Below are 57,671 nucleotides of genomic sequence, written 5' to 3'. Positions count from 1 at the left end.
TTAATAAATTTTGGCTTGCCCACAGCAACGACTAAAATATCTGCCTGACGAATATGACTTGCTAAATCCTCGGTGAAACGGTGTGTCACCGTGACGGTACAACCGGCCAACAGTAATTCGAGCGCCATTGGACGACCGACGATATTGGATGCACCAACAATGACGGCATGCTTGCCATAGAAAGAAATACCGGTGGTTTCCAATAATTTCATCACACCGTAAGGGGTACAGGCACGCAACGTCGGAATGCGTTGACACAAACGCCCTACATTATAAGGATGAAAACCGTCCACATCTTTTTCCGGTGAAATTTTTTCAATCACTTTGGTGCTATCGATATGCTTTGGTAACGGTAATTGCACCAAGATACCATCGACCGTATTATCTTGATTCAATTCCTCAATAAGTTCCAACAATGCCTGCTCTGTGGTAGTTTCCGGCAAGTCGTAAGATTTTGACGTGATGCCGATTTCAGTACAACTTTTACGTTTACTAGCAACATACACTTGCGAGGCAGGATCGGCGCCCACCAGAATCACCGCCAATCCCGGCGCTCGTTTCCCTCGTTCGACATAATGTGAAATTTGTTGAGCGACATTGGACTTTATTTGATTGGATAACTGAGTTCCTGAAATAATTTGCGCGGTCATTAGCGTCTCCGATGAGAAAAAATACAAACGTTTGCTATTTTGTCAGAAAACCATATTTTATGTAAGCCGAATTGCGATAAATTTAGACGATTAATGGTAAAATAAAAAAAACTATTGACTGAACATGAAAGAAAACTATAATGCTACACATCTTTTTCGGCGAGTAGCGCAGCTTGGTAGCGCAACTGGTTTGGGACCAGTGGGTCGTAGGTTCAAATCCTATCTCGCCGACCACTCTATTTACTTCTTTAATATTCCTTTTACAACGCGCCCTTAGCTCAGCTGGATAGAGCAACGCCCTTCTAAGGCGTGGGTCAAAGGTTCGAATCCTTTAGGGCGTGCCATTAAACATCATTCTTAGCAGATTTTTCATTAAAGTGCGGTCAGAAAAAACAACGTTTTTTGAACGTTAACTTGCTCTTCCTAACAGGGTAATTACATCATGTGAGTGATTTATGAGTAATTCTTTTCAAGAGTTTTCTTTTTTAACGCTATGAGAAAAAATAAGGGCTGTTTGAAACAGCCCTTGGTATTTTTATGTCATCAATATGCCTAAACCAACTGCACCAAAATACGGCGAATCGGTTCTGCAGCGCCCCATAACAGTTGGTCACCCACGGTAAACGCCGCTACATACTCAGGTCCCATATTGAGCTTACGTAAACGGCCGACCGGAACGCTTAATGTGCCGGTAACTTTGGTTGGCGTTAACTCACGCAATGTGGTTTCTTTGTCGTTCGGAATCACTTTCACCCATTCGTTGTGAGACGCTAAAATTTGCTCGATTTCCGCTAACGGAATATCACGTTTTAATTTAATAGTGAAGGCTTGGCTGTGGCAACGTAAAGCACCGATACGTACACATAAGCCGTCTACCGGAATCGGGTTGTCGCTTAAGCCAAGAATTTTGTTGGTTTCTGCGTAACCTTTCCACTCTTCTTTGGTTTGTCCGTTTTCCCAAAGTTTATCAATCCACGGAATCAAGCTGCCGGCCAATGGTGCACCGAAGTTATCAATTGGGAAATCGCTGTCACGCATTTTTGCCGTAACGGCGCGTTCAATGTCTAAAATGGAAGAATGCGGTTGTGCCAATAACTCTTTGACTTCCCCATTCAGCTCGCCCATTTGTACCAACAACTCACGCATATTTTTAGCGCCTGCACCACTCGCAGCTTGGTAAGTCGCCACGGAAATCCATTCCACTAAATCCTGTTTAAATAGGCCGCCTAACGCCATTAACATCAAACTCACCGTACAGTTACCGCCCACATAGGTTTTCACGCCGTTTTTCAAGCCTTCGCTAATCACGTGTTGGTTTACCGGGTCTAATACGATGATGGCGTCTTTTTCCATACGTAATGCAGACGCTGCATCCACCCAATAGCCATCCCAACCGGCCGCTTTTAATTTTGGATACACTTCGTTGGTGTAATCACCGCCTTGGCAAGTGACAATAATGTCTAACTTCTTCAACTCGTTAATATCAAACGCGTCTTTCAACGTGCCTGCGTCTTTGCCGGCAAATGTCGGCGCCGCCTGACCTGCTTGAGAAGTGGTAAAGAAAACCGGATTGATGTTCGCAAAATCATTTTCTTGCTGCATACGTTCCATTAAAACGGAACCCACCATTCCGCGCCAACCGATAAAACCAACGTTTTTCATAAGTGTGTCCTTTAACTAGATATGATTTGAGAAATGTGAGGATTTAATTAATAGCAAGAGATCGCGCCCAAAAGCAAGTGTTTTTCCGATATTTTTTTCATTTTTAAAAATAATTGAAAAATCGACCGCACTTTTTTTAAATACCGTCTGCCGACCACATGAATGGACCACACGAAAATGACACCTTATGTGTTATAATTCAACCAAATTCATTAACTAAGGACAACTATGCAATTTTCCAAAATGCACGGGCTGGGCAATGATTTTATGGTGGTGGATGCGGTCACGCAGAATGTTTATTTTCCCACAGAAACCATCAAACGCTTGGCAGATCGTCATCGTGGTATTGGTTTTGATCAGCTGTTGGTGGTGGAACCGCCTTATGATCCCGAACTGGATTTTCATTATCGTATTTTTAATGCGGACGGTAGCGAAGTGGCGCAATGCGGTAACGGCGCGCGTTGCTTTGCCCGTTTTGTCACATTAAAAGGCTTAACCAATAAAAAAGACATCGCCGTGAGCACGCAAAAAGGCAAGATGGTACTTAGCGTAAAAGAGGATGGCAATGTGCGGGTGAATATGGGCGAACCCGTTTGGGAGCCGAACAAAATTCCATTTATCGCCAATAAATTCGAGAAAAATTATATTTTGCGCACGACGGTGCAAACTGTGTTGTGTGGCGCAGTGTCTATGGGCAATCCGCATTGCGTGGTACAGGTGGAAGACATTCAGATCGCCAATGTGGAACAGCTCGGCCCCTTATTGGAAAACCACAAACGCTTCCCGGAACGGGTCAATGCAGGATTTATGCAAGTAGTAAACCGCAAACATATTAAGTTACGTGTGTATGAGCGCGGCGCAGGTGAAACCCAAGCTTGCGGTAGCGGTGCTTGTGCGGCTGTCGCGGTAGGCATTATGCAAGGCGTATTGGACAACGAAGTACAGGTCGATTTGCCCGGCGGTAGTTTAACCATTGAATGGCAAGGCGAAGGTCATCCGCTTTACATGACGGGCAGCGCCACTCACGTTTACGACGGTGTGATTTATTTGTAAGACTTCGCCATGCAAAACGCACTACAAAAATATTGGACTTATCTGAAAATTGAACGCCAAGTCAGCCCGCATACGTTGAGCAACTATCAGCGTCAGTTGGTACGTGTTGTCGAAATTTTACAGCATGCCGGCATTCAACAATGGCAACAAGTCACACCAAGTGTAGTACGTTTTGTCATAGCGCAAAGCCACAAAGACGGCTTACATGAAAAAAGTTTGGCGCTACGCCTGTCTGCATTACGACGGTTTTTAAGTTATTTGGTGCAACTTGGAGAACTGAAAGTCAACCCGGCCACCGGTATTTCCGCGCCGAAACAAGCCAAGCATTTACCGAAAAATATTGACACCGAGCAAGTGCAACAGCTACTTGCCAACGACAGCAAAGAGCCCATCGATATTCGCGATCGTGCCATCATTGAATTACTGTATAGCTCAGGCTTGCGTTTATCGGAATTACAAGGGCTGAACCTCAACAGCATTAACATCCGTGTGCGTGAAGTACGGGTGATTGGTAAAGGCAACAAAGAACGGGTGGTACCGCTGGGACGTTACGCCTCCCACGCCATTCAACAATGGCTCAAAGTGCGGTTATTATTTAATCCGAAAGATGAGGCGCTATTTGTCAGCCAGTTAGGTAATCGTATGTCACATCGTGCTATTCAAATGCGCTTGGAAACCTGGGGCATTCGGCAAGGATTAAATAGCCATTTGAACCCGCATAAACTGCGCCATTCTTTTGCCACTCATATGTTGGAAGCCAGCTCCGATTTGCGTGCAGTGCAAGAATTATTAGGTCATAGCAATCTGTCCACCACGCAAATTTATACCCACCTGAATTTCCAACATTTGGCGGAAGTTTATGACTCTGCCCACCCACGAGCAAAACGTAAAAAATAAGGAAAAACGCCATGATTTTCTACCGCACTTTAATGCCCTTTCAGGTGATGAGTTTTGATCTCGACGACACGCTATATGACAACACACAAGTGATTGCCAACGCAGAAGCCGAATTTATACGGTTTGTGCAGACTCATGGCGGCATAACGGATTTTGATCAAGAATCATGGTGCGTTTGGAAACAACATACCGCAAAGCAAGATCCGTTGTTACAGGAAGATGTGACTTTGTGGCGAACGCAAAGTTTACAGGCGCTATTGGCTACGCGGCAAAAAAGTGCGGTGGAAATTTCCGATATTTCTTCGCTGGCAATGAAATATTTTTTACATTGGCGTCATCAAATAACCGTACCGACACAAAGTCTTGAGATTCTGAAACGGCTTAAACAACGTTATCAATTAGTTGCCATTACCAACGGCAATGTGGATCCGACGCGTATCGGGCTCGATCATTTCGATGTCATTCTCCGTGGCGGCGAACATGGACGAGCCAAGCCCCACGCTGATTTATTCAGCCAAACTGCCCGTTATTTTAATATTCCGACGCATCAGATTTTGCATGTTGGCGATAACCTTATCACCGATGTTCAAGGCGCCATGCAGGCCGGTTGTCAATCGGTATGGTTAAATTCAAGCGGAAAATCCATTTATCAATTTAATGAGGCGCGTATTTTACCCACAATAGAAATGACGGATTTGGTAGGGTTATTAGCGTTATACGCTTAAAAGTGCGGTCGATTTTAAAAATGTTTTTTAGCAGAGAAGGCATAGTTGAAACTATGCCTTTGTTATTAAAAATCGGTTTATTTAACAATGTCGCCTTTTAATGCTACGCCACCGATAAGATGCCCGGCATGGCATTCATATTGGCTAGTGCTTTTGAAGGTATTTTTCTTGTAATAACTCACGATATTCCCCACTTTGGTAGCACCGGAGGCTTCAGCTTTTTCCTGTAATTGTTTCACTGCAGACAAGAAGGCGCGTTGGCAAGCTTTTTCGTCAGATTTGTTGGCTGCGTTGGTTTTCTTATTGGTCACAGCGTTAGCAATGATCACTTTACCCGGTGCCGGTGTCCCGAAATAAAGTTTCACTTTTGGGTTCACCACGCCACTCGCTTCAGGGGAATTTAATGCGCTTTGAATATCTAAGTGGTGAACGGTATCACGCGGCGCACAAGCGGCAATAAAGATACAGGCTACGGCAACGCTGAATTTGGTCATCAATTTCATAAACATCTCCTTTAATAGTGAAAAGATAATAAAATCCGGCTAAGTATAACACTTTTCTTTTATCTACAATTAACATATAGCTTTTCTTATGGCTCGGTAATTGCTTTCATATAGGAGCATAGGTAAAATTGGGCAAATTTCGTATATTTATCATTTTATTTTTTAGCCTAATTTCAGGAATCCAATGAAAAATTATATTTACCCCTCTGCATTGCTGCATTTAGCTTAGTCGGTTGCTCTTCCGGCGTTTCAGATCTTAGACCGGTAGGAAACGGCTACAATATCAAACACCTTTGCTTGAAAGGCAACACATACAGCGCGCCGGATAATTTCATTGAAGCTTTAACCCAAAGTCTCAAAAATAAAAATATTTCCGCACAATTAGTAAAAGATAAAGGAACTTGTGAGCGTATTTTATTTTTTACGGTCAAAGGGAATAGTCAAATTATCGCCAGAGCAAAATTGGATTTGCGTGATGCCGCAAGTAAGCAATCTTTAGGTTTCTTATCTTACAAACGTCGTGGTGATGAAAAAGATCGCGTTGATCAGGTTGGTTTACAAGGCCAAACGGATTTAATGATTAATCAATTATTTCAATAATTCATAATGACTCAAACTATTTGTCAATTTTCATTTAATATCAGCTGTTGGAATATCGTTTGTAATAAAACATTAAGTGAGCATGATTGGAAATTAGGCTATTCACATTGGCAACAAAACTGTACAAATTTCGCTGATTTTGCGCCCAAACTTGAATTTTTACCGCCACTTAAACGTCGTCGTTTAAGTGATTCTGCCCGTTTGATTTTTGAAGCCGCTTGGACACTGGTTGATGAACAATCCAATTTACCGGTGGTTTATGCCTCGGCAAATAGTGAGATTAATCGTAATTTTAGCTTATGGTATTCGCTTTTGACGGAAGGCGATGTTTCTCCGACATCCTTCAGCTTATCGGTGCATAATGCGTTAATCGGGCAATGGTCGGAATTGCGTAAGGTCACGGCGGAAACCACCGCATTAATGGCCAATAAAGATAATTTGGAAATCGCATTACTGGAAGCCTATTTATTACTCAAAGAAGGTGCCGAACGCGTGTTGGTCGTCGTTGCCGAATCGCCCTTAGAACAGGGTTATGATGTGCAACCCGTAGTACGTCAGCCGTTCAGTTATGCCTTAGCACTGGTTATTGAAGCCGGCAAGCAATATCAACTCAGTTTTTGTGCCCAACCGCCGGAAGGTGAAGCTGTTGTTGATACGGCATTAGAATGGGTAAAAAATCAGTATCTCAACCAGACTAAATGGTGCACGCCAAATAGTACCGGAGGATCTTGGTCATGGCAGAAAAACTAAATTGGTTGCGCCGTTTTTTGAGCACAGCCATTGGTTTTTTATTTTGGGGCGTTGCCGGTACATTATTGCAGTTGGTGTTATATCCTTATGCACGCCATCACCAAACCAATAGCCTACAAACCCAATTGAAAGTACGCCGTTTTGTCGGTCGAATTTGGTATTATTTTATTCGTTATCTGTCTTTTGGCGGCGTGTTGGAAGTCAGTTATAAAGGTTTTGAGAAACTCGGCAGACCGGGCCAATTAATTTTACCGAACCACCCGTCTTTGTTGGATGTAGTATTAATTTTAGGTCAAAGTCCAAGCCTGAATTGCATTGTGAAAAAAGATTTGCTCAACAACCCTACCATGCGCAATCAAATTTTGGCATGCGGTTTTTTACCGAATACGGAATCGGTAGAATTACTGGAGCAAAGTGACGAGGTGCTGAAAGAACAAGCTTTATTATTATTTGCCGAAGGTACCCGTACCGGTTGGGACGGTGTGGTGAAATTAAACCGTGGCGCGGTATCCATTGGGTTACGTAGTGCCCGTGTAATTACTCCGGTCATTATTCGCATGAATCCGCTCAGTTTAAAGAAAGGGCACCCATGGTATAAAATCCCGAAAACGCGCATTCAATATGAACTCATCGTCGGTGAAGACATTCATCCGCAAGATTGGCTACAAGAACAATCTATCCCAATGGCTTCACGCAGATTAACCAAATACTTGGAAGATTATTTTAATACACATACAAAGGACAACTAAAATGGAACTGGAACAACAACTTAAACAATTAATCATTGACAGCCTTGCGTTAGAAGACATCAGTGTTGAAGATATTGAAAATGACACCGCACTTTTTGGTGACGATGGCTTAGGTTTGGACTCCGTTGATGCTCTCGAGCTTGGTCTGGCCGTACAAAAAACCTTTGGTTTGCAATTAGATAGTGAACAAACCCAATTGCGCGATCATTTTGAAAGCGTCACCTCCTTAGCCAAATTTATTCGAGCGCAAAAAGGCGAGGCATAATATGACCGAACAAGAAATCCGCGATCTCCTCAGCGACGCGTTGGCGTCTTTATTTGAAATCGAACCGGAAAGAATTAAGCCGGAAACTAATCTGTACGAAGAATTGGAAATTGATAGTATTGATGCTATCGATCTTATCGATCACATCAAACGCAAAACAGGTCACAAGTTACAGGCGGAAGATTTCCGCAATGTTCGAACGGTGGATGATGTGGTGAAAGCCGTGCTGAAAATGAGTCAAAACACACAATAATGTCTAAATATACCGCCAATAGTTTAATTGCCCATGATCCGCAATGGCGTTATGTGGATTTTGAACAAAAAGCCCGCCAAATTTCTGCCGAACTACAACAACGCCAAGTTCGTGCCATTGCCGTTTGGCTGGAAGACGGAGCCAAATTGGCCTGTACCCTGTTAGGGGCTTGGAATGCCAACGTTCGAGTGCTCTTCCCGCCGAATTTCACCTCAGAAAGTGTAGAATGGGTGAATAGTAATGCCGATCTTTGGCTCACGGACAGTGAAATAAACCAACCTTCCGCCGAAGATTTCGAGCATTTCGGTGCACAACAAGAGGTGCAAAAACATCCGCAAAATCGACCGCTCTTTGATTATACCAATCAAACGGAAATTTGGTTAAAAACCTCCGGTAGCACCGGCGAAGCTAAGACCATTATCAAAACTGCCGAACAAATGTGGCTTGGCGCCGAAGCGCTTGCTATTGCCCTTCCTTTACGCGCCAGTAATGATATTACCGCCCTTAGCACCGTTAGCATTCAGCATATTTACGGCTTAACCGTGCACATCATGATGTCTTTGGTCAACGGTTGGCAAATCGGTCGCAAGCAACAGTTTTATCCGGAATGTATCATCGCCGAAGCGCAAAAGGCCAAACAGGTTGTGGTGGTCAGTAGCCCCGCCATGTTGACCCGGATTGATTGGTTTAACACAACAATGCCCAAAAGCCTTGCGGGCGTAATTTCCTCCGGCGGTGCTTTGCCGGAAGAGATCTCCGAACAAATGCGTAAGCTGTTACAACAACCGATTATTGAAATTTACGGCAGTACGGAGACCGGCCCAATCGCCATTCGTGACAATATCCATTTATGGCAAACCCTACCAAACAGCCAATTAGGCAGTAACGAACATGGTGCCTTATGGATTGAAGGGGCATGGCTTTCCCATCGTGAACAAACAGCAGACGTGGTGGAATTCACCGATGGCGGTTTTCGCCTGCTCGGACGCAGTGACCGCATCGTAAAAATCGGCGACAAACGTACATCGTTGGCCGGCATTGAAGGTAAATTAATGCAACATCCGTGGGTGGATGATTGCTATATCGCCCAACACCCCGAACAAGCCCGTTTGGCCGCGTGGGTGGGATTAACAGCTCAAGGTATCGACGCTTTGCGAGGACATGGACGACGTTATTTGGTGGAACAGCTGAAAACGCACTTATCGGCAACCCAAGACAAGACGGCCATTCCACGTTTTTGGCGTTTTACCGACAAATTACCGCGCAACAGCCAATCTAAAATAAATAAGTTAGAATTTAACCGCACTTGCCTTGAGCCGCAACGCGATCCTATTTGGTTTACACAACAACAAAATGAACATCATTATCACGCCACAGGCAAAGTGCCATTAGATTTGATTTACCTTAAAGATCATTTTGCAAATTTCCCGTTAGTCCCGGGGGTCATTGAATTGCAATGGATTAACGAAAAAATCAGTGAATTTTTAGCGCAAGATGTGGGATTTTGTCGTATTGATAAACTCAAATTCCAGAAATTTTTACGTCCGAATGATGAGTTTGAACTAAGCTTAACGCTTAACGGACAAGGGGATAAAGTGACGTTCCAACTCAAAGTGGAAGGTGAAATTTGTTGTAGCGGCGTGGCTATTTTAAACGCTGTTCAATCGTTCAAATAATCTTCAATACTGCCGGTGAAAGACCATGATTAAAGTGTTCATCAATCTCTTATTAACCTTAACCGGCATTGCCTATCCCATTATTTGGCTGTTTGCGAACAATCAACAAATGTTGTTTCATTTGCCTTGGATCATGGCCGTGCTTTGGGCGGTCAAAGGCTGTTTTCAACAACAAGGGCAACGTTATTTTGCGTGGTCAATAGCATTGATTTTAGCGGTGGTAGCATTCACCCGCTCCATTGAAACCATGTTTTGGTATCCAATCATTATTAACGGTTTAATGCTTTCTTTGTTCGGTAGCAGTTTATGGAGCGAACAAACCGTGGTGGAACGCCTCGCCCGCTTACAGACACCGGATTTAAATGAAGCCGGCGTGCGTTACACGCGCAAAGTAACCCAACTTTGGTGTGGCGTATTTATTGTCAACATTCTCATTACCGGTGCCGCTATTTGGCTGAAATTCTACGATTTTTGGGCACTCTACACCGGTGTGATTTCTTATTGCGTTATCGGTGTCGTCATGGCAGGCGAGTGGTTGGTTCGTCAAAAAGTTAAGCAACATTATGAATAAACATGATGGATAAACCCATGAATGATTCTATGCACAAGCTAAGAGAAACAACAACGCTCATCGCGCGTCATCCCGATTGGCAATGGCAGGATTTCATTGCCCGCGCATGGCAAATTGCGGCACAGTTAAGACAAGATAATGTCCGCACGGTGGCATTTTGGTTTGAAGATGCCGCACTGTTCGCCTGCACCATGTTGGCCTGTTTTCATGCCGGCGTGCGCATTTTGTTACCGCCGAATTTACTGGAAGAAAATCAGCAATGGATCGCAGAAAATGCCGATTTTCTGTTTGATGATCCCCAATTTGCGCACTATGGCGTCACGCAAAAACATCCTGAAAATCCACCGCACTTTGCTTGCCATGCGCAAACGGAAATATGGTTAAAAACCTCAGGCAGCAGTGGACAGCCCAAAATCTTGGTAAAAACCGCGGCGCAAATGTGGCTTGAAGCGGACGCTATCCGCCAATCACTCCCTTTTTCCGCCGGCAATCACATTCACTTAGTGTCCAGTGTTTCTGCGCAACATCATTATGGGTTGTCTTATCGCATTATGCTGCCGTTGACCATGGGCTGGACCATTGCCCGCAGACAATTACCCTACCCGGAACATTTAATTGAAGAAAGTCTCTCTGCGCCCTCAGTGGTGTGGATCAGCAGCCCGGCCTTATTAACCCGATTAAATTTAAACGCGCCCAAATTAGCCCAATGTCCTTTTGCCGGAATTATTTCTTCCGGTGGCGTCTTGCCTGTTGATGTTGGCAATGCCATGCGTAAACAATTACAAACCCACGTCATCGAATGTTATGGCAGCACGGAAACCGGCGCGATTGCCTTTCGTGCAGATGATGGTTTATGGCAACCAACGCCGCTCACACAGGTGGGATTGAACGAAGAAGGCGCATTATGGGTGGAATCCGCATGGTTAAACCAACGAGAACAAACTGCTGATGCCGCCGAATTGGTAAACGGCAAATTCAATTTACTGGGACGTATTGATCGCATTGTAAAATTTGGCGACAAACGCATTTCACTGGTTAAAATCGAACAAGATTTACTGCGACATCCTTGGTTGGCGGATTGCTATGTGGCACAACATCCCAAACACGCCCGGCCTGCGGCTTGGGCGGCATTAAATACCGAAGGTATTCAGGCCTATAAGACATTAGGACGCAATGAATTGGTCAACCGCTTGCGTCATTTTCTTATGCAAAGCCAAGAACATTCCGCTTTGCCGCGCTTCTGGCGCTTTACCGACGAACTGCCACGCAACAGCCAATCGAAAATCGGCAAACGGGATTTTGAGCAGGTCTTTTTAATGCAAAAAGAGGAACATTTCGCATGAATCAGGTCATCGCCATTATTCCTCATTACAACCATTCGGATACTATCGGCAATGTGGTAGAACAATTGCTTGCACTAGAGTTACCGGTGCTGATTGTAGATGACGGCTCTTCTGCCGAACATGTGGCCGTGTTAAAAAAATTAGAAAATCCACCGAAAGTTATCGTACATTATTGCCCGCAAAATAGCGGCAAGGGCGCAGCTATGAAAGTGGGCTTTACCCAGGCCTTCAACATGGGGTTCACGCACGCTATTCAAGTAGATGCTGACGGGCAACATCATCTGCCCGATATTCAACAAATGTTACTGGAAATGCAAAAAAATCCGACCGCACTTATTTGTGGCAACCCTATTTATGGCGAAGACGCCCCGAAAGCCCGCTTATACGGACGCAAAATCACCGATTTTTGGAACGCTATTCACACCCTTTCCACCGACATCAAAGATGGAATGTGTGGATTCCGCTTATATCCGTTAGCAGCAATGTTGCTATTAATGCAACAGGAAACATTAGGCAATCGCATGGAATTTGATATTGATATTTTAGTGAAATCCCACTGGCACCAAATTCCTTTGGTTTGGGTGCCAACACCGGTACGTTATACACTGGACGGTGTGTCGCATTTTCGCGGTTTCGCCGACAATTGGGCGATCAGCAAAATGCATACCCGCCTCTTTTTCGGTATGTTGGCAAGGGTATTGACGGGACGTAAAGTATGACTTCACAACATTGGGCTCAACAACATGAACGGGGCAGTAAATTTTTCCTCAATTTAACCCGTTTAATCGTGCAGTATTGTCCTCTGTGGTTAATTCGTCTTATCACGTTTATTGTGGTGAGTTATTTTTTTCTCACCTCAAGGAAAGCGCGCCGAAATATTGCCCGCTACCAACAACGCTTACAACGAACTTTTCCACACATAAAATTGCCGCGTTATGCCTTGTTTCGGCATTTTTTGGCGTTTGGTGAGGCAATTACCGACCGTTTTGCCGTGTGGCAGAAAAAAATTCGTTACCCTGATCTCGTATTGGATGATACGGACAATGTCTATCAAGCCATTCGTTCCCAAGGCCGCGGTCAGATTTTAGTGTGTTCTCATTTTGGTAATATTGAAATTTGTCGTGCCCTGGTGGACAGTGGACATCACGGTAATTTTCGATTAAACATTTTGGTACATAACCGCCACGCACAAGCCTTTAATGAAACCTTGGAAAAAGCCGGTGCTACCTCATTACCATTAATTCAGGTGGAAGATTTAGATGCGCAAAAAATGCTGGAATTACATGACCGTATCGAACGGGGAGAATGGATTGCCATCGCGGCGGATCGCATTCCGGTGCGCGGCGACAAAACCCAAAAGATTCATTTTTTAGGAGAAAAAGCAGAATTTCCGCAAGGGGCATGGCTAATGGCAAGCATACTAAAAACCCCGATTAATACGGTGTTTTGCTTAAAAAAACGGGGCGATTACCACTTAAAATTGCGGCATTTTTCTGCCCCGATTGAAGGCTGTGGCAAGCAACGCGCAGAAAATATTGAAGCGGCCATGCAACGCTATGCGGATTTACTGGCGAAAGAATGTGAAGAAAATCCGCTTTATTGGTTTAACTTTTACGATTTTTGGGAAGACGATTCAAAATGAAAAAACACATTTATTGCCACCACGCTTCCGACTATGAAATCCAGTTTTTTGACGTGGATTCTATGAATATCATGTGGCATGGACATTACGTGAAATACTTGGAAATGGCACGCTGTGCATTTTTAGACGAAATTCATTACACCTATGATGTGATGAAAGAAAAAGGCTACGGTTGGCCGGTTGTGCAGTTAAATTTGAAGTATGTCAAACCAACCATTTTCCGTCAGAAAATCCGCGTAGAATTGTTCTTGGTAGAATACGAAAGTTGTATTCGTATTGATTATGTTATTCGTGATCTGGCAACCAAACAAAAACTCACCAGCGGTAGTACCACTCAAGTGGCTGTGGAAATTAAAAGCGGCGAAATGCAACTGCAAACTCCGCCTTGCTGGCGAAGTGCGGTGGAAAATCACCCGAGTTTTCAAGCGGAGAAAAGCCATGCGTAAAGCCTTACTTCTTGTTTTGTTCTTGCTTAGCCCACTCACCTTTGCCTTTTCCGAAGGTGAATTGATCACGTTGTTGCAAACGCCTAAAAACGTGCAAGGCGATTTTACCCAACAACGCTTTCTGAAATCCTTAACCAAGCCTATTACTACCCAAGGCAAGTTCACGCTTTTGGCACAAAAAGGCTTGTTATGGCAAATGGAAAAACCTTTTGCCAATCAATTACGGGTGAAAAAAGACGGCATTATGCAATGGGACGGAAAACAATGGGTCGCCAATGGAAAAATGGGACAAGCGGAACAAATTTCGCTGTTTTTAGGCTTGTTGTCAGGTGACATTTCGGGGCTAAAATCACAATTTGATGTGACACTCGGCGGTAACGCACAACATTGGCATTTAACCTTAACGCCAAGTTCGCTATTAATGAAACAGATTTTTACTAACATTCAAATTCAAGGCGATAATGTCGTGAAAACCATTGTGTTAAACGAAAAACAGGGGGATAAAACCCACATTCAGTTTGACCACATTCAACAAAATCAACCCTTGTCCGCCATGGCACAATCTGCCCTTGAATAAAAAACGATGAAAAAAACCACCGCACTTTCCTGTTTATACGCCCTATTTTTAATCGCCACCTTGGTGACGCTGGGCTATTTGGTCAAGAAAGGCGATTGGTTACAAACTGACCTGCGCGCGCTGTTACCGCAAGAACAAGGTTGGACAGACTTACAAATCCAAGCGGATCAACATCAAGAAGCATTGCTTAATCAACAAGTTATCGTACTTATTGGCCATCAAGATCCGCAAACTGCGTTTCAACTTAATGAGAACATCGCACAACAATGGCAGCAAAGCGGCTTGTTCACGCAAGTGAACGACAAAATGCAACCGAATCTGACAACGTTGCGTGAAGAAATCAAACAATTACGCTTTGCCACCTTACCGCAAGCAATTCGTCAGCAATTACTGAATAATCCACAAGCCTATTTTCAGCACTATGCCGAACAAATTACCAACCCGTTTGCTCAAACCAATTTACTGTCTTTAGAACAAGACTGGTTGGGCTTCGGCCGATTTGTGTTAGCGCAGGCGCAATCCCAAAGCCGGGTTCAATGGAATGCGGAAAACGGCATGCTGTATATTGTCGAAAAAGAGAAAACATGGGTTTTGCTACGTGGCGTATTGGCACAGGGCAGTTTGATCAATCCATCGTTAAAACTGACCGCACTTTTAACGGAAAATCGTAAGCAAGTTGACGCGAACGGCGGGCAAATGCTAGCCACCGGGGCCGCCCTGTTTGCCGCTCAAGCCAAAATGAAAGCCGAACAGGAAAGCACCTTAATGAGCCTGCTCGGCGTCAGCCTAACCTTATTATTGCTGCTGACAACCTTCCGAACGCTACGCGTATTATGGCTCTTTCTGCCGATTGTGGCAGGGATGCTAAGCGGTGTCACCGCAACGGTGCTGACCTTTGGGCAAATTCATATTTTAACCATCGTCATCGGCACCAGTTTAATCGGTGTACTCATTGATTTTCCGCTACACTGGCTCTCCTCTTCCCTTTCAAACCTGCAGTGGAATGGCGTTCAGGCGATGAAGAAATTACGTTTTACTTTTCTGATTAGCCTATTTGTGACGCTCTTGGGCTATGGTCTGCTCGGCTTTACCGCACTTCCGGTGTTAAAACAGACCGCACTTTTCTCCGCTATTGCCCTGATCGCGGCCATGTTGGCGACCCTATTATTTCTACCGTCGCGCTTTCGTCGTTACCAAGCCAAACCGCTAACGTCACGCCCTAAAGTGCGGTCATTTTTCGACGCGTTTTTACAGCAGGAAATCGGACCGTTGCCACTGGCGTTATTACTATTATTCATTGTCGGCGGTTTGTATCAATCTAAGTGGCAGGACGATATTCGAGAATGGGTTTCCATGCAGCAAAGCATGCTTAACGAAGCCAAACAAATCGGAGACTTAACCGGGATTGATTTGGGTAATCGTTACTTCTTGGTAATCGCCGATAATGATGATGAATTATTAGCCAAAGAAGACGCGCTCACGCAAAAATTAGTAGAACAAAAAATCCCCTATCGAGCCTTGTCCCAATGGATTATGTCACCAATGCAACAAACGCAATTCCTGCAAGCACTTAACACAAATTTAAAGCCGCAAGATTATGCGATTTTAGAGGACATCGGCGTGCCACCGGAGCGTATTCAAACGGCACTCACCGACCTAACCCATGCCTCACCGTTACAACTCTCCACAGTATTACAAACACAAGTCGGTCAAGCATGGCAAACGCTGTATTTAGGTAATATGAACGGCAAAGTGGCCGGTGTGGTGCAGGTAAGTGGCTCAGCAATCCAATCCTTAGCGCATTTTGCCAATCAACAGGATATTTTCTGGCAGGATAAACGGGCGCATTTGAATCAGGCCTTCCAAGCCACCCGAGATCAGGCGGCTTGGTTAAAAGTGCTGTCGTTCATGTTTGCCGGGCTCTTGTTATGGCGTTTCTTCGGCACCAAAAATACCTTAAAAATGTTGTTACCCCCTTTATGCGCCATTGTAACAACGGTGGCGATGTTCGGTTGGTTTGGTTGGCCAATCAGCTTATTTACCATGTTCGGTCTGTTGTTGGTTTCCGCCATCGGCATTGATTACACCGCCTATATGCAAACCGCAAATGAGCCTTTATACGGTAAGTACATTGCGGTATTATTGGCGGCAACCACCACGCTCATTTCTTTTGTCTTATTAGGCTTAAGTTCAACACCTGCGGTGGCCTCATTCGGGTTAAGTGTGAGTATTGGCGTGTTATTCAGCGTAATTATAACTTTTAAAATGCTACGTCATGGAGAATCAAAATGAATCAATTTGATGTTGTGATTATTGGGGCAGGGCCAGCAGGTTCCGTCGCCGCCTCCTTATTGCATAAACAAGGCGTCAAGGTTTGTGTATTAGAAAAACAACATTTCCCGCGTTTTGTCATCGGCGAAAGCCTGTTGCCTTATTGCATGGATATTTTAGCGGAAGCGGACTTGGTTGACGCCGTCAATGCCGAGAAAACCTTCCAATTTAAAAACGGTGCCGCCTTCACTTGGGGCAATCGTTACACTTATTTTGATTTCACCGATAAATTCACTGCCGGTCCGGGCACGACTTACCAAGTTCGTCGCGGTATTTTTGATAAAATTTTAATTGATGAAACAGCCAAAAAAGGCGTAGAAGTCCGTTTCGGCCATGAAGTGCTCAGTTTAGATAATTCGGGGGAAACCGCCGTATTAAAAACCCGTGGCGAAGACGGTGAAGAGTATCATTTATCCGCCCGCTTTGTATTGGACGCCAGTGGTTATGGCCGCGTATTGCCGCGTTTATTGGACTTAGAAACACCGTCCAGTCTGCCTACCCGTGTCGCCCGTTTCACACATATTGATGACAATATCAATGCTCCTGACTTTGACCGAAATAAGATTCTGATCACGACACACCTGACACACCGTGATGTGTGGTTATGGTTGATTCCATTTGCCGACAACCGTTGCTCTATCGGTGTGGTGGGTTTGCCGGAAACCCTAGATGGCGACAATGAAACCATATTGAAAAAATTCGCGTTGGAATGCCCGATGTTAAAACGCATTTTGGCTAACGCCAATTGGGAAAATGATTTCCCATATCGTCAGATTCAAGGTTATTCCGCAAACGTAAAAGCGTTATATGGCAAACATTTTGCCTTGTTGGGCAACGCCGCCGAATTCCTTGACCCGGTATTTTCCTCCGGCGTGACCATCGCCTTACATTCGGCCCGTTTGGCGTCGCGTATTATTCCACGCCAACTCAAAGGCGAAACGGTGGATTGGCAAACAGAATTTAGCGAACCGTTAATGGTTGGCGTGAACGCCTTCCGCACTTATGTAAACGGTTGGTATGACAATTCTTTCCAAGATGTGATTTATGCACGTAATCCGGAACCTAAAATTCGTCAAATGCTGTCGTCTATTTTGGCGGGCTATGCGTGGGATACGGAAAATCCATTTGTGGCGAAATCCACACCCCGCTTAAACGCGCTGGCAGAAATTTGTGGCATCGCTACCCAAGATTAAAGGTTAGGCTCTGATGATGAAATATGTCTTGCTGTTGTGTTGTTTAGTGCTTACTGCCTGCACATCGTTGCCGACGGTCAAACACTTGCCGCCACAGCAACAAAACATTCGGGTGTTTAAAGTGGAACAATTAAATGCCCAACATCAACTCCAACAAGCCAGCCTATTAACCTTACAAACAGAACCGCAACAGTGGCGTTGGGTACAAACGGATCCTCTTGGTGCGCCTTTGGCGCGGGTGATTTTAACTACGCAAGGATGGCAAAATGACGGTTTTGTCATGCCCAACCAACAAGCCAAACTGCTTTTTTCTGCGCTATCCACGGCGTTAAACCCAAACCATGCACTATTTACATTTAGCGCAATTAATCCCGTGGCAAATGGCGCCGATTATTTTATTCAAAATAAGAAAGTCTGGCAGATCAGACAATTATCTAACACGATTGAAATTGACTTAGCCGATCAAAGCCATTGGCGAATCGAAGAATTAAATTAAAGGGAAAAATGACCACACTTTATTTAACCAAACCGGCCATTCTCAGCAGTTTAGGAGAAGGCATTGAACGGCATATTCAGCATTTATTGGCAGCTGAGGCTTCACCGCTCGCGCCTTCCGATCAGGCTTTCACCCATTATCACATGGCGGGCAAACAACGCGTATTCGGCGAGGTAAACACAACATTACGCCCGTTCCCACAAGATTTGCCAAGCCTGCACGCCAGCCGTAATAATCAACTGCTTTGGCATTGTTTGGCACAAATTGAACCGCAAATTGAACAGGCAATCGCACGCTTTGGTCGTCAACGCATTGCCGTGGTTATCGGCACATCCACCACCGGCGTAGATGAAAATATCCCGGTGTTTCAGTACGCCGTTGGACATCAAGACTGGAAAGGCGCGCCATTCAAACAGCAACAGCAATATTTTTCCGCTCCGGCCGATTTTGTCGCCTATCAATATGGCTTACAAGGTTTAACATACGGCATTTCCACTGCTTGCACCTCTGGCGCCAAAGCCTTAATCAGCGCGGCACGCCTATTAAACGCTGAGTTATGCGATGCCGTGATTTGTGGTGGTGTTGATGCACTTTCACCACTCACCATCAGTGGCTTCGGGGCATTATCCGTATTGTCCGACAAACGCTCGAATCCGCTTTCTGCCAATCGCGACGGCATTAATTTAGGCGAAGGCGCCGCGGTCTTTATCATGAGCCGTGACAAATTAACGGATGACAATATCGCCCTCTTGGGCTACGGTGCCAGCAGTGACGCTTATCATATGTCCTCGCCACATCCTGAAGGTAAAGGCGCCATTGCGGCTTTCCAAGACGCATTAAACTCCGCCCGATTAAGTGCTGCACAAATCGGTTGGATTAATTTACACGGGACCGGCACGGTACATAATGACCAAATGGAAAGTCTCGCGGTACATCAAGTATTTGGTGATAATACGCCTTGTACGACCACCAAACCTTATACCGGCCACACACTTGGTGCGGCAGGAGCAGTCGAAGCCGCCATTTTATGGGGCACCATCGATCGCAAGTTAAACCCTAACGGCAAGTTGCCGGCGCAATTGTGGGATCAACAACGGGATGACGCCCTACCTTTGATCAACATCACCGATGCCCAAAGCCGTTGGCAAACCACACCACGCATTGGCGCTAGCAGTTCCTTTGCTTTCGGCGGCAACAACACCGTGTTGATTTTAGGAGAACGAGATGATTGATTTAACGTGCCCAATCACCGACATCACCCCGTTGGTTCCCCATACCGGAAAAATGATTTTATTGGATCGCGTCGTTGATTTCGGCGATGACTTTCTGGTGGCGGAAGCCGAAATTCGTGACGACAATATCTTGTTAAAAGAAAACAAATTACCCGCATTTTTAGGCGCTGAAATCATGGCGCAAGGGGTTGCCGCTTGGGCCGGTTGTAAATGCGTTCGTGCCGACAAACCGATTAGTTTGGGATATTGGATTGGCTCCCGCAAACTTAGCATTCATCAAACCGATATTGCCGTGGGCAGCAAGTTATGCATTCAAATAAAGCTCTCCATTGAAGATTCCACCGGGTTCGGGGTATTTGATTGCCAACTGATTGACCAAGCCAATCAACAAGTGATTGTGGAAGGCGCACTCAATGTCTTTAGACCACAAGTTTAAATTCATTGAAAAAAACCACCGCACTTTGAAATTCAGGAACAAAAAATGAGTGAAACCGTTTTAATTACAGGATCCAACAGAGGCATCGGCAAAGCCATTGCCCTGCGTTTGGCACAATCAGGCTTTGACATTGTGGTACATTGCCGTAGTCGCGTTGACGAAGCCGAATTGGTGGCACAAACCGTGCGCGAACTGGGACAACAAGCCCGCGTATTACAATTTGACATCAGCAACCGCGCCGAGGTGGCTGACATCTTAACCGCAGATGTCGAAACAAACGGTGCTTATTATGGGGTTGTATTAAATGCCGGATTAACCCGCGACAACGCCTTTCCGGCACTGACCGACGAGGATTGGGATCAGGTATTACGCACCAATTTAGACGGATTTTATAATGTGCTTCACCCGATTATGATGCCGATGATCCGCCGTCGCAAAGCGGGGCGCATTGTGTGCATGACTTCTGTATCCGGCTTAATCGGTAATCGTGGGCAAGTGAATTATAGTGCTTCCAAAGCAGGATTAATCGGCGCGGCAAAAGCCTTAGCGGTGGAATTAGCCAAACGTAAAATCACCGTAAACTGCGTAGCGCCGGGTTTAATTGATACGGATATTTTGGATGAAAATGTACCGATTGAAGAAATCTTAAAAATGATCCCGGCAGGCCGTATGGGCGATCCGGAAGAAGTCGCACACGCCGTTAATTTCCTAATGGACGAAAAAGCCGGCTACATTACCCGCCAAGTGATTGCGGTCAATGGCGGGCTGTGTTAAGGATATTTTTATCGTGTAAGCGCAAGCAATTACGCTATCACTAAGCAAACCAAGAGAATCAAATATGAAACGAGTCGTGATCACAGGTATTGGCGCGATTACCGCCTTCGGTAAAGAATGGTCGGAAGTGAAAGCCGCCTTCCAACGCAAGCAAAATGCGGTACAGGCAAAAACCGAATGGGCAGAACGTTACCCTGAGTTGGGGGCCAATTTGGGCGCGGAAATTCATGGCTATCATCCGCCTAAACACTGGAATCGCAAACAATTACGTAGCCTAGGGCGCGTCTCTCAATTCGCAGTCGAAGCCGCCGAGCGCGCCTTAGCAGATGCCAATTTGTTGGATGAAAAGGGTGAAATTCAGGCTTATTTAAAAGACGGCAGAATGGGCGTTGCTTGTGGATCCTCTACCGGGTCTACCAATGACGTCAGAGATGCCGCCGAGTTATTAATGACCGGAAAATCCGACGGTTTCAATGCCAACACCTATGTGCGCATGATGCCCCACACAACTGCCGCCAATATTGGTATTTTCTTTGGTTTAACCGGGCGTATTATCCCCACGTCAAGTGCTTGTTCATCCGGTAGCCAAGGCATTGGTTATGCTTATGAATCCATCAAACACGGTTTAATTCCGATGATGCTGGCCGGCGGTGCCGAAGAATTTTGCCCGTCGGAAGTGTATGTATTCGATTCTCTCTATGCCGCCAGCCGTAATAATGCCAACCCAAGCCAAACTCCTCGGCCATACGACAAAGATCGTGACGGTTTGGTGATCGGTGAAGGTGCGGGTATTTTTGTATTAGAAGAATTAGAACATGCCCTTGCCCGCGGCGTGAAGATCATTGCAGAAATCGTGGGCTACGGCGCCAACAGCGATGGGGCTCACGTCACCCGCCCGCAAAAAGACACGATGCAACGCTGTATGGAATTAGCGTTAAAAGACGCCGGGTTATCACCAAACCAAATCGGTTATGTGGATGGTCACGGCACCGCGACCGAACAAGGTGATATTGCCGAAACCCAGGCAACCGAAGCCGTCTTCGGCCATGTACCGTTAAGCTCGCAAAAAAGCTATTTAGGTCATACACTAGGCGCGTGCGGTGCGTTAGAATCTTGGTTTGCTATTGAAATGATGCGTGACGGCTGGTTCGCACCAACCTTAAATTTAGATAATATTGATAAACGTTGTGGAAAGTTGGATTATATCTGTGGTGATGGTCGTCACATTCAAACCCAGTATGTCATGAATAATAATTTTGCCTTCGGCGGCGTCAATACCTCATTGATTTTTAAACGTTGGGAAGATTAATACATAAAAAAATGCAGCGATCAGGCTGCATTTTTTATGCGTAAAAACGTTTGAAAAAACCACCGCACTTTCTACAAAATCATCTTCACTAATTTATCCGCTTTAACACGGGCAAATTTTTTCAGTAGCTTTTGTACCGGTGCCGGATATTGATCCATTTCTTCCAGTTCACTGTAGTGTTTTAACGCTGTAGTGTGTTGACGGATGTGTTCCAGTTCTTTTAACACTTGCGGGCGCAATTGATGTTGTGGGTCATGAATGAACAAGCCATTTTCTGCATCTAACCGCCATGCACGTGGGTTAAGGTTATTACCGGTGAGTAAAATATAGTTATCATCCACCCAAATGCCTTTCAGGTGATAAGTATTATCCCCGTCTTTCCATAAACGAATAATCAATTGCCCTTCAGCAACTTCACGTTCAAATTTTTTACTAAAACGGCGTAAATTGCTTTCATATAGATATGGCAAAGCCCCCGCCATTTTGAACGGTTGCTCCGGCGGAATATAGAAATCATTGGCCACTTTATCGCCCACAATGATTTCTATTTTTTTGCCTTTGCGTAATAAATAACGGATTTTTTGTTGCAACGTATGCGGGAAATTGAAATACGGCGTGCAAATGGTGAGTTTATCTTCCACCAATTGGAATAAATCTTCAATCGTACAATTCAAAATATTGCCCGCACCCCCCAAACCGAATAACGGCGTTACCGTTAATTCACTGCAAAAATCGACCGCACTTGGCAGTTTGTACTGGCCGTAAACAGAGAGATTTTTACGGAAATGACGAATACTTTGGCGAATTTCTTTAGTTTTCGGACGGTTTACATTATCTAATGGCAGCACGACATCGGAATCCAACAAATAACGGCGAATAAAATTCACCATAGTGTCGGCTAATACGGCGTTAGTGATTTTTTGGTAACGATCGTAACGGTATTTTTCATTTTGTTGTAAATACACGTTATTAATACTAGCGCCACTATAAAGCACGGTGTTATCAAACACAAAACCTTTGATGTGTAACACACCGAATACTTCGCGGGTGTTAATCGGCACGCCGAAAAACATATTCGGGTCATCGGCAAGTTGATATTTTTGGCGTTCTTCGCAATACCAATCGGCATTGGTGGCACTCTTCTCGGCACCCAATAAATTCCGCTGAGCGCGGTGCCAATCAATTAAAATTTTAACCTCAAGTTCAGGTTTATCTTGTTTAGCGCGATAAATTTCATCCAGAATTTCCTGTCCTGCCTCATCATTTTGCCAGTAAAGTGCGGTAACAATAATTCGGGTTTTCGCTTCTCGGATAAGTTGAATAATCTCACGTTTAAACGCTGCCGGGCCATAAATAAATTCTACTTGTTCGGCGGCCAACGGCAAACACGGCAGGCTTTCAAGACGCTTTTTCGCGCGTTTTGTTTTATCTGTAAACATAAATCTGTTCTCTATAAAATACTCAATGAGTAAGAACGCTTAATCAGCTTAATTAGTGCGATAGTTTACAATATTTATCCCCCAACTTGGTAGAAAAAAGGCTGATTTTCGTTATAATGCTCACAATTTTATTGCAAAAATGAGCAAACTTCGTTCATTTCATTCCCATTCACCCTGCTATCGGCAACCCAATTATGAATCAAAATTCAACAAAACCCACTTTCAAATCAGCCCAAAAGTCTTTTTCTGAACGTAGCGTCGGTGACGACCGCCAAAAACGCGACAAAAATCGACCGCACTTTAATCGTGAAGAACAAGCTGCGCGCCAACCATTCAAGCAAGACAAACGTCGTGCCGACAAAACTAAAGATAAACGTGAATACGCTGAAAAAACACCGCGTGTTTATGAAAGTACGCTGAAAAAAGCCGGTGACACCGAGGGCCGCGTAAAAGTGATGGTGAAAAGTAGCCAATTTGACGAAAAAATCAAAGAGAAAAAAACCGGTCCACTATCGCCAAGAGCGCCTGAAAAAATCAAGAAAAATCGGGCCGAAGAAATGAAAGTATATGGCGAGAATGCTTGTTTAGCCTTATTTGAACAACGCCCCGGCAGTATTGTGCGCCTATGGGCGACAGTGCAAATGGCGCATAAAATCGGCGACATTTGTAGCTATTTAGCTGCGAATAAAAAGGTGTATCACATCGTTGATAGTGAAGAGCTTACCAAGGTCAGCGGCACCGAACATCACGGCGGCATTTGTATGTTGGTGAAAAAATCCCATCCGTTTACGTTGCAAGGCTATTTGGATGTGCCACATTCGGAGGACTGTTTGGTGCTGCTGGACGGTGTCAACAATGCACAAAATATCGGCGGCATTTTACGCACTTGCGCATTTTTCGGCGTGAAGCATATCATCACGGAAACCCCTGAAAGTCTTAACTCGCCAATTACATTACGCGTCGCGGAAGGCGGTGCGGAATATATCCGCGTGTTGGAAACTGCAGATACGCGTCATGCCTTAGCCGCATTACGCGCGGCCGATTATCAAATCGTGCATATTGCTACCGGTAAAAACGGCACATCATTGGATAAAGTGCGGTTAAAAAATAAAACGGTTTTTGTGCTAAGTGAAGGTTCAACGGAAGACTTGGTAAATAAAGAAGATGAGCAAGTGCGCCTATCCTTTGCCAACCCATTGAAAAGCAACTTAAATGTGGCGGTAAATGCGGGAGTTTTGCTGGCGAAGTGGCATTTTAAATAAAAAACATAACTTATCGGGCGTAGTAAAAACGCCCTGTTTTTTCACCGCACTTTTGGTGAATTACAACTTATCCGCGTGATGAATCAACACAAAGCGCTCCCAAAGTTCCTCTTCGGTTTCGACATGCGCCGGATCAGTGATGATACATTTGCTGATAGGACAAACCTTTTGACAGGTTGGAGTGTCATAATGGCCGACACATTCGGTGCAGAGCGCTGGATCGATGACATAGATCGCCTCCCCGATTGAAATTGCTTCATTCGGGCATTCCGGCAAGCACATATCGCAGTTTGTGCATTTGTCAGTAATGAGTAGAGCCATGATGTTCTCGGGGAAAATGAAAGGGGTCGGATTATAATCAATACGCTAACAAAATTAAAGGAATTTTATGAACGAAAAACGTATGTTGCTACTGTCTTTTTTTGTGGTGGCTTTTTTAATGTTTTTACTCGCCGGCTGGTATTATTTTTCCCAGCAGAAACAAGCGGTTGGTGTCGTTGTCGATCGGGATTACGACTACATTATGAAAAATGACCCCATCGGCCAAAATAAAAACGCGCAAACCGACTATTACACACTGGTTCTTTCTTGGTCGCCGGCGTTTTGCGATCGTCAACGTAAACAATATGGCAACGAGTTGCCGAATTCACTGCAATACCAATGTGGTTTAACACAACAATTCGGTTGGATCGTACACGGTTTATGGTCACAAAACAAACAAGCCAGACGTGTCAACGAGCATCCGCGTTTTTGCCAAGGCGATTTACCAAAATTACCGCAAGAACTCATCGAACGTTATTTGCCGGAAATGCCAAGCGCCAGTTTGTTACAAGGCGAATGGGAAAAACACGGCGCCTGTATCTTTGATAATGCCAAAGATTACTTTGAAAAAATCAAAAATTTATACCGCACTTTGAAGCTACCGAACTATGAATTAAGTCGTAACGAGCTGTTTAAATGGGTGAAAAGCAATAACCCACAGCTCAAAAATGCGTATCTTGGCGCGGCGCGTAATGAATTGTTTATTTGTTACGATTTGGATTGGCAGGTGATGGATTGTCCGAGCAGTCGAACAGGATATTAGTTCTTTGGAACTCAAGGGGGAAATCGTTTGCCTAATGAATATTATTCAGGTTACAGACTACTCAGTTTCAGGTATAATCACTTCAGTATTTAATTTTTCATTTTAATCATACAAAAGAGGTAAATTATGTCAGTAATCAAAATGACCGATCTAGATTTAAGCGGAAAACGTGTTTTCATCCGTGCCGATCTTAATGTGCCGGTAAAAGACGGCAAAGTCACTTCTGATGCACGTATTCGTGCCACCATCCCAACCTTAAAATTAGCCTTGGAAAAAGGTGCAAAAGTGATGGTAACCTCCCACTTAGGTCGTCCGACCGAAGGTGAATTTAAACCTGAAGATTCCTTACAACCTGTCGTTGATTACTTAAACGAACACCTTGATGTACCGGTACGTTTAGAGCGTGATTACCTCAATGGCGTTGATGTGAAAGCCGGTGAAATCGTTGTATTAGAAAACGTTCGTGTGAACAAAGGTGAGAAGAAAAACGATCCTGAATTATCAAAAAAATACGCCGCACTTTGTGATGTATTCATTATGGACGCATTCGGTACCGCACACCGCGCGCAAGCCTCTACTTACGGCGTAGCAGAATTTGCACCGGTTGCTTGTGCAGGTCCATTACTTGCAGCAGAACTTGATGCGCTGGGTAAAGCATTAAAAGAACCTGCCCGCCCAATGGTGGCTATCGTGGGTGGTTCTAAAGTTTCAACCAAATTAGAAGTATTAAACTCTCTTTCCAAAATTGCCGACCAAATTATCGTGGGCGGCGGTATCGCCAACACCTTCATTGCGGCAGCCGGTCATAACGTCGGTAAATCCTTATACGAAGCAGATTTAATCCCTGTAGCCAAAGAATTAGCGGCAAGCACCGACATTCCTGTACCGGTTGATGTTCGTGTGGGTACCGAGTTCTCCGAAACCGCACCGGCAACAGAAAAATCCGTGACTGAAGTGAAAGATGATGAATCTATCTTCGACATCGGCGATAAATCTGCAGAACAACTTGCAGAAATTATCAAAAATGCAAAAACCGTATTATGGAACGGCCCGGTGGGTGTGTTTGAATTCCCGAACTTCCGCAAAGGTACGGAAATCATTTCCCACGCCATTGCCGATAGCGATGCTTTCTCTATCGCAGGCGGCGGTGACACCCTTGCAGCAATTGATTTGTTCAGCATTGCAGATAAAATTTCTTATATTTCTACCGGCGGCGGTGCATTCTTAGAGTTCGTCGAAGGCAAAGTCTTACCAGCTGTGGAAATTCTTGAGAAACGTGCGAAAAACTAACCGCACTTTCCCTACATAAGATAATAAACGATGGCGCGTGTCTCCCGATGCGCGCCAAAAAAGTTAACAACTAGAACGCGTTAAAAAGACGCGCACTAGCAATAAAGAGTTCTGGATAAATTCTTCAAACGGTGGGATAACCCCCACCCTACACAAAAGGAAAAAACGAAAATGGCTAAATTATTAGATCTCGTCAAACCGGGCGTGCTTACCGGCGAAGATGTTCAAAAAGTATTTGCATACGCAAAAGAACACGGCTTTGCACTTCCTGCCGTGAACTGCGTTGGCTCCAACTCCGTTAATGCCGTTTTAGAAACGGCCGCACGTGTAAAAGCGCCTGTAATTATTCAATTTTCTAACGGTGGTGCAGCATTCTACGCAGGTAAAGGCATTAAACCGACCAGCGGAGCCCGTCCTGACGTATTAGGTGCCATTGCAGGTGCAAAACACGTTCATGCTTTAGCCAAAGAATACGGCGTACCGGTGATTTTACACACCGACCACGCAGCGAAAAAATTACTTCCATGGATCGATGGCTTACTTGAAGCCGGTGAAAAACACTTCGCAGAAACCGGTCGTCCATTATTCTCTTCCCACATGCTCGATCTTTCCGAAGAGCCAATGGAAGAAAACATGGCAATCTGCCGTGAATACCTTGCCCGTATGGACAAAATTGGGATGACTCTTGAAATCGAAATCGGTATCACCGGTGGTGAAGAAGATGGCGTGGATAACTCCGAGGTGGATGAATCCCGTCTTTATACCCAACCGTCCGACGTGCTTTATGTTTACGACCAATTACATCCGGTTAGTCCAAACTTTACCGTTGCCGCAGCATTCGGTAACGTACACGGCGTGTACAAACCGGGTAATGTGAAATTAAAACCGTCTATTTTAGGCGCAAGTCAAGAATTCGTGGCCAAAGAGCGCAATCTGCCGGCGAAACCAATTAATTTCGTCTTCCACGGTGGTTCCGGTTCTTCCCGTGAAGAAATTCGTGAAGCCATTGGTTACGGTGCGATCAAAATGAACATCGATACCGACACGCAATGGGCGTCTTGGAACGGTATTTTAAGCTTCTACAAAGCGAACGAAGCGTATTTGCAAGGTCAATTAGGCAACCCTGAAGGTCCTGACGCACCAAACAAAAAATACTACGATCCACGCGTTTGGTTACGCAAAATGGAAGAATCTATGTCTAAACGCTTAGAACAATCTTTCGAAGACTTAAACTGTGTTGATGTTTTATAATTAACCAAAACACATTAAAATACGACCGCACTTCACTTTTAGTGCGGTTTTATTTTATTAACGATGATTATTATGCAACTACCCAACCAAAAAACGTTATCCATAATAGTAAATTTTGCTATCGGCTTTTTCTTTTTATCGCTGTTAAACATGAATGGCGGATACAATATTGCGCCTACGTTACTCGCTGTGTTAGGCCTTGGTTATAGCATCTATGGCGTCATAAAAAAGTGGCAATGGTCGTTATCAAAAGAAGATAAGATGCTGATCTACAGCTATCTTTTTTACTTCGCAACCTTCATTATCTCATTTGTCGTCCACCAAGGAAAAATCCGAGAATTGGATAATCCAAGTCGTGTATTGCTATTCATTCCGATGTTCCTATTGCTATTGCATATTCCACCACGCCTAAACACTGTACTTTACGCAATTCCTTTGGGGGCTATTGTTGCAGGCATCACAGCCATCTATGACAAACTCGTATTGCACAGCGAAATGGCATTTAGTTCTCGAATTATGCATATTCAAGGTGGCGACATTTCGATGTCACTGGGGATGTTTAGTTTTGCTATCGGGTTTTATTTCTTTCAAAAAACACAATTAAAACTGACCGCACTTTGCATCTTTGCAGCATTATGCGGCGTTCTTGGCAGCATTCTCTCCACAGCGCGCGGCGGTTGGGTTGGTGTGCCGTTTATTCTCATCTTTATGCTGTGGACTTATCGCCAATATCTTTCAAAACGATTTTTTCTCGGCTTATTCAGCATTTTAGTGATTGCCGGTTTTGGTGTGAGTCAGTTGCCAAATAATCGCATTGCGGAACGTATTGCCGCCGCCGAACATGACATCAGTGCTTATCTACAAAAAAATGACGGCTCCACTTCCGTTGGTGCGCGATTTGATATGTGGAAAAGCGCCTTGTTAATGGCGCAAGAAAAACCGTTGCTTGGCTGGGGTGTACAAGGCGTATCGGAAAAGCGTAAACAACAATTTGAGCAAGGCCTAATCAGCGAATATGCGTCGATATTTAATCACGCCCATAACCAATATTTCGACGATTTATCCAAACGCGGCATAGTGGGTTTATTGGCGTTAATCGGCGTTTTTTTAGTGCCGTTTTGTGTCTTTTGGCGCGATCTAAAGAGCGCTAATGCAGAACTGAAATTAGCAGGCTTACTTGGTGTCGTGCATATTCTTTCCGTCATGTTTTATGGCTTAAGCCAAGGCTTTTTCAGCCATAATTCCGGCAATATTTTCTATTTTTTCTTGGTTATCGTATTTTATGCGTTCACCAAACAACAGCGACTTTTAGCCAAGCATGCAACCGTTCAATAGCACTCAATTACACCAATTCGCCGCCCAATACCCGTTGCAATATCTCAACGGGAAAAACGGCTGTCGACTGGCATACCGTCATTTTACCCATCATCCGACAGCGCGTAAGTTGGTGATCATGGTGAATGGTCGGGCGGAAAATATTTTGAAATGGACGGAATTGGCTTATGATTTTTATCAACAAGGCTATGACGTACTGATTTTTGACCATCGCGGACAAGGTTATTCCCAACATTTATTGAAAGACGGCGAAAAAGGTCATTTAGATGAGTTTCGTTTTTATGCCGAAGATATGGCAGAAATTATCGACAATCTGACCGCACTTTATCCGTATCACAACCAATATATTTTGGCGCATTCCTTGGGTGCTTTAGTCACAACCTATTATTTGGCAAATTTCGACCACAGGATTCAACGTGCGGTGTTTTCTGCACCGTTTTTTGGCGTGCCGTTAAAACAGCCCGTACGTGATGAAATTCTGTTAAACATGATGATGTTGTGGGGGCAAGGGGAACGCTATGTGTTCGGCAAAGGACCATATAAACCCGCTAACCTACAGGAAAATAACCTCAGCCATGATGCCGCGCGAATGCAGTGGATGAATGAAGTGAATTTAGCCAATCCAAACATTCGTTTGGGCGGACCGACATTCCGTTGGGTGCATTTATGTTTAAATGCCATCAAACATCTGCCGAAAATCATTCGTCGGGTGGAAACGCCGGTATTAGTGTTGGAGGCGGAAGAGGAAAAAATCGTGGACAATAAAACGTTGGAAAAACTAACCGCACTTTTTGCTCATGGGGACTTCAGAAAAATCGCGCGCGCCAAACATGAAATCCTGTTTGAAACGGATGATATTCGCACACCGACATTGCAGTATATTTATGCGTTTTTTACTTCAGCACGTAACGAACAAGTAATAAACCGAATAGCGTAAACAACAAACTGCCCATCACATGCGCGGCAATCAGGCCTATGCCGACACCAAATTTGCCATTAAACAAATTGTTCACCACTTCAATGGAAAATGAGGAAAAGGTGGTTAAACTGCCAAGAAAGCCTGTCACCAAGAACAACTTCCATTCTTCCGAAATTTGCGGAAAGAACCAAAATAATGCGAATAACGCACCGATAATGAAACAGCCCACATAATTGGCAATCAGCGTACCGAAAGAAAAGGCGGCAAACAGCGGATTAAGTATCACACCCAACCCCCAACGCAAACAGGCGCCAAGTACGGCGCCACCGCTAATGAAAAGTAAGGTGGAAAGAATTGGCATTAATAAATCCCGAAAATTGCCCGTAAGTAAGCGGCAACAGCTTCGTGGGTATTACGCCCAATAGTTTCCAACTGCGGACAGTTTTTTATCAAACGCGGATCAGCGTTGCCCATGATGTACCCTTTGCCCACCTCCGATAACATTTCTACATCGTTCATGCCGTCACCAAAGGCGATACAGTCCTGCAAGCCATAATCCCTCGCCTGTACGACTTGGGCAAGTGCGGTGGCTTTTGACACATTTTTATTCATCACTTCCAAGCAAATTGGCGTGGAATAAGTAATACTGGTTTGCGCACCAAAGCGATCGCGCAATTGATGTTCCAATTCCACCAAATCTGCCGGTGTGCGGGCAATGAAAAACACTTTTTCCGTATCACGACCGTGGTGCTGTTTAAAATCTACCACGTCGTACACAAAGCCCGAGTCTTTGTGATATTTATAAAGTTCAGGAATATCTTTGTTGATAAACCAGCCATCAGCCTGATAGCTGTTCACACATACCCGTGTATCATCAAACGGCAAATTCATCACTTGATAAGCAATCTCTTCCGGCAAGGAATTATTTAGCAACAGCTCCCCTTGCAAATTATGCGCTTGAGCACCGTTTGAAGTGATCAGCACCGCCTCCTTCACCTTAGTCTTCTTCAAAATACTGGACACATCAAAGTAATTACGCCCCGTAGCAAGAACAATATCCACCTTACTTTCATACAGGCGTTCCAAAGTTTGCGCGGTAAAATCACCGACCACATGATGCCCGTTGAGTAATGTACCGTCCATATCCGAAACGATGGCGCGATAAGGAAGTTTTTGCATAATTTTTCACCTTAAATAAAATAATGACTAATGGTAGCAAATTTTGCACAAAAATATTTGATGTTTTCTTGAATTTTTTTAAGAAATGTAATAAAAGATTAAACTTTCACACTGTAGAAAAATCTCCCTCCCAAATTAACGATAACAATTGAAAATAACGACGAAAATGAATGGTGCAAATTTAATAATCGAGTGCTTAAAAGCACACCATGTGAACACAATCTTCGGCTACCCCGGCGGCGCCATCATGCCAACCTACGATGCAATTTACGATTCCGGCTTAGATCACCTACTTTGTCGCAACGAACAAGGCGCAGCCATGGCGGCTATCGGCTATGCACGGGCTTCCGGCAAGGTCGGTGTATGTATTGCTACCTCCGGCCCCGGTGCCACCAATTTAGTGACCGGTTTAGGCGATGCCTTAATGGATTCCATTCCTATCGTTGCCATTACAGGCCAAGTCGCCGCCCCGCTTATCGGCACCGACGCCTTTCAGGAAGCGGATGTACTCGGCTTATCCCTCGCCTGCACCAAACACAGCTTCATTGTACAAAATATTGAAGAATTACCGGAAATTATCGCCAAAGCCTTTGAAATCGCCAAAAGTGGCAGACCGGGTCCGGTATTAGTCGATGTGCCGAAAGACGTTCAACTTGCACCGACCACGGCAAAACCTATCGTTAATTCACCGCAAAAAATGACCGCACTTTGTGATGCGCATTTAGCCCAAGCCATCGAATTATTAAAACAAGCCAAACGCCCGATGGCTTACATCGGCGGAGGTGTGGGCATGGCAGGTGCCGTTCCGGCATTGCGTTATTTCTTACACACGACCCAAATGCCAAGTATCGTGACCTTAAAAGGGCTTGGCACCGTCTCACCCGACGATCCTTATTATCTCGGTATGATCGGTATGCACGGCACCAAAGCCGCTAACTACGCCACCCAAGAAGCCGATTTATTGCTCGTATTCGGCGCGCGTTTTGATGACCGCGTAACCGGCAAACTCGACACCTTCGCGCCACACGCCAAAGTGGTTCATGTGGACATCGACGGCGCCGAATTAGGCAAATTACGCCGCCCTGATGTGGCACTACGTGGCCATTTAATCACCACGTTGGAACGCCTGAGCATACCGCTTGATATTGCCCCTTGGCAACAAACCGTCGCTCAATATAAACAACAATTTGCTTTCAGCTACGGCGAACATTGTGGCGAACAACTTATCAACCCGTTATGGTTACTCAACAGCATTTCACGTAAAAAAACACCGGAAACCATCGTCGTGACCGATGTGGGACAACATCAAATGTGGTCGGCGTTACACGTGCAACATCACGCACCGGAAAACTTCATCACCTCCGCTGGTTTCGGTACCATGGGCTTCGGCTTGCCTGCCGCCATCGGTGCGAAAAAAGCCCGTCCGGAAGATGAAGTGATTTTAGTCAGCGGTGATGGCTCCATCATGATGAATATTCAAGAGCTCGGCTCCATTGGTCGCGGCAAAGCCCCAATTAAAATTGTGTTATTGGATAACCAACGCCTCGGCATGGTGCGCCAATGGCAATCCCTCTTCTTCAATGCGCGTCACAGTAGCACGATTCTAGACGACAACCCGGATTTCGTGGTGCTCGCCTCGGCTTTCGGCATTAAAGGGGAACGCATTGATTCCGCCCATCAAGTGGATGCCGCACTAGAACGTTTATTCAACAGCCAAGAGGCTTATTTATTGCATATTTGCATCCATTCCGACGAAAACGTGTGGCCGTTAGTACCACCTGGCGCGTGCAACTCAGATATGTTGGAAAGTATGGAGTAATCACATGGAACACCAAATCGAACTCACAGCCCAACACCGCCCCGAAGTGCTGGAACGCATTCTCCGCGTCATCCGCCACCGTGGTTTCACCGTAACCCAAATGGATATGCAACTGATTGACGACAAAGTGCGGTTGAAATTCACCGTAAAATCCGACCGCACTTTGGATTTGTTGGTCAGTCAGTTGGAGAAAATTTATGATGTGGTGGAGATTAAATAAAACGAGCCTACTATAGGATAATTTTTTCATTTTATCTTCTGCCGCCAATACTTCCGTGTCGGTGTTGCGTTAGTAACAGCATGAAGTATGAGTAAAGTAAATAAAAAACAGCACAAACAAACCTTAACCGCAAATTTTAACCGTCTCAGCCCCTTCATAAGGAGATTAAAATGAAAAAACTCATATTAATAATGCTATTTTCAGTGTTTGGCTTGTCGGCTTGTACTTCACATTCATCATCGACATCAAGGGAGCCAATCGAGATGTTTATCTTTAGTCAAGACGGCCGGCTTTTTGTCTTTACCGATAAGGAAAATTTTGAACTCCGCGGCGCTGCAATCTCTGATTTATCAAAATTTCTGAATAGCTCTTACACCAAAGCAATTGAAAAAGTGGAACCGGTCTTCCTGATTGTTCAAGAAGATAAAAAGGTTTCTGCAACGTTACGATTGTATGTGCGGGTGGATAACTTAACGGAAAAACAACGCAGTGAATTATTAAAGAAATTTATGTTCCAGCAAACGAATGCAGTACTCAAAAATAAATTGCAACAACGTTATGGCATTTCGTCTCAGTTTGATATTTATGATGTGATTTATGAGGCGGAAGGCGTCAGTCGACAATATGAAAATCGAAATGAGCTATTGGCGAAATATAAACTTGCAAAACCGATTATGGCCACAGTGAACCGTTATTATGGCAGCAAGGTTGACACCTCCTCGTATTCAGACGACTCTGAAGCGATTAACCCGCTTGTCATTTTAACCGCACCATTATGGTTTCCGGTAGCGATGTTAACTTGTTTGGATAATAAAGATTCAAGCACTGGATTCGGTGCATTGTTTGATCCTTGCCCATTCCGTTAAATAGCAATAAAGTGCGGTTAAAATTCATAGTGAAAAACAACCGCACTTTGGATTTATTAGTGAAGCAGTTGGGAAAATAACTTAAGATTATGAAGGTAAAAAATGAAAAAAATGCGTTTATTTATTGGGATGTTGATAGCTACGCTTTTATTGGGCTGTGTAACAGCAGATCAACAATATAAAGAATTATCATCCAAAAAAGAAGTGATCAAATCTTTCTTTATTGCTGATTATCGTATTTATGCGATTGGGCAACTTAATAGTTATCAATTTAATAGTAAAGATAATGGGGATACGGCTCAATTAATTAAATTACTTGAGTCACCTTATACTAAAAATATTTCTTTTGTGAAGATTGATGAGATAAGAAAAAATGTTAAAAGCAATGAAGTAGAGGCATTCTTATCAATACATTTTAACCATAAAAATTTAACAAAAGCTCAACTTGATGAACTTTATAATATAAATTCTCCTTATAGAGATGGACGTAGAATGTTTTTTTCAATGAATAATGGAAATCTTGTTGATATAAAAAATAAAAATGAGATTTTGCAAAAGGCTAAACTTATTCAGCCATTAGAAACAAAATATGTAGAGTTTAGCAATGAAAAAGAAATTAGTATTAATAAATTGAACAAAGAAGAGGCTGCACTTTCAGCTATTATGATTCCTTTTGCCATCATAGGGCTACCATTTGCAATCGTTGAGAAAGCTCTTACGACTGTTACGTCTCCGTAAGATGCATGGATTTTTAATATAAACAAAACAATGTGATATCTGTAGAGGCAAATGTAATTTGCTCCTACACTATTGAATACAAAGGCTATATTTAGCAATAAATTTACTACTTGGAGAGATTATTTATGCCAAAACTACGCTCAGCGACCAGTACACAAGGTCGTAATATGGCGGGTGCACGTGCCTTATGGCGTGCCACAGGAATGAAAGAAAATGACTTCGGCAAACCCATTATTGCGGTAGTGAACTCCTTCACCCAATTCGTCCCGGGGCATGTGCATTTAAAAGACATGGGACAACTGGTCGCGGCGGAAATTGAAAAAGCCGGCGGCGTGGCAAAAGAATTTAACACCATTGCGGTGGATGACGGTATTGCCATGGGACATGGCGGGATGCTGTATTCCCTACCAAGCCGTGACTTAATCGCAGACAGCGTGGAATACATGGTCAATGCCCACTGCGCCGATGCCATGGTGTGCATTTCCAACTGTGACAAAATTACCCCGGGAATGTTGATGGCGGCAATGCGCTTAAATATCCCAGCGATTTTTGTTTCCGGTGGCCCTATGGAAGCCGGCAAAACCAAGTTATCGGATCAACTGATTCGTTTAGACTTAGTTGATGCAATGATTGAAGCGGCGGATCCTAATGTCAGTGATGAACGTATTGATGCTATTGAACGTAGCGCCTGCCCGACTTGTGGCTCCTGCTCAGGGATGTTTACTGCCAACTCCATGAACTGTTTAACGGAAGCCTTAGGGTTATCTTTACCGGGCAACGGTTCCATGCTTGCCACCCACGCCGACCGTAAAGACTTGTTCTTAAAAGCCGGTCGCCAAATTGTGGAACTGTGCAAACGTTATTACGAACAGGACGATGAAAGCGTATTGCCTCGTTCCATCGGCACCTTTGACGCCTTTGAAAACGCTATGAGCTTAGATATCGCCATGGGCGGTTCCAGTAACACCGTTTTACACTTACTCGCAGCGGCTCAAGAAGCGGGCGTAGATTTTAAAATGTCAGACATCGACCGCTTATCCCGTGTTGTGCCTTGTTTGAGCAAAATTGCGCCGAATACCAACAAATACCACATGGAAGATGTACACCGCGCAGGCGGAATTATGGGCTTATTGGGCGAATTAGATCGTGCAGGATTAATCCACCGTAATACCAAAACCGTGTTAGGAACAACACTAGAAGAACAACTAAATCAATACGATATCATCCGCAATAAAGACGAAGAATTACATAAATTCTTCCGCGCCGGTCCGGCAGGCATTCGTACCACCCAAGCCTTCTCACAAGATTGTCGTTGGGACAGCGTAGATGATGACCGTGTAAGCGGTTGTATCCGTAACAAAGAAAATGCCATTTCTCAAGAAGGCGGTCTAGCAGTATTGTTCGGTAACATCGCAAAAGACGGCTGTATCGTAAAAACAGCTGGAGTGGATGAATCTATCTGGAAATTCACCGGTCGAGCCATCGTGTTTGAAAGCCAAGAAGATGCTGTGGCTGGCATTTTAGGCGGTAAAGTGAAAGAAGGTCATGTAGTAGTAATCCGATACGAAGGTCCAAAAGGCGGCCCGGGCATGCAAGAAATGCTCTATCCGACCAGCTATTTAAAATCCATGGGCTTAGGCAAAAAATGCGCCTTGTTAACGGACGGACGTTTCTCCGGCGGCACATCCGGCTTATCTATCGGCCATGCCTCGCCTGAAGCGGCTTCCGGTGGCGCTATCGGTTTAGTACAGGATGACGATATTATCGAAATCGACATTCCAAATCGCGCGATTAACCTCAACATCAGCGATGAAGAATTAGCTAAACGCCGCACCGAGCAAGATGCCAACGGTTGGCAACCTGCTCACCGTGAACGTGAAGTGTCTTTCGCCTTAAAAGTGTTTGGCCACTTCGCCACATCCGCAGATAAAGGCGCTGTGCGGGATCGCTCTTTGTTAAAATAAAAATTGTTGGGCAGGCTTTATGCCTGTCCTTATCAATATCGAACAGGGATGGGTATAAAACCTGTCCCTACAACAAAATTCAATAAAGTGCGGTCATTTTTCTGAGTGTTTTTTTAAATGGTTAGAAAAATAACCGCGCTTATAAGATGGGATTTATCCCACCGTTTAATATAAATGAATAACCTGGTGGGCCAAATCCCACCTTACGATACTATGAAAAACCTACTTACAACCCAACAACCGAGCCAAAGTGATTATATTAACGCTATCGTCAAACTGGGCTCCCGTGTTTATGAAGCGGCAACGGTCACGCCGTTACAAAAAATGAGCAAATTATCCGATCGTCTGCATAACAATATTTGGATTAAGCGTGAAGACCGTCAACCGGTTAACAGCTTTAAGCTACGTGGCGCCTATGCCATGATTTCCACCCTTTCCGATGAACAAAAACAGGCGGGCGTGATTGCCGCTTCGGCAGGCAACCACGCGCAAGGCGTAGCGTTATCGGCGAACCAACTCGGTTTAAAAGCCCTTATCGTAATGCCACAAAATACCCCAAGTATTAAAGTGGATGCGGTGCGTGGTTTCGGCGGCGAAGTGTTATTGCACGGTGCCAATTTCGATGAAGCAAAGGCTAAAGCCATTCAGCTTGCAAAAGAAAAAAATATGACGTTTATTCCGCCCTTCGACCATCCGTTAGTAATTGCGGGCCAAGGCACGCTGGCTATGGAAATGTTACAACAAGTGGCGGATTTGGATTATGTCTTCGTGCAAGTCGGCGGTGGCGGTTTGGCGGCCGGTGTGGCAATTTTACTCAAACAATTTATGCCGGAAATTAAAGTCATCGGCGTGGAATCCAAAGATTCTGCCTGCCTAACTGTCGCATTAGAAAAAGGCGAACCGACGGATTTAGCACACGTTGGCTTATTCGCCGACGGCGTAGCGGTAAAACGTATCGGAGATGAAACTTTCCGCCTGTGCCAACGCTATTTAGACGACATGGTGTTAGTGGACAGCGATGAAGTGTGCGCCGCCATGAAGGATCTGTTTGAAAATGTCCGCGCGGTGTCAGAGCCCTCAGGTGCATTAGGTTTGGCAGGCTTAAAGAAATACGTCAAACAGCACAATATTCAGGGCAAAAACATGGCAGCGATTTTGTCCGGCGCCAACTTGAATTTCCACACCCTTCGCTATGTGTCTGAGCGTTGCGAAATCGGTGAAAATCGCGAAGCTTTACTTGCCGTGACGATGCCGGAACAGCCGGGTAGCTTCTTAAAATTCGTCCACGTGCTAGGCAGTCGTGCTGTGACGGAATTCAGCTACCGTTATGCTGATGACAAACGCGCCTGTGTCTTCGTGGGGGTTCGTACGGCAGATGAACAGGAAAAAGCCGACATCATCGCCGATCTCACAGAAAATGGCTTTGATGTGGAAGATATGTCCGACGATGATATCGCCAAAACCCACGTTCGTTATTTAATGGGTGGACGGGTTGCGAATCACGGCGAACGCCTTTATACCTTTGAATTCCCCGAACAAAAAGGCGCCTTGTTAAAATTCCTTGAAACCTTAGGCGGACGCTGGAACATTTCCCTTTTCCACTACCGCGCCCACGGTGCCGACTACGGCAACATTCTCGCCGGATTCCAATTGGAGCAAGGCGATGCCTGCGAGTTTGAACACGCCTTGGAAGCCTTGGGATATGTCTATCAGGATGTGACCGACAGCAAGTCCTACCGTTATTTCTTACGTTAAAAATACCGTAGTAAATGACCGCACTTTTCAGTCGAAAGTGCGGTCGTTTTTATTGGCGTTTCTTTCCGACGCTAAAACGATTAAAACTGCGTCAAAAATAAGATAAAATGCCGCTAATTTTTATCTTGATATTTTTAATCTATGTCCGAACCACAAAAACACATTCTCGTAATTTCCTATTCCCAAACCGGCCAGCTGAAGGAATTGACACAACACTTTCTTCAACCGTTAAAACAACAAAATGTCCTCATTGAAGAATGTCAACTTCGCCCGTTGCAACCCTATACGTTCCCATGGAAATTTATGCCGTTTTTTAACCAATTTCCGGAATCGGTACATTTAATGCCGGCACCGATTGAGCCGCCGACACTGAAACGAAAAACCTATGATTTAGTTATCATTGCTTACAGCGTTTGGTTTTTATCACCTTCGCAGCCAATAACGGCATTTTTACAATCGGAACAGGCAAACGTGCTAAAAAATACACCGGTGATCACGCTTATCGGCTGTCGCAATATGTGGTTAATGGCACAGGAAAAAATGAAAAAAATGCTGACCGCACTTGGCGCAAACTTGATTGGCAATGTGGTGAAAACCGATCAATCCAATTCTTGGGCGAGTTTTATCACCACGCCCGCTTGGATGTTAAGTGGAAATAAACGTTATTTTTCATGGCTCCCAAGTGCCGGCATTAGCGATGATGAACTTCGTGATATGCAACGCTTTGGCACCAAATTGGCAGAAACCTTGAATGCTGACCAACCGTTAAATGACAGGTTATTTCGTCACATGGGCGCGGTAAAAATTGACGAGAAACTGATGATGAGCGAAAAAGTCGGTCATCGCAGCTTTTATCTTTGGGGAAAATTGTTGTTAAAGTGCGGTCAAATTTCACCGCGTTTTCGTCGTGCCGTGCTCTATTTTTACATTCTCTTTTTAATTATACTGATTCTTACTGTGGTGCCGCTTTCGGCGGTTATCAAACGCTTACTCAAACCATTATTAAAAGAAAAATTAGCGCGTCAAAGACGCTATTTTGCCGAACCTTCAGGGGAATAAAGTTGACTGCATTAACTGATGTTTATATCAATCGTGTCGGTGTTTTTCTGCCGAATCAGCCTATTGATAACGATCACATGGAGCAAGTGTTGGGCATGGTGGGCGAAACGCCTTCCCGCGTACGAAAAATGATTTTGCGCTCCAATGCCATAAAAACCCGTTATTACGCCATCGATCCGCACACCCGAGCCACTACCCACACAAGTACCGAACTGGCGGTGGAAGCGATTAAACATCTGATTGCACAAGGCATGAACGTCCATGACGTCAGCTGTTTAGCCTGCGCCACCTCTTACCCCGATCAAATCATGCCGGGGCAAGGCGTGATGATTCACGGCTTAATTCCCAACGCGCCTCCTTATGAAGTGCTCACTACCGCAGGCATTTGCATTGCCGGTATGACTGCAATGAAACATGCTTATAACGCCGTCCGCACAGGCGAACATCAGGGCGCTATTGCGGTGGCATCGGAAACAGCCTCTGCAATTATGCGGGGTGAACATTTCCAAGCAGAAATCAACCAAAAACAATTGGAAGACGCCAAACCCGAAATCGGTTTTGAAAAAGATTTCTTACGTTGGATGTTGTCTGATGGCGCGGGAGCAGTGCAATTAAGCCATCAACCAAACGCGCAAGGCGTGAGCCTGAAAATTCACTGGATTGACCTGATTTCCTATGCCAACGAAATGCCGGTGTGCATGTATGCCGGCGCAGAAATTCAAGACACGCGATTTATCAGTTGGAAAAATGTCACTAAGGACGAGCGCGATGCGCGCAGTCTCATGTCGGTCAAACAAGATGTCAAATTGCTCAACGAAAATATTGTGCGTTGCACGGTGGAAAATGCCCTGTTGCGTTTAATCGAAAAACATCGCTTGAAAGCCGAAGATATTGATTATTTCCTGCCGCATTATTCTTCCGGTTTTTTCCGTGACAAATTGTTGGACGGGCTGAAAAATATCAATTTCGTCATTCCACAAGAAAAATGGTTTACTAACTTGGAAACCAAAGGGAATACTGGTTCAGCATCTATCTACATTATTTTGCAAGAATTTTTAGAGAAATACCCGCTTAAAAATGGACAAAAAGTATTGTGTTATATCCCGGAAAGCGGTCGTTTTTCTTCTTGTTTTATGCTACTCGAGGTGGTCAATGGAAATTAACGACATCCCGCAAGACAACAGCAAAATCTTTCGCGGACAACGCAAAGTGGTCTATGCCACCCAAAACGGTAACTACCAAACCGCTACCACTAACGGCTGGGAAACGGAAGAATTCGCGACAGAACAAGCGGTGGAAGAACTCAACCAGCTGACTGCCGAAGCGTTAGACGCCGTAAAACGCAGCGAAAAGTCACCGCTCTTTTATTATATGTACCGTTATCGTTTCGACCTCCCCAGCCTCGCCCAAGCCACAGGCTTCTGGCAATGGCAAATCAAACGACATTTTAAACCAAGCGTGTTTGCGAAACTGTCAGATAAGGTGTTGGAACGGTATGCGGAGGTGTTTGGGGTATCGATTTTAGAATTACAACAGGTCTAAATCCAATAAAGAGAATTACGGTTGCTGAGCTTGTCGAAGCATAAGTAATTCTCCTCAAGATAAAAAATGAAAGGTTGGATGTATATTTTAAGATGCTCAGATGGCAGTTCCTATACCGGTAGCACTAGAGACTTAGAAGGTAGGCTTTATGAACACCAAAATGGATTGGGTGCAGTGTTTACAAAGAAAAGATTGCCGATAAAACTCGTTTATTGCGAAGAGTTTGAACGAATTGATGACGCTTTTTATCGTGAAAAACAAGTTCAAGTTTGGAGCAGAGCAAAAAAAGAAGCGCTAATCCAAGGGCAATATGATCTTCTCCCTAAATTGGCGAAAACCAGAAATTAACCGCTAAAATCACTCATGCTTCGACAAGCTCAGCAACCGTAATTTTAGCTCTTGTATATGAATAATAATGAACAACTTCCACCACCAACACACCGCTCACTGTGAAAGCGGTGTCATGTCCACTATGCTAAAAGCGCAAGGCGTGGATTTTAACGAAGCCATGGTTTTCGGTTTGGCGTCGGCGTTGACCTTTGTTTATGTTCCGTTGGTTAAAATTAACGGATTGCCGCTGATTTCTTATCGAATGCCGCCGCGTTCCATTATCAAAAGGCTATCAAAGCACTTGAAAGTGCGGTTGAAAATGCAAAAGTTTCGTTCGCCACAAGCCGGACAGCAATCGTTAGATCAAGCACTTGCCGAAGAAAAATTGGTGGGTTTACAAACCTCTGTTTTCTGGTTGCCTTATTTCCCGCCTGAAATGCGTTTTCATTTTAATGCGCACAATTTAATTGTGTACGGCAAAGAACAAAATGACTATTTGATTAGCGATCCCGTGTTTAAATGCGTACAACGTTGTGCCGCAGAAGATTTGCAACGAGCACGTTTTGCGAAGGGCGTATTAGCGCCGAAAGGGTTAATGTATTATTTTGAAAATCAACCTGATTTAACACAAATTGACTTACCAAATCTCATCCGTAAAGCCATTCGCAAAAATGCCAAACAAATGTTGGCTCCGCTCTTTTTCGTCGGTGTAAAAGGCATTCGTACCGTTACCAAACAAATTGAAAAACTGGCAACGCATCCTTCGGAAAAATACAAACGCTTATATTTAGGACATATCGTGCGTATGCAGGAAGAAATCGGCACCGGCGGCGCAGGCTTCCGTTATTTATATGCCTATTTCCTTGAACAAGCTGCCAATATCTGCCAAGAGCCTAAATACAAACAAGCCTCCGAACACATGACGGAAATCGGCGATATGTGGCGCCAATTCGCGGGCCTGTGTGTGAAGCAATGTAAAAAGCCATCAATGGAAGGCTATAAAATGATAGCGGACTATTTACGGGAAATTGCGGATAAAGAACACAAAATTTGGCAAACCTTACGTAATTTATGATTCAAATAAACAATCTTAGCCATCACTACCCTAACGCGGAAAAGAACGCATTAAGTGCGGTCAGTTTTCGCATTGAATCTGCTTCTACCGTAGGCCTACTTGGCCCTAATGGTGCGGGAAAAACGACATTAATGTCTCTTCTTGCTGGGTTACAATCCGTACAACAAGGGGAGATTTATTTTGATGGCGTACCTTTGGCGAAATTGAGCAAAAAGCAACGCCATCAGATTTCCTTGGTGCCACAGGATTTTGCTTTTTATCCGTTACTGACGGTTTGGGAAAATCTGACATTTTTTGCGTCATTGTATGATGTTCGAGATAAAAGCTATTTGTTGGAATTATTAACCAAAGTAGATTTAATGGTGCACAAAAACAAGCTGGCGAAACATTTATCCGGCGGGTTAAAACGCCGTTTAAATTTTGCTATTGGCTTAATTAATCGCCCAAAAGTGATTTTTCTAGATGAAATCACGGTGGGGATTGACCCGCAATCCCGTCAGTTTATTTTGGATAGCGTAGCGGGGTTGAAACAGCAAGGCGTGACGGTGATTTATACCTCTCATTACTTGCAAGAAATTGAGCAATTATGTGACAAATTAGTGTTGTTAAATGAAGGCAATCTCATTTATCAAGGCACGGTGCAAGGCATTTTAGAAGAAGGGCAAAGTTTGGAACGTTTTTATTTAGATTTTTTAAATCAGGCGGGAAAAACATGTTAATTGCCTCGATTATCAAAGAAATGCGTCTATTAAGCCGTGATCTACATGGCGTTGCCGTATTATTTATTATGCCGATTTTGTTTATGTTAATTATGTCGGCGGCCTTGAGTAACGATAATGCGTTAAGCAATCGCTCGGAAATTGTGTTGTTAAGTAAAAAAAATCAACTTAATGATGATTTCTTAGCCAAACTCAAACAGGAAAATCTCGCCGTTAAACAAGCGCCACTGTCAGAATTAACACAATATCAAGTCGAGCTACAAGCGGGTAAGTTTGATTTATTAATTTTAAATCCGAATGAAAAACAGACCGCACTTTCAGAAGAACACGCCTTACAGCTTTGGTTAAATCCGAGCGTAGATCGCAGTTGGCTACTGGGTGTGAAAGGTGTGTTGCAAAAGCATTATTCGCAACTGCGTTTAAACTATTATTTGGCAGACAATCACATTACGTTAGAAAATAATAAACGTAAGCCAATCAAAGAGATTCAAAATAAAGTCAATCAAGAACTGGACAGCAAATTCGCGCAAATTAACGATTACCTCGCAAAAGATTTGTGGCAAGAAATTTATGTAAATCGACAAGGAAAAGAGGTTTCTAAACCTAATTCTGTGCAACACAGTGTTCCGGCATGGCTGATTTTTGGCATGTTCTTTATTATGATTCCGCTTTCCAATGTGATGGCGATGGAACGCCAAACCAATACGCTGACTCGGTTACGTATGGCGCGAGCTTCTGCATTGAGTTTGATTATTGCCAAGCTAATTCCTTATTTTCTCATCAATCAACTACAATTTGTCGGCATGGTGGCACTAGGTTACTTTGTGTTGCCTGCGCTAGATATGCCTGCGTTTACGCTTTCCGGAAGTTGGTTGCCTTATTTTGTCTTATCCGCTGCGGTAAGCCTTGCCGCACTAGGCTATGGTTTATTAATCAGTGTGCTGGCAAGAACGACCGAACACGCCGTCGTGTTGGGTGGGGGCGGCATTATTATCATGGCGGCCATTGGCGGTATTATGGTGCCGGTGTATGTGATGCCGGAAATCATGCAAACTATTTCACAATTTTCACCCATGGGATGGGCATTAAGCGGTTTCCAAAATTTATTGTTAAACCAATATAACCTTAACCAAATACAACAACCACTCTATTTATTAAGTGGATTTGGGGTAATCACATTGCTTTTAGCGACTTTCATTTATCAACAACAATTAACTAAACAAGCGAGATTCTAATGGCTTATACCTTTACACTGGAAGCACCGGCGCTTGAGCTGGAACTCAAAAAACTCATCGTGCAAGAAACAGAAAAAGATGAATTTGCTCCTGCCGAAATTCGTGATGATGAATGGCTATTTGGTGAACAAAGCCGCATTCAGTTGGATTCTTTAGATGCTTTGCAGGTCGTTGTGGCATTACAAGCACATTTTGGCGTGCGATTACAGGGAGATCGTATGGTGCGCAAACACATGATGAACATACGCGATCTTGCTGCCTTTATTCGTGAACAACATAGCAAAATCTAATGAACGTTTATCTCAACGCCGTTTCCGCTCGGTTTGCTGAAAAGCTCGGACAACGCACCTCCAACATGTTAGGACAACCGCTTTGCTTTCCTTATTTCAATGCATTTAAGGAACCGCTGTTATCACTAGAACAGCTCTATCATTATATTGACCAGGAAATTGACCGCACTTTACAACGTGCCGGTTGGGATAAATCCGAACTCAAAAATATTCCCATCCTGGTCGGATCCACAGCTTATGTGATTAGTGATTGTGAAATGCGTGTAGCGAATCATCAACCTTTACCTGACGAACATAGCCTTGCTGTAATTTCTGATGATTTGCGTATACGTTATCAAACCGAGGTTTTCAGTATTGCTACTTCTTGCACCTCTTCCGCACAAGCCATTGGTTATGCCTACAAAATGCTGAAAGCTAACATGTACGAAAAGATCTTAGTGGTTGGTTTTGAGATGTTCAATCGACTTACTTTTGAACATTTTCAATCGATGAATTTATTATCACAAGCGGATAAATATCAGCCTTTTGCCAATCCTACAGGCATTGTTTTAGGCGAGGGAGTTGGTTGCATCGCATTATCGACACAATCAAATTTAACATTTTCATGTGAAATATTTGGTGTAACAACTATCACAGATAACGAAAATCTCACAAATAGTAGTGAAATCGCGCTGCGTCAATTACTGGCTGACTGCTTAGCCAAAACACATCTGAACACAAGAGACATTCAAGCCATTAAAGTGCATGGCGTAGGAAGCAATAGTGATATGATGGAACAACAAGTTTTAGATGAACTATTCCCACATGTAGAACGTCTTTTGATTAAACCATATATGGGGCACACGCTTGGTGCAAGTGGTGCATTAGAAACAGCCTTTTTAATTGAACGATTACAAAACGAAGGGATAAAGTGCGGTCATTTTTTAAATTATTTTTTGGGGTTTGGCGGTAGTAATATTGCATGGATGCTAAAGGTGGGTGAATGACATTTTATATACAAGAAGTTAACCGGTTCATCAGTAATAAAATTGATGACAAAACACTACGTCAGCAACTCAAAAAACACGGAATCGACGCTCGTCGTTTAAGCCGTTTCACTCAACTTGCTTTACTTGGAGCTTTACCGTTAAAACCCTCTCTTAATGAAAATACGGGTATTTATTTAGGTTCACCGTTTAATTCGCCAAGTAAATTCGACAAAATGTTTAATCAACTTATGGAACAAAACTTGCCTAGCCCCTTAGACTTTATGGCGAATATCAATAATGCGGCGACATTTCAACTGGCGCAAACATTGCAACTTAGTGGAAATTCAGTATTCCTAGCAATCAATCAATATAATTTCTGGCAACCGTTACAACTCGCATTATTGGATTTAGAAAATTGTGATACACAGCAAGCATTAGTCGGTTGGATATTAGAGTCAGATAATAAACAAGCTGAAGGCGCATATTTTTGGTTAATCGCTAAAGCAGGAAAGGGTAAGGTTAGAAAATTAGAGGAATTTTTAAATAAAAATGAGATCCCAAAAGAGATAGATTTTTTACAAATTGCAGAATGGAGTTTAAATAAATTAGCAACATCCGATTAATAGGATTCTTGTATAAAAACTAAAGTAAGGATTTAATGGCAGGGGCGGAGAGGCTCGAACTCCCAACACCCGGTTTTGGAGACCGGTGCTCTACCAATTGAACTACGCCCCTAATGGTATGTAATCTTAGAAGATTAAAAATTTGGCGGAATGGACGGGACTCGAACCCGCGACCCCCTGCGTGACAGGCAGGTATTCTAACCAGCTGAACTACCACTCCTAATGAGGATTAGCAGTGACCTACTCTCACATGGGAAAATCCCACACTACCATCGGCGTAACAGCATTTCACTTCTGAGTTCGGTATGGATTCAGGTGGGCCTACTGCACTATGACTGCTAAAAAATTTTTATTACTTTAGCTAACTAAGATTTAATTAACTAAAGTAATAAGCTTGGCGGTGACCTACTCTCACATGGGAATATCCCACACTACCATCGGCATTACGGCGTTTCACTTCTGAGTTCGGTATGGATTCAGGTGGGCCCACCGCATTATCGCCGCCAAAATTCGGTCGATGACTTTACTTCCGTCTTCTCGTATTCTCTATCCTTCAAACCAAAACAAGCTGACTCTCAACTTTCTCTTAGTATCATCACCTCTATTCCCGGTGAATCACCTACAGTCTCTCTTTATTCTCTCTTAACTGCTACCCACCCAATTCCGCTCTCATGCCTCAGGTCTCCCCAAAAACACTTGAGCGTTGTATGGCTAAGCCTCTCGGGCAATTAGTACATGTTAGCTCAATGGCTCGCACCACTTACACACCATGCCTATCTACGTCTTAGTCTTAAACAACCCTTACAGATTTATAATCTGGGAGAACTCATCTCTTGGCAAGTTTCGTGCTTAGATGCTTTCAGCACTTATCTCTTCCGCACTTAGCTACCCGGCAATGCGTCTGGCGACACAACCGGAACACCAGCGGTGCGTCCACTCCGGTCCTCTCGTACTAGGAGCAGCCCCAACCAATTCTCCAACGCCCACGGCAGATAGGGACCGAACTGTCTCACGACGTTCTAAACCCAGCTCGCGTACCACTTTAAATGGCGAACAGCCATACCCTTGGGACCTACTTCAGCCCCAGGATGTGATGAGCCGACATCGAGGTGCCAAACACCGCCGTCGATATGAACTCTTGGGCGGTATCAGCCTGTTATCCCCGGAGTACCTTTTATCCGTTGAGCGATGGCCCTTCCATGCAGAACCACCGGATCACTATGACCTACTTTCGTACCTGCTCGACTTGTCTGTCTCGCAGTTAAGCTTGCTTATACCATTGCACTAACCTGACGATGTCCGACCGTCATTAGCAAACCTTCGTGCTCCTCCGTTACTCTTTGGGAGGAGACCGCCCCAGTCAAACTACCCACCAGACACTGTCCGAGACCACGTTTCGTAATCTTCGTTAGAACATCAAACGTTAAAGGGTGGTATTTCAAGGACGACTCCACAATCACTGGCGTGACTGCTTCAAAGTCTCCCACCTATCCTACACATCAAAATTCAATGTTCAGTGTCAAGCTATAGTAAAGGTTCACGGGGTCTTTCCGTCTAGCCGCGGGTACACCGCATCTTCACGGCGATTTCAATTTCACTGAGTCTCGGGTGGAGACAGCCTGGCCATCATTATGCCATTCGTGCAGGTCGGAACTTACCCGACAAGGAATTTCGCTACCTTAGGACCGTTATAGTTACGGCCGCCGTTTACTGGGGCTTCGATCAAGTGCTTCTCTTGCGATAACACCATCAATTAACCTTCCAGCACCGGGCAGGCATCACACCCTATACGTCCACTTTCGTGTTTGCAGAGTGCTGTGTTTTTAATAAACAGTTGCAGCCAGCTGGTATCTTCGACCGGTTCAACCTTCAGGGGCAAGCCCTTACAATCTACGCCGGCGCACCTTCTCCCGAAGTTACGGTGCTATTTTGCCTAGTTCCTTCACCCGAGTTCTCTCAAGCGCCTGAGTATTCTCTACCTGACCACCTGTGTCGGTTTTCAGTACGGTTTAGATAAACCTGAAGCTTAGTGGCTTTTCCTGGAAGTGTGGTATCGGTTACTTCAGCTCCGTAGAGCCTCGTCATCATCTCTCAGTGTTAAGGAAGTCCGGATTTGCCTAAACTCCCCACCTACCAACTTAAACGACCATATCCAACAGGTCGATAACCTAACCTTCTCCGTCCCCACATCGCAGTTTATCCAAGTACGGGAATATTAACCCGTTTCCCATCGACTACGCTTTTCAGCCTCGCCTTAGGGGCCGACTCACCCTGCCCCGATTAACGTTGGACAGGAACCCTTGGTCTTCCGGCGAACGGGTTTTTCACCCGTTTTATCGTTACTTATGTCAGCATTCGCACTTGTGATACGTCCAGCAAACCTCTCGATTCACCTTCTTCCGCTTACACAACGCTCCCCTACCCAACAGTATTGCTACTGATGCCGCAGCTTCGGTGCTATATTTGAGCCCCGTTACATCTTCCGCGCAGGCCGACTCGACTAGTGAGCTATTACGCTTTCTTTAAATGATGGCTGCTTCTAAGCCAACATCCTAGCTGTCTAAGCCTTCCCACTTCGTTTCCCACTTAATATAGACTTTGGGACCTTAGCTGGCGGTCTGGGTTGTTTCCCTCTCCACGACGGACGTTAGCACCCGCCGTGTGTCTCCTGAGTATCACTCTTCGGTATTCGCAGTTTGCATCGGGTTGGTAATCCGGGATGGACCCCTAGCCGAAACAGTGCTCTACCCCCGAAGGTGTCCGCTCAAGGCTCTACCTAAATAGATTTCGGGGAGAACCAGCTATCTCCCGGTTTGATTGGCCTTTCACCCCCAGCCACAAGTCATCCGCTAATTTTTCAACATTAGTCGGTTCGGTCCTCCAGTTAGTGTTACCCAACCTTCAACCTGCCCATGGCTAGATCACCGGGTTTCGGGTCTATACCTTGCAACTAATCGCCCAGTTAAGACTCGGTTTCCCTTCGGCTCCCCTATTCGGTTAACCTCGCTACAAAATATAAGTCGCTGACCCATTATACAAAAGGTACGCAGTCACCCTTGCGGGCTCCCACTGCTTGTACGTACAAGGTTTCAGGTTCTATTTCACTCCCCTCACCGGGGTTCTTTTCGCCTTTCCTTCACAGTACTGGTTCACTATCGGTCAATCAGGAGTATTTAGCCTTGGAGGATGGTCCCCCCATCTTCAAACAGGATATCACGTGTCCCGCCTTACTTGTCGTTAGCTTAGTACCATAACCTGGACTTCGAGTACGGGGCTATCACCCTGTGTCGCTGTGCTTCCCAGCACATTCCTCTGTCTCTGTCATTATCACTAACAGGCTCCTTCGCGTTCGCTCGCCGCTACTAACGAAATCTCGGTTGATTTCTTTTCCTCGGGGTACTTAGATGTTTCAGTTCTCCCGGTTCGCCTCATTATCCTATGGATTCAGATAATGATAGTGGGTTCTTCACCCACTGGGTTTCCCCATTCGGACATCTTGGATTAAACGCCTCTTATCGACTCATCCAAGCTTTTCGCAGATTAGCACGTCCTTCGTCGCCTCTGATTGCCAAGGCATCCACCTTGTACGCTTTGTCACTTAACCATACAACCTCAAGTATTCTTATAATTAATTCAATTTCATAAACTTAAAAGTTAATTTAAATCTAAAATCCACTTAAAATCACAACATTGAATCGAAAACACTTAACGTCGCTAAGCAGTAACAGTTAATTTATTAAGAGCAATCGCCTTTTATCAATTACTCTCACTCAGACTTTCTTGAAAGTCTCGTTTTCAGCTTGTTTCCGGTTTGTTAAAGAACAGGTTTTATAAAGAAGATGAATAATCATCTTTATATGGCGTCCCCACGGGGATTCGAACCCCGGTTACCGCCGTGAAAGGGCGATGTCCTAGGCCTCTAGACGATGGGGACAACATATAAAGATGCTCTCTTTTCTTCCTTTGCTTTGCTCTTCTCTTGTCTACAATCATCAGCCAAACTGTGTGGACACTTAAGTTCGTCTTTCGGTAAGGAGGTGTTCCAACCGCAGGTTCCCCTACGGTTACCTTGTTACGACTTCACCCCAGTCATGAATCATACCGTGGTAAACGCCCTCCCGAAGGTTAAGCTATCTACTTCTGGTACAACCCACTCCCATGGTGTGACGGGCGGTGTGTACAAGGCCCGGGAACGTATTCACCGCGACATTCTGATTCGCGATTACTAGCGATTCCGACTTCATGGAGTCGAGTTGCAGACTCCAATCCGGACTTAGACGTACTTTGTGAGATTCACTCCACCTCGCGGCTTCGTCGCCCTCTGTATACGCCATTGTAGCACGTGTGTAGCCCTACTCGTAAGGGCCATGATGACTTGACGTCATCCCCACCTTCCTCCGGTTTATCACCGGCAGTCTCCTTTGAGTTCCCGACCTAATCGCTGGCAACAAAGGATAAGGGTTGCGCTCGTTGCGGGACTTAACCCAACATTTCACAACACGAGCTGACGACAGCCATGCAGCACCTGTCTCATGGTTCCCGAAGGCACTCTCATATCTCTACAAGATTCCATGGATGTCAAGAGTAGGTAAGGTTCTTCGCGTTGCATCGAATTAAACCACATGCTCCACCGCTTGTGCGGGCCCCCGTCAATTCATTTGAGTTTTAACCTTGCGGCCGTACTCCCCAGGCGGTCGATTTATCACGTTAGCTACGGGCACCAAGCTCAAAGCCCAATCCCCAAATCGACAGCGTTTACAGCGTGGACTACCAGGGTATCTAATCCTGTTTGCTCCCCACGCTTTCGCACATGAGCGTCAGTACATTCCCAAGGGGCTGCCTTCGCCTTCGGTATTCCTCCACATCTCTACGCATTTCACCGCTACACGTGGAATTCTACCCCTCCCTAAAGTACTCTAGACCCCCAGTCTGAAATGCAATTCCCAGGTTAAGCCCGGGGATTTCACACCTCACTTAAAAGTCCGCCTGCGTGCCCTTTACGCCCAGTTATTCCGATTAACGCTCGCACCCTCCGTATTACCGCGGCTGCTGGCACGGAGTTAGCCGGTGCTTCTTCTGTGATTAACGTCAATCGTGATGCCTATTAAACATCACGCCTTCCTCGTCACCGAAAGAACTTTACAACCCGAAGGCCTTCTTCATTCACGCGGCATGGCTGCGTCAGGGTTGCCCCCATTGCGCAATATTCCCCACTGCTGCCTCCCGTAGGAGTCCGGGCCGTGTCTCAGTCCCGGTGTGGCTGGTCATCCTCTCAGACCAGCTAGGGATCGTCGGCTTGGTAGGCCATTACCCTACCAACTACCTAATCCCACTTGGGTTCATCCTATGGCATGTGGCCCGAAGGTCCCACACTTTCATCTCTCGATTCTACGCGGTATTAGCGACAGTTTCCCGTCGTTATCCCCCTCCATAAGCCAGATCCCCAAGCATTACTCACCCGTCCGCCACTCGTCAGCATAAGTACAAGTACTTACCTGCTACCGTTCGACTTGCATGTGTTAAGCCTGCCGCCAGCGTTCAATCTGAGCCATGATCAAACTCTTCAATTCAAAAAGTTTAATCGCTCAATACTGCTAGCTAATTAATCTATCTATAAATAAACGATTGTTTCGTAGCACTATTCAGTTCAATTTTAAAATTCTTTTAAAAACGAATCTTCAAGTGCCCACACAGTTTGTCTGATTGATTGTTAAAGAACATTTGCATTAAGCAAGGTGGTAAATTATATAAACAAAATATATTTACAGTCAAGAAAATTTGTTAATTTTCTTTCAATTACTCCCCCTTGCGGTGCGGAGGCGTATTATAGGGATTAGATCCAAAGGATCAAGTGAATTTTTCAAAAAAATGTCTGATAGCTTAGAAAAAATACAATTTGCTTATTTCAAAGTCAAAAACGCTTCTGAAAACGACCGCACTTTTTGCCAGTCGGTATATTCGATCTCTTTTGTCGGATCCGTTTCCCCGCCCGTGATTCGCATAATAAATTGGATCATTACACGATCAAAAAATGTATAGCGCGGGTAAAGCAACGCACCTGCAAAAACCGCGGAAATCGTTGGTTGCCAAGTGATACGTTGTAAAAATTTACGCACATAGACGTTAGTTTCCGGTGTGGATTTTTCCGGTTTACGGGCAGTTAAATTAACACCAAAAAAAGCCGTGATTTTTTGATTTAAAAGTGCGGTGTGTTTTTCCAAAATTTTATAAAGCTTCTTATTAAAATGTCCGTAACGAATTGATGCACCAATAATAATACGATCATAATCTTGAAGATTGACCTTATCACTAATTGACTTTACATCAACATTTTCTTTGATAATTTCCGCAATATAGGCTGCAATTTTCTTGGTTTGCCCATCATGACTTGAATATAAAATAAGCGTTTTCATTATGATTTCCAAAAAGCCGGCGTAAATAGCACTAATAATGAAAAAATTTCTAACCGCCCGCATACCATGGCAAGTGTGAGAATCCATTTAGCGTCATCGGGAATGCTCACGAAGTTGCTACTCACACTGCCCAATGCGGGACCTACATTATTTAAACAGGCAATAACTGCGTTAAATGCATCGAAGGTATCAACCCCACAGCTAATCACACCTAATAAACAAATGACAAAGACGAGTAAATAGGCAGAGAAAAATGCCCAAATACTCTGAATCACCCGTTCGTCTAACACCCGTTTGCCTAACTTGATTGGATAAACCAAATTAGGGTGAATTAAGCGATTCAACTCCCGCTTGCCTTGTAAATAAAGAACGAGTACGCGAACAACTTTTAATCCCCCGCCGGTAGACCCTGCGCAACCGCCGATAAAAGAGGCAAATAATAACAGGATCGGTAAAAATAGCGGCCATTGATCAAAACTTGACGTGGTGTAGCCTGCCGTTGTGGAAATGGAGACCGATTGGAAGGCGGCTTGCTCTAAATTTTGCAAAGCATCATTAAAATGATGATTGGCAAGCAACATGGCGAAGCACACAACCACTAACACCATTTGGATAAAAATAAAGAAACGAAATTCCGGATCGCGAAAATAGCTTGATAGGATACTGCGCTTACCAAGTTGGGAAAATGCATTGAAATGTAAGGCGAAGTTACAGCCTGAGATAAGCAAAAAGACAATCGTGATTAGATTGACGGCGGAACTATTAAAATAAGCCATGCTCGTGTCATGGGTGGAAAATCCGCCGATAGAAACCGTAGAGAAGCTGTGACTAATCGCATCAAACGGTGACATTCCTGCAAACCAATAGGCTAGGGCACATAGCGTGGTTAATGACGCATAAATAAACCACAATGTTTTCGCGGTCTCGGTAATCCGTGGACGCATTTTATTTTCTTTTACCGGCCCGGAAATTTCTGCGCGATACAGCGACATCCCGCCGATACCCAACAATGGAATAATCGCCACCGCGAGTACAATGATCCCCATGCCGCCTAGCCACTGCAATAACTGGCGATAGAATAAAATCGCTTTAGGCAACTGATCCAATCCGATAATTGTAGTAGCACCGGTCGTCGTTAAACCGGAAAAAGACTCAAAAAATGCGGAAGAAATGGTTAAATCAGGCTCCTCAAATAAAAGGAATGGGATCGCCCCTAGACTGCCCATCACAACCCAGAAGGCAACAACAATCAAGAATCCCTCGCGTGAGCGCAACTCTTCTTTGTGATGATGACATGCCCACCATAAAATCGCACCGGCGATGATGCTCATAACAAAGGACTGGATAAAGGCTTTACCGCCGCCATCACCGTAAAGCAACGCCACAAATGCCGGCAATAACATGGTGCATGAAAAGCACATCACTAAAATGCCGACAATGCGTAAAATGGATAAAATATGCACTAAATAATCTCTCTATTCATTCTTTGTTAATGTTATCCTCATTGGAGAAAACAACAAAACAATATTCAAAAACGCTGTTTTTTATGACCGCACTTTTTATGGTTTGAAAATCATATTGTGTAGCCATTTTCCGAATTTTGCTGATTTTGTATCACACTTTATTGTATTATAAACCGTAATTTTTCGTAACAAATAACAAAAATGGATAATATAAAAATCACACAAACACTTGATACCATCGGTTTACGTTGTCCTGAACCGGTGATGTTGATTCGTAAGCACATTCGACATCTGCAAGAGGGTGATGTACTTTTGATGTTGGCGGACGATCCAGCCACAACCCGTGATATTCCAAGTTTCTGTCGGTTTATGGATCATACCTTGCTACATAGCGAAACCACACAACCGCCCTTTCGTTATTGGGTGAAAAAAGGGAAATAGGATTAATTGAAATCAAAGTGAGGCATTTATGCTAAATCCGAAAAAAATAGAGCATATCATACAACAAATTCAAGACAATTTACCTAAAGGGATTAAAGACTTAGGCCAAGATGCCGAAGCGAAAGTAAAACAAGTTTTACAGGCGCAATTGTCAAAATTAGATATTGTGACCCGAGAAGAATTTGACGTGCAAACCCAAGTGTTAATGCGTACACGCGAGAAATTGACGGCACTGGAAAAGCGCGTTGAGGAACTGCTTGGCGAAAAAACACAATAAAAAATTCCGTCTCGGCAAAGAAGAAAAACACCGTATTTTTTGACCGCACTTTAGTTTCAATCCCACCTAAAATGAGGAATAAGTATGTCAACTTTCCAATACTTACAAGAAAAACGTAAGAAGCTTAATCTTAAAGTGAATGATATTTGCCAACAGGCCAATATTACCCGTGCTTATTTCAATCAGTTGGTGAGCGGAAAAATTAAGAATCCCAGCGCCACAAAATTAACCGCGCTACATCGTGTGCTACAAATTCACGAACCGAATAACAAAAAAATTGGTGTTATTTTCGGCAAATTTTACCCTGTCCACACCGGTCACATTAATATGATTTATGAAGCCTTCAGTAAAGTGGATGAAGTGCATGTTATTGTATGTAGCGATACGGAGCGGGATTTGAAACTGTTTTATGATAGCAAAATGAAACGGATGCCAACGGTGCAAGATCGCTTACGCTGGATGCAACAAATTTTCAAATATCAAAAAAATCATATTTTTATTCATCATTTGGTAGAAGATGGTATCGCCAGCTACCCTAACGGTTGGCCGGAATGGGCAAGTCGGGTAAAAGAATTATTCAAAGAAAAAGGCTTTACACCAAGCGTGGTCTTCAGCAGTGAAGTGCAAGATAAAGCGCCTTACGAAAAATATTTAAATCTGGAAGTCTCTTTAGTGGATCCTAAACGAGAATTCTTTAATGTCTCCGCGACTAAAATTCGTAATCACCCTTTCCATTATTGGAAATTTATCCCGAAAGAAGTGCGTCCGTTCTTCGCCAAAACCATTGCGATTTTAGGTGGCGAAAGCAGCGGGAAAAGCGTTCTGGTCAACAAATTAGCCACCGTATTCAATACCACATCCGCATGGGAATATGGCCGTGAATTCGTGTTTGAACAACTGGGTGGCAACGAGCAGGCAATGCAATATTCCGATTATCCGCAAATGGCATTGGGGCATCAACGTTACATTGACTATGCTGTGCGTCACGCTCACAAAGTCGCCATTATCGATACGGATTTCATCACCACGCAAGCCTTCTGTATTCAATATGAAGGCAAAGCTCATCCGTTTTTGGATTCCATGATTAAAGAATATCCTTTCGATGTCACCATTTTGCTCAACAACAATACGCAATGGGTAGATGACGGTTTGCGTAGCTTGGGTAGCCAAAAACAACGCCAACGTTTCCAACAACTATTGAAAAAATTGCTCGATAAATACAATGTGCCTTACATTGAAATTGAATCACCGAGTTATTTGGAGCGTTATAACCAAGTAAAAGCGATCGTTGAAAAAATTCTAAACGAAGAAGATTTACCGGAATTAAACAGCGACCATCCGCATTCTATTTTCTAAATAAAATAGAGGAACTATGATTTTATTTGCGGGCGATCCCCACGGCAGTTTTGACCACCTTTACCCATTTTTGCAAGCCCACAAGGATATTGCCTTGGTAATCCTTGGTGATTTGCAACTCACTACGCCCGAACCGTTGGAAAAGCTCGCTCAGCTCGCTGATTTGTGGTTTATTCACGGCAATCACGACAGCAAAACAACGGCGGCGTTTGAATCCTTATGGGGGACAGAATGGAAGCATCGCAACTTGCATGGACGGGTGCAGAACATTCAAGGTAAACGGATTGCCGGTTTAGGTGGCGTCTTTCGCGGACAAATTTGGATGCCACCGAACAAACCGATGTTTTTTGATCCCATTCATTATTGCCAATATTGTTCTCAGGAAAGAATTTGGAGGGGTGGCGTGCCGTTGCGGCATCGCACCTCGATTTTCCCATCAGATATTGAAGCGTTGGAAACTCAACAAGCGGATATTTTAATTTGCCACGAAGCGCCAAAACCACACCCTTCCGGCTTCGCGGTGATTAATCAACTGGCGGAAAAAATGGGCGTACAACAAATTTACCATGGCCACCACCATGAGAATTTTGATTACGTAGGCTCCAAACATCATTATCAAATTATCA

Annotated in this window: 57 protein-coding genes, 5 tRNA genes and 4 rRNA genes (2 of these 66 cut by a window edge); 50 read left to right on the top strand and 16 right to left on the bottom strand. The window is 44.3% G+C overall.

All coding sequences use genetic code 11. The annotated features are described in order from the left end of the window. Window positions 1–650 carry the 5' portion of a bifunctional methylenetetrahydrofolate dehydrogenase/methenyltetrahydrofolate cyclohydrolase FolD gene (gene folD, locus DK428_RS05990; protein ID WP_109064575.1) on the bottom strand. It extends 208 nt beyond the left edge of the window, so 650 of the gene's 858 nt are visible here — the first part of the coding sequence; its start codon is at window positions 648–650; its stop codon lies off the left edge, out of view. Window positions 651–807: 157 nt separating this feature from the next. Between folD and DK428_RS05985 the strand changes: the two genes are divergently transcribed. Together DK428_RS05985 and DK428_RS05980 are read left to right on the top strand one after the other, a co-directional pair. Beyond that, window positions 808–884 (top strand) — tRNA-Pro (locus tag DK428_RS05985). Between the two features lie 33 nt (window positions 885–917). Next, window positions 918–994 (top strand) — tRNA-Arg (locus DK428_RS05980). 208 nt (window positions 995–1,202) lie between these two features. On the opposite strand, the gene asd is transcribed toward DK428_RS05980, so the two are convergent. Continuing rightward, entirely contained in the window at window positions 1,203–2,312 is a 1,110-nt protein-coding gene (gene asd / locus DK428_RS05975; RefSeq protein WP_050692624.1) for an aspartate-semialdehyde dehydrogenase, read from the bottom strand. Window positions 2,313–2,540: 228 nt separating this feature from the next. Between asd and dapF the strand changes: the two genes are divergently transcribed. The 3 genes from dapF to yigB are packed head-to-tail and all read left to right on the top strand — an operon-like array spanning window position 2,541 to window position 4,987. Then, window positions 2,541–3,365, top strand: a complete 825-nt coding sequence (gene dapF / locus DK428_RS05970) for a diaminopimelate epimerase (RefSeq protein ID WP_109064576.1) — start codon at window positions 2,541–2,543, stop codon at window positions 3,363–3,365. A 9-nt stretch (window positions 3,366–3,374) separates the two neighbouring features. Then, complete coding sequence (gene xerC, locus DK428_RS05965; protein WP_005702171.1) at window positions 3,375–4,262, top strand: tyrosine recombinase XerC; 888 nt, start codon at window positions 3,375–3,377, stop codon at window positions 4,260–4,262. A gap of 11 nt (window positions 4,263–4,273) precedes the next feature. Then, window positions 4,274–4,987, top strand: coding sequence for a 5-amino-6-(5-phospho-D-ribitylamino)uracil phosphatase YigB (yigB, locus tag DK428_RS05960; protein ID WP_109064577.1), 714 nt, complete (start codon window positions 4,274–4,276; stop codon window positions 4,985–4,987). A 77-nt stretch (window positions 4,988–5,064) separates the two neighbouring features. On the opposite strand, the gene DK428_RS05955 is transcribed toward yigB, so the two are convergent. Further along, the gene (locus DK428_RS05955; protein WP_109064578.1) at window positions 5,065–5,490 is read right to left on the bottom strand and encodes an excinuclease ABC subunit A; all 426 of its coding nucleotides are present in this window, start codon (window positions 5,488–5,490) and stop codon (window positions 5,065–5,067) included. 297 nt (window positions 5,491–5,787) lie between these two features. Here DK428_RS05955 and DK428_RS05950 point away from each other — a divergent pair, with 297 nt between their 5' ends. From DK428_RS05950 to DK428_RS05860, 19 genes are all read left to right on the top strand, one after another. Next, the gene (locus tag DK428_RS05950) at window positions 5,788–6,090 is read left to right on the top strand and encodes a hypothetical protein (protein WP_239493780.1); all 303 of its coding nucleotides are present in this window, start codon (window positions 5,788–5,790) and stop codon (window positions 6,088–6,090) included. 6 nt (window positions 6,091–6,096) lie between these two features. After that, on the top strand, window positions 6,097–6,840 hold the full coding sequence (locus DK428_RS05945) for a beta-ketoacyl synthase chain length factor (protein WP_109064580.1): 744 nt from the start codon (window positions 6,097–6,099) through the stop codon (window positions 6,838–6,840). Next, window positions 6,825–7,589 carry a lysophospholipid acyltransferase family protein gene (locus DK428_RS05940; protein WP_109064581.1) on the top strand — a complete coding sequence of 255 codons (765 nt, stop codon included), beginning with the start codon at window positions 6,825–6,827 and terminating at the stop codon, window positions 7,587–7,589. The genes DK428_RS05945 and DK428_RS05940 overlap by 16 nt, the downstream gene beginning before the upstream one ends. Before the next feature lies 1 nt (window position 7,590). Next, window positions 7,591–7,854, top strand: a complete 264-nt coding sequence (locus DK428_RS05935) for a phosphopantetheine-binding protein (protein WP_005702927.1) — start codon at window positions 7,591–7,593, stop codon at window positions 7,852–7,854. Window position 7,855: 1 nt separating this feature from the next. Beyond that, complete coding sequence (locus DK428_RS05930; protein ID WP_050692630.1) at window positions 7,856–8,107, top strand: acyl carrier protein; 252 nt, start codon at window positions 7,856–7,858, stop codon at window positions 8,105–8,107. After that, the gene (locus DK428_RS05925) at window positions 8,104–9,783 is read left to right on the top strand and encodes an ApeI family dehydratase (protein ID WP_109064582.1); all 1,680 of its coding nucleotides are present in this window, start codon (window positions 8,104–8,106) and stop codon (window positions 9,781–9,783) included. Before DK428_RS05930 ends, DK428_RS05925 begins: the two co-directional genes overlap by 4 nt. A 25-nt stretch (window positions 9,784–9,808) precedes the next feature. Further along, on the top strand, window positions 9,809–10,354 hold the full coding sequence (locus tag DK428_RS05920) for a COG4648 family protein (protein WP_050692632.1): 546 nt from the start codon (window positions 9,809–9,811) through the stop codon (window positions 10,352–10,354). Window positions 10,355–10,356: 2 nt separating this feature from the next. Continuing rightward, the gene (locus tag DK428_RS05915; RefSeq protein WP_109064583.1) at window positions 10,357–11,697 is read left to right on the top strand and encodes an AMP-binding protein; all 1,341 of its coding nucleotides are present in this window, start codon (window positions 10,357–10,359) and stop codon (window positions 11,695–11,697) included. Further along, window positions 11,694–12,416: a glycosyltransferase family 2 protein gene (locus tag DK428_RS05910; RefSeq protein WP_109064584.1), complete on the top strand. Its 723-nt coding sequence runs from the start codon at window positions 11,694–11,696 to the stop codon at window positions 12,414–12,416. Before DK428_RS05915 ends, DK428_RS05910 begins: the two co-directional genes overlap by 4 nt. Further along, entirely contained in the window at window positions 12,413–13,339 is a 927-nt protein-coding gene (locus DK428_RS05905; RefSeq protein ID WP_109064585.1) for an LpxL/LpxP family acyltransferase, read from the top strand. Before DK428_RS05910 ends, DK428_RS05905 begins: the two co-directional genes overlap by 4 nt. Continuing rightward, the gene (locus DK428_RS05900) at window positions 13,336–13,785 is read left to right on the top strand and encodes an acyl-CoA thioesterase (RefSeq protein ID WP_109064586.1); all 450 of its coding nucleotides are present in this window, start codon (window positions 13,336–13,338) and stop codon (window positions 13,783–13,785) included. Before DK428_RS05905 ends, DK428_RS05900 begins: the two co-directional genes overlap by 4 nt. Further along, the gene (locus DK428_RS05895) at window positions 13,778–14,362 is read left to right on the top strand and encodes a LolA family protein (RefSeq protein ID WP_109064587.1); all 585 of its coding nucleotides are present in this window, start codon (window positions 13,778–13,780) and stop codon (window positions 14,360–14,362) included. The genes DK428_RS05900 and DK428_RS05895 overlap by 8 nt, the downstream gene beginning before the upstream one ends. Before the next feature lie 6 nt (window positions 14,363–14,368). Then, the gene (locus DK428_RS05890; protein ID WP_109064588.1) at window positions 14,369–16,654 is read left to right on the top strand and encodes an MMPL family transporter; all 2,286 of its coding nucleotides are present in this window, start codon (window positions 14,369–14,371) and stop codon (window positions 16,652–16,654) included. Further along, on the top strand, window positions 16,651–17,886 hold the full coding sequence (locus tag DK428_RS05885) for an NAD(P)/FAD-dependent oxidoreductase (protein ID WP_204352444.1): 1,236 nt from the start codon (window positions 16,651–16,653) through the stop codon (window positions 17,884–17,886). The genes DK428_RS05890 and DK428_RS05885 overlap by 4 nt, the downstream gene beginning before the upstream one ends. Window positions 17,887–17,902: 16 nt before the next feature. Next, entirely contained in the window at window positions 17,903–18,382 is a 480-nt protein-coding gene (locus tag DK428_RS05880) for a hypothetical protein (protein WP_109064620.1), read from the top strand. A gap of 8 nt (window positions 18,383–18,390) precedes the next feature. Further along, window positions 18,391–19,614 (top strand): beta-ketoacyl-ACP synthase, encoded by a 1,224-nt coding sequence (locus DK428_RS05875; RefSeq protein ID WP_109064590.1) that lies wholly within the window; start codon window positions 18,391–18,393, stop codon window positions 19,612–19,614. After that, window positions 19,607–20,050, top strand: coding sequence for a hotdog family protein (locus DK428_RS05870; RefSeq protein ID WP_109064591.1), 444 nt, complete (start codon window positions 19,607–19,609; stop codon window positions 20,048–20,050). The genes DK428_RS05875 and DK428_RS05870 overlap by 8 nt, the downstream gene beginning before the upstream one ends. 45 nt (window positions 20,051–20,095) lie before the next feature. Next, window positions 20,096–20,824, top strand: coding sequence for a 3-oxoacyl-ACP reductase FabG (fabG, locus tag DK428_RS05865; protein ID WP_109090074.1), 729 nt, complete (start codon window positions 20,096–20,098; stop codon window positions 20,822–20,824). A 64-nt stretch (window positions 20,825–20,888) separates the two neighbouring features. Further along, complete coding sequence (locus DK428_RS05860; protein ID WP_109064593.1) at window positions 20,889–22,133, top strand: beta-ketoacyl-ACP synthase; 1,245 nt, start codon at window positions 20,889–20,891, stop codon at window positions 22,131–22,133. A gap of 71 nt (window positions 22,134–22,204) precedes the next feature. On the opposite strand, the gene pssA is transcribed toward DK428_RS05860, so the two are convergent. Beyond that, window positions 22,205–23,572: a CDP-diacylglycerol--serine O-phosphatidyltransferase gene (gene pssA, locus DK428_RS05855; protein ID WP_012771809.1), complete on the bottom strand. Its 1,368-nt coding sequence runs from the start codon at window positions 23,570–23,572 to the stop codon at window positions 22,205–22,207. Between the two features lie 194 nt (window positions 23,573–23,766). On the opposite strand from pssA, the gene DK428_RS05850 reads away from it, so the two are divergent. Next, complete coding sequence (locus DK428_RS05850; protein ID WP_109064594.1) at window positions 23,767–24,834, top strand: TrmH family RNA methyltransferase; 1,068 nt, start codon at window positions 23,767–23,769, stop codon at window positions 24,832–24,834. Between the two features lie 60 nt (window positions 24,835–24,894). Here DK428_RS05850 and DK428_RS05845 read toward each other — a convergent pair whose 3' ends face one another. Beyond that, complete coding sequence (locus DK428_RS05845) at window positions 24,895–25,155, bottom strand: YfhL family 4Fe-4S dicluster ferredoxin (protein ID WP_109064595.1); 261 nt, start codon at window positions 25,153–25,155, stop codon at window positions 24,895–24,897. A gap of 67 nt (window positions 25,156–25,222) precedes the next feature. Here DK428_RS05845 and DK428_RS05840 point away from each other — a divergent pair, with 67 nt between their 5' ends. The 5 genes from DK428_RS05840 to DK428_RS05820 all read left to right on the top strand — a co-directional run bounded on the left by DK428_RS05840 (window position 25,223) and on the right by DK428_RS05820 (window position 30,731). Then, the gene (locus DK428_RS05840; protein WP_109059299.1) at window positions 25,223–25,918 is read left to right on the top strand and encodes a ribonuclease T2 family protein; all 696 of its coding nucleotides are present in this window, start codon (window positions 25,223–25,225) and stop codon (window positions 25,916–25,918) included. Window positions 25,919–26,044: 126 nt separating this feature from the next. Further along, window positions 26,045–27,208, top strand: coding sequence for a phosphoglycerate kinase (pgk, locus tag DK428_RS05835; RefSeq protein ID WP_109083401.1), 1,164 nt, complete (start codon window positions 26,045–26,047; stop codon window positions 27,206–27,208). A 171-nt stretch (window positions 27,209–27,379) separates the two neighbouring features. Beyond that, window positions 27,380–28,459: a class II fructose-bisphosphate aldolase gene (fbaA, locus tag DK428_RS05830; protein ID WP_109064597.1), complete on the top strand. Its 1,080-nt coding sequence runs from the start codon at window positions 27,380–27,382 to the stop codon at window positions 28,457–28,459. Window positions 28,460–28,531: 72 nt separating this feature from the next. Further along, on the top strand, window positions 28,532–29,794 hold the full coding sequence (locus tag DK428_RS05825; protein ID WP_109064598.1) for an O-antigen ligase family protein: 1,263 nt from the start codon (window positions 28,532–28,534) through the stop codon (window positions 29,792–29,794). Then, window positions 29,778–30,731, top strand: a complete 954-nt coding sequence (locus tag DK428_RS05820) for an alpha/beta fold hydrolase (RefSeq protein ID WP_109090075.1) — start codon at window positions 29,778–29,780, stop codon at window positions 30,729–30,731. Before DK428_RS05825 ends, DK428_RS05820 begins: the two co-directional genes overlap by 17 nt. Here DK428_RS05820 and crcB read toward each other — a convergent pair. After that, window positions 30,688–31,074, bottom strand: a complete 387-nt coding sequence (gene crcB / locus DK428_RS05815) for a fluoride efflux transporter CrcB (protein WP_109064600.1) — start codon at window positions 31,072–31,074, stop codon at window positions 30,688–30,690. The genes DK428_RS05820 and crcB overlap by 44 nt on opposite strands. Continuing rightward, entirely contained in the window at window positions 31,074–31,892 is an 819-nt protein-coding gene (locus DK428_RS05810) for a Cof-type HAD-IIB family hydrolase (RefSeq protein WP_109064601.1), read from the bottom strand. The genes crcB and DK428_RS05810 overlap by 1 nt, the downstream gene beginning before the upstream one ends. 166 nt (window positions 31,893–32,058) lie before the next feature. Between DK428_RS05810 and ilvG the strand changes: the two genes are divergently transcribed. The 16 genes from ilvG (at window position 32,059) to DK428_RS05725 (ending at window position 47,095) form a co-directional block, all read left to right on the top strand. Next, window positions 32,059–33,711 carry an acetolactate synthase 2 catalytic subunit gene (ilvG, locus tag DK428_RS05805; RefSeq protein ID WP_109064602.1) on the top strand — a complete coding sequence of 551 codons (1,653 nt, stop codon included), beginning with the start codon at window positions 32,059–32,061 and terminating at the stop codon, window positions 33,709–33,711. A gap of 4 nt (window positions 33,712–33,715) precedes the next feature. Continuing rightward, window positions 33,716–33,931 carry an acetolactate synthase 2 small subunit gene (ilvM, locus tag DK428_RS05800; RefSeq protein ID WP_050692648.1) on the top strand — a complete coding sequence of 72 codons (216 nt, stop codon included), beginning with the start codon at window positions 33,716–33,718 and terminating at the stop codon, window positions 33,929–33,931. 170 nt (window positions 33,932–34,101) lie between these two features. Beyond that, window positions 34,102–34,797, top strand: a complete 696-nt coding sequence (locus tag DK428_RS11690) for a hypothetical protein (RefSeq protein WP_239493781.1) — start codon at window positions 34,102–34,104, stop codon at window positions 34,795–34,797. A 102-nt stretch (window positions 34,798–34,899) separates the two neighbouring features. Then, window positions 34,900–35,535 (top strand): hypothetical protein, encoded by a 636-nt coding sequence (locus DK428_RS05785; protein ID WP_109064603.1) that lies wholly within the window; start codon window positions 34,900–34,902, stop codon window positions 35,533–35,535. 125 nt (window positions 35,536–35,660) lie between these two features. Next, window positions 35,661–37,499 (top strand): dihydroxy-acid dehydratase, encoded by a 1,839-nt coding sequence (gene ilvD / locus DK428_RS05780; RefSeq protein ID WP_109064604.1) that lies wholly within the window; start codon window positions 35,661–35,663, stop codon window positions 37,497–37,499. A gap of 213 nt (window positions 37,500–37,712) precedes the next feature. Continuing rightward, the gene (ilvA, locus tag DK428_RS05775; protein WP_109064622.1) at window positions 37,713–39,254 is read left to right on the top strand and encodes a threonine ammonia-lyase, biosynthetic; all 1,542 of its coding nucleotides are present in this window, start codon (window positions 37,713–37,715) and stop codon (window positions 39,252–39,254) included. Window positions 39,255–39,395: 141 nt separating this feature from the next. Further along, entirely contained in the window at window positions 39,396–40,313 is a 918-nt protein-coding gene (locus DK428_RS05770; RefSeq protein WP_109064605.1) for a hypothetical protein, read from the top strand. A 2-nt stretch (window positions 40,314–40,315) separates the two neighbouring features. Next, window positions 40,316–41,476: a beta-ketoacyl-ACP synthase III gene (locus tag DK428_RS05765; protein ID WP_109064606.1), complete on the top strand. Its 1,161-nt coding sequence runs from the start codon at window positions 40,316–40,318 to the stop codon at window positions 41,474–41,476. Next, window positions 41,466–41,855: a DarG family dialkylresorcinol biosynthesis protein gene (locus DK428_RS05760; RefSeq protein ID WP_109064607.1), complete on the top strand. Its 390-nt coding sequence runs from the start codon at window positions 41,466–41,468 to the stop codon at window positions 41,853–41,855. The genes DK428_RS05765 and DK428_RS05760 overlap by 11 nt, the downstream gene beginning before the upstream one ends. Before the next feature lie 66 nt (window positions 41,856–41,921). Then, window positions 41,922–42,203 (top strand): GIY-YIG nuclease family protein, encoded by a 282-nt coding sequence (locus tag DK428_RS05755; RefSeq protein WP_109064608.1) that lies wholly within the window; start codon window positions 41,922–41,924, stop codon window positions 42,201–42,203. Window positions 42,204–42,270: 67 nt separating this feature from the next. Then, window positions 42,271–43,260: a BtrH-related acyltransferase DarH gene (gene darH / locus DK428_RS05750; protein ID WP_109064609.1), complete on the top strand. Its 990-nt coding sequence runs from the start codon at window positions 42,271–42,273 to the stop codon at window positions 43,258–43,260. After that, complete coding sequence (locus DK428_RS05745; protein ID WP_109064610.1) at window positions 43,257–43,979, top strand: ABC transporter ATP-binding protein; 723 nt, start codon at window positions 43,257–43,259, stop codon at window positions 43,977–43,979. The genes darH and DK428_RS05745 overlap by 4 nt, the downstream gene beginning before the upstream one ends. Continuing rightward, window positions 43,973–45,214 (top strand): ABC transporter permease, encoded by a 1,242-nt coding sequence (locus DK428_RS05740; protein ID WP_109064611.1) that lies wholly within the window; start codon window positions 43,973–43,975, stop codon window positions 45,212–45,214. The genes DK428_RS05745 and DK428_RS05740 overlap by 7 nt, the downstream gene beginning before the upstream one ends. After that, window positions 45,214–45,504: a phosphopantetheine-binding protein gene (locus tag DK428_RS05735; RefSeq protein ID WP_109064612.1), complete on the top strand. Its 291-nt coding sequence runs from the start codon at window positions 45,214–45,216 to the stop codon at window positions 45,502–45,504. The genes DK428_RS05740 and DK428_RS05735 overlap by 1 nt, the downstream gene beginning before the upstream one ends. Beyond that, on the top strand, window positions 45,504–46,490 hold the full coding sequence (locus DK428_RS05730; RefSeq protein ID WP_109064613.1) for a beta-ketoacyl synthase N-terminal-like domain-containing protein: 987 nt from the start codon (window positions 45,504–45,506) through the stop codon (window positions 46,488–46,490). The genes DK428_RS05735 and DK428_RS05730 overlap by 1 nt, the downstream gene beginning before the upstream one ends. Next, window positions 46,487–47,095: a hypothetical protein gene (locus tag DK428_RS05725; protein WP_109064614.1), complete on the top strand. Its 609-nt coding sequence runs from the start codon at window positions 46,487–46,489 to the stop codon at window positions 47,093–47,095. The genes DK428_RS05730 and DK428_RS05725 overlap by 4 nt, the downstream gene beginning before the upstream one ends. Window positions 47,096–47,131: 36 nt before the next feature. On the opposite strand, the gene DK428_RS05720 is transcribed toward DK428_RS05725, so the two are convergent. The 9 genes from DK428_RS05720 to DK428_RS05680 all read right to left on the bottom strand — a co-directional run bounded on the left by DK428_RS05720 (window position 47,132) and on the right by DK428_RS05680 (window position 54,971). Continuing rightward, a tRNA-Trp gene (locus DK428_RS05720) sits at window positions 47,132–47,207 on the bottom strand. A gap of 31 nt (window positions 47,208–47,238) precedes the next feature. Continuing rightward, a tRNA-Asp gene (locus tag DK428_RS05715) sits at window positions 47,239–47,315 on the bottom strand. A 7-nt stretch (window positions 47,316–47,322) separates the two neighbouring features. Further along, window positions 47,323–47,438: ribosomal RNA gene (gene rrf / locus DK428_RS05710) — 5S ribosomal RNA — on the bottom strand. Window positions 47,439–47,487: 49 nt separating this feature from the next. Next, window positions 47,488–47,603 (bottom strand): 5S ribosomal RNA (rrf, locus tag DK428_RS05705). Window positions 47,604–47,802: 199 nt separating this feature from the next. Further along, window positions 47,803–50,699, bottom strand: a 23S ribosomal RNA gene (locus DK428_RS05700). Window positions 50,700–50,953: 254 nt separating this feature from the next. Next, window positions 50,954–51,029, bottom strand: a tRNA-Glu gene (locus tag DK428_RS05695). Between the two features lie 96 nt (window positions 51,030–51,125). Beyond that, window positions 51,126–52,665: ribosomal RNA gene (locus DK428_RS05690) — 16S ribosomal RNA — on the bottom strand. Together the 16S, 23S and 5S rRNA genes with 3 tRNA genes alongside form the textbook arrangement of a ribosomal RNA operon. A gap of 330 nt (window positions 52,666–52,995) precedes the next feature. After that, window positions 52,996–53,508: a menaquinone-dependent protoporphyrinogen IX dehydrogenase gene (gene hemG / locus DK428_RS05685; protein ID WP_109064854.1), complete on the bottom strand. Its 513-nt coding sequence runs from the start codon at window positions 53,506–53,508 to the stop codon at window positions 52,996–52,998. Further along, entirely contained in the window at window positions 53,508–54,971 is a 1,464-nt protein-coding gene (locus tag DK428_RS05680; protein ID WP_109064853.1) for a TrkH family potassium uptake protein, read from the bottom strand. The genes hemG and DK428_RS05680 overlap by 1 nt, the downstream gene beginning before the upstream one ends. A 201-nt stretch (window positions 54,972–55,172) precedes the next feature. Between DK428_RS05680 and tusA the strand changes: the two genes are divergently transcribed. The 4 genes from tusA to DK428_RS05655 all read left to right on the top strand — a co-directional run. Then, on the top strand, window positions 55,173–55,412 hold the full coding sequence (gene tusA / locus DK428_RS05670) for a sulfurtransferase TusA (protein ID WP_109064852.1): 240 nt from the start codon (window positions 55,173–55,175) through the stop codon (window positions 55,410–55,412). A gap of 28 nt (window positions 55,413–55,440) precedes the next feature. Further along, a complete protein-coding gene (ubiK, locus tag DK428_RS05665) occupies window positions 55,441–55,689 on the top strand; it encodes a ubiquinone biosynthesis accessory factor UbiK (RefSeq protein WP_005702113.1) in 249 nt (82 codons plus the stop codon). An 84-nt stretch (window positions 55,690–55,773) separates the two neighbouring features. After that, window positions 55,774–57,045, top strand: a complete 1,272-nt coding sequence (gene nadR / locus DK428_RS05660; RefSeq protein ID WP_109064851.1) for a multifunctional transcriptional regulator/nicotinamide-nucleotide adenylyltransferase/ribosylnicotinamide kinase NadR — start codon at window positions 55,774–55,776, stop codon at window positions 57,043–57,045. Between the two features lie 16 nt (window positions 57,046–57,061). After that, window positions 57,062–57,671: the 5' portion of a metallophosphoesterase family protein gene (locus DK428_RS05655; protein ID WP_109064850.1), read on the top strand. It continues 74 nt past the right edge of the window; 610 of the gene's 684 nt are visible here — the first part of the coding sequence; the start codon lies at window positions 57,062–57,064; the stop codon falls past the right edge of the window.

Origin of the sequence: Aggregatibacter kilianii (genome assembly GCF_003130255.1) — a bacterium.
GTDB classification, from domain to species: Bacteria; Pseudomonadota; Gammaproteobacteria; order Enterobacterales; family Pasteurellaceae; genus Aggregatibacter; species Aggregatibacter kilianii.
The sequence above is the reverse complement of the archived record's forward strand: the minus strand, read 5'-3'. Positions and strand labels throughout refer to the sequence as shown.

Bases quoted from the DNA above. Each gene is read 5' to 3' on its own strand.
- DK428_RS05920 (WP_050692632.1), top strand. From the start codon at position 9,809: ATGATTAAAGTGTTCATCAATCTCTTATTAACCTTAACCGGCATTGCC.
- pgk (WP_109083401.1), top strand. From the start codon at position 26,045: ATGTCAGTAATCAAAATGACCGATCTAGATTTAAGCGGAAAACGTGTT.
- tusA (WP_109064852.1), top strand. From the start codon at position 55,173: ATGGATAATATAAAAATCACACAAACACTTGATACCATCGGTTTACGT.
- DK428_RS05885 (WP_204352444.1), top strand. From the start codon at position 16,651: ATGAATCAATTTGATGTTGTGATTATTGGGGCAGGGCCAGCAGGTTCC.
- dapF (WP_109064576.1), top strand. From the start codon at position 2,541: ATGCAATTTTCCAAAATGCACGGGCTGGGCAATGATTTTATGGTGGTG.
- pssA (WP_012771809.1), bottom strand. From the start codon at position 23,572: ATGTTTACAGATAAAACAAAACGCGCGAAAAAGCGTCTTGAAAGCCTG.
- DK428_RS05935 (WP_005702927.1), top strand. From the start codon at position 7,591: ATGGAACTGGAACAACAACTTAAACAATTAATCATTGACAGCCTTGCG.
- DK428_RS05760 (WP_109064607.1), top strand. From the start codon at position 41,466: ATGGAAATTAACGACATCCCGCAAGACAACAGCAAAATCTTTCGCGGA.
- DK428_RS05900 (WP_109064586.1), top strand. From the start codon at position 13,336: ATGAAAAAACACATTTATTGCCACCACGCTTCCGACTATGAAATCCAG.
- DK428_RS05730 (WP_109064613.1), top strand. From the start codon at position 45,504: ATGAACGTTTATCTCAACGCCGTTTCCGCTCGGTTTGCTGAAAAGCTC.
- DK428_RS05735 (WP_109064612.1), top strand. From the start codon at position 45,214: ATGGCTTATACCTTTACACTGGAAGCACCGGCGCTTGAGCTGGAACTC.
- DK428_RS05955 (WP_109064578.1), bottom strand. From the start codon at position 5,490: ATGAAATTGATGACCAAATTCAGCGTTGCCGTAGCCTGTATCTTTATT.
- xerC (WP_005702171.1), top strand. From the start codon at position 3,375: ATGCAAAACGCACTACAAAAATATTGGACTTATCTGAAAATTGAACGC.
- darH (WP_109064609.1), top strand. From the start codon at position 42,271: ATGAACAACTTCCACCACCAACACACCGCTCACTGTGAAAGCGGTGTC.
- DK428_RS05740 (WP_109064611.1), top strand. From the start codon at position 43,973: ATGTTAATTGCCTCGATTATCAAAGAAATGCGTCTATTAAGCCGTGAT.
- DK428_RS05755 (WP_109064608.1), top strand. From the start codon at position 41,922: ATGAAAGGTTGGATGTATATTTTAAGATGCTCAGATGGCAGTTCCTAT.
- DK428_RS05915 (WP_109064583.1), top strand. From the start codon at position 10,357: ATGATGGATAAACCCATGAATGATTCTATGCACAAGCTAAGAGAAACA.
- DK428_RS05860 (WP_109064593.1), top strand. From the start codon at position 20,889: ATGAAACGAGTCGTGATCACAGGTATTGGCGCGATTACCGCCTTCGGT.
- nadR (WP_109064851.1), top strand. From the start codon at position 55,774: ATGTCAACTTTCCAATACTTACAAGAAAAACGTAAGAAGCTTAATCTT.
- DK428_RS05725 (WP_109064614.1), top strand. From the start codon at position 46,487: ATGACATTTTATATACAAGAAGTTAACCGGTTCATCAGTAATAAAATT.
- DK428_RS11690 (WP_239493781.1), top strand. From the start codon at position 34,102: ATGAAAAAACTCATATTAATAATGCTATTTTCAGTGTTTGGCTTGTCG.
- DK428_RS05845 (WP_109064595.1), bottom strand. From the start codon at position 25,155: ATGGCTCTACTCATTACTGACAAATGCACAAACTGCGATATGTGCTTG.
- DK428_RS05825 (WP_109064598.1), top strand. From the start codon at position 28,532: ATGCAACTACCCAACCAAAAAACGTTATCCATAATAGTAAATTTTGCT.
- DK428_RS05930 (WP_050692630.1), top strand. From the start codon at position 7,856: ATGACCGAACAAGAAATCCGCGATCTCCTCAGCGACGCGTTGGCGTCT.
- DK428_RS05840 (WP_109059299.1), top strand. From the start codon at position 25,223: ATGAACGAAAAACGTATGTTGCTACTGTCTTTTTTTGTGGTGGCTTTT.
- DK428_RS05770 (WP_109064605.1), top strand. From the start codon at position 39,396: ATGTCCGAACCACAAAAACACATTCTCGTAATTTCCTATTCCCAAACC.
- ilvA (WP_109064622.1), top strand. From the start codon at position 37,713: ATGAAAAACCTACTTACAACCCAACAACCGAGCCAAAGTGATTATATT.
- DK428_RS05905 (WP_109064585.1), top strand. From the start codon at position 12,413: ATGACTTCACAACATTGGGCTCAACAACATGAACGGGGCAGTAAATTT.
- DK428_RS05870 (WP_109064591.1), top strand. From the start codon at position 19,607: ATGATTGATTTAACGTGCCCAATCACCGACATCACCCCGTTGGTTCCC.
- DK428_RS05890 (WP_109064588.1), top strand. From the start codon at position 14,369: ATGAAAAAAACCACCGCACTTTCCTGTTTATACGCCCTATTTTTAATC.
- DK428_RS05895 (WP_109064587.1), top strand. From the start codon at position 13,778: ATGCGTAAAGCCTTACTTCTTGTTTTGTTCTTGCTTAGCCCACTCACC.
- DK428_RS05785 (WP_109064603.1), top strand. From the start codon at position 34,900: ATGAAAAAAATGCGTTTATTTATTGGGATGTTGATAGCTACGCTTTTA.
- crcB (WP_109064600.1), bottom strand. From the start codon at position 31,074: ATGCCAATTCTTTCCACCTTACTTTTCATTAGCGGTGGCGCCGTACTT.
- DK428_RS05745 (WP_109064610.1), top strand. From the start codon at position 43,257: ATGATTCAAATAAACAATCTTAGCCATCACTACCCTAACGCGGAAAAG.
- DK428_RS05945 (WP_109064580.1), top strand. From the start codon at position 6,097: ATGACTCAAACTATTTGTCAATTTTCATTTAATATCAGCTGTTGGAAT.
- fabG (WP_109090074.1), top strand. From the start codon at position 20,096: ATGAGTGAAACCGTTTTAATTACAGGATCCAACAGAGGCATCGGCAAA.
- ubiK (WP_005702113.1), top strand. From the start codon at position 55,441: ATGCTAAATCCGAAAAAAATAGAGCATATCATACAACAAATTCAAGAC.
- ilvM (WP_050692648.1), top strand. From the start codon at position 33,716: ATGGAACACCAAATCGAACTCACAGCCCAACACCGCCCCGAAGTGCTG.
- asd (WP_050692624.1), bottom strand. From the start codon at position 2,312: ATGAAAAACGTTGGTTTTATCGGTTGGCGCGGAATGGTGGGTTCCGTT.
- ilvG (WP_109064602.1), top strand. From the start codon at position 32,059: ATGAATGGTGCAAATTTAATAATCGAGTGCTTAAAAGCACACCATGTG.
- DK428_RS05910 (WP_109064584.1), top strand. From the start codon at position 11,694: ATGAATCAGGTCATCGCCATTATTCCTCATTACAACCATTCGGATACT.
- DK428_RS05850 (WP_109064594.1), top strand. From the start codon at position 23,767: ATGAATCAAAATTCAACAAAACCCACTTTCAAATCAGCCCAAAAGTCT.
- fbaA (WP_109064597.1), top strand. From the start codon at position 27,380: ATGGCTAAATTATTAGATCTCGTCAAACCGGGCGTGCTTACCGGCGAA.
- DK428_RS05820 (WP_109090075.1), top strand. From the start codon at position 29,778: ATGCAACCGTTCAATAGCACTCAATTACACCAATTCGCCGCCCAATAC.
- yigB (WP_109064577.1), top strand. From the start codon at position 4,274: ATGATTTTCTACCGCACTTTAATGCCCTTTCAGGTGATGAGTTTTGAT.
- DK428_RS05875 (WP_109064590.1), top strand. From the start codon at position 18,391: ATGACCACACTTTATTTAACCAAACCGGCCATTCTCAGCAGTTTAGGA.
- ilvD (WP_109064604.1), top strand. From the start codon at position 35,661: ATGCCAAAACTACGCTCAGCGACCAGTACACAAGGTCGTAATATGGCG.
- DK428_RS05880 (WP_109064620.1), top strand. From the start codon at position 17,903: ATGAAATATGTCTTGCTGTTGTGTTGTTTAGTGCTTACTGCCTGCACA.
- hemG (WP_109064854.1), bottom strand. From the start codon at position 53,508: ATGAAAACGCTTATTTTATATTCAAGTCATGATGGGCAAACCAAGAAA.
- DK428_RS05940 (WP_109064581.1), top strand. From the start codon at position 6,825: ATGGCAGAAAAACTAAATTGGTTGCGCCGTTTTTTGAGCACAGCCATT.
- DK428_RS05810 (WP_109064601.1), bottom strand. From the start codon at position 31,892: ATGCAAAAACTTCCTTATCGCGCCATCGTTTCGGATATGGACGGTACA.